Origin of the sequence: Bhargavaea cecembensis DSE10, assembly GCF_000348905.1 — a bacterium.
In the GTDB taxonomy this organism is placed as follows: Bacteria; Bacillota; Bacilli; order Bacillales_A; family Planococcaceae; genus Bhargavaea; species Bhargavaea cecembensis.
In genome coordinates this window covers 1-57,671 of the sequence record NZ_AOFT01000002.1, presented here as the reverse complement: position 1 = coordinate 57,671, position 57,671 = coordinate 1, and the positions used below count along the sequence as shown (strand labels likewise).

Below are 57,671 nucleotides of genomic sequence, written 5' to 3'. Positions count from 1 at the left end.
TGATCCGTCACGCTCCTCATATGCTCGATCTGGTGCTCGTGGATGTTTTTCAGCGGAAAGGAGGAACTGACCCCGGTCTCCTTCGCGTCAAAATCAATATGATGGCCGTGGTAGATCCCGTTGTAGTCTGTCGTCGAAGGCGTCTTAAAATAGGCTTCACGGATGACTGCCGCACTTCTTGACGGATAGTCGACCTTCACAATCTGCACGGGTACGGGTTTCTTGTGGATGACCGCGATGCCGTTAGCGAGATAATAGGCATTGGACTCGTCCAATTCGTCCTCCAATGTCTTACCCCTATTGCTGAACGAGTAGTCTTTTTTCGCAGACTTCACCGCGGGCTTTACGGCCGGTGTATACTTCTTTCCGCCGGGATAGCGAATCGCCATATTCCTCACCTCGCATGCCACCTATCATACCACATCCATAGGACGTCCTATGGAAGCCCGGGGTTGCGGATAGAAAGGTGGATGTTTTTTACAGACCACTTTCACGGAATGTCTGTTCCCCTCCAAGTGGTCACTTATCATCATATTTGGTAGGATGAAGAAAACCAACTAAAAAGGAAGACTTTATATATGAAACTTTATGAAATGACCGCAGAGCTTCTGGATGAATGCGGCAAATGCCGCCCCCGTCATGCCCGCATGAGGGAAGAGGAGCGGGAGCCGGACTTTTTCGGCGAAGTGAAGCCATATGCAGACCGCGTCCACCAACTGATTTCCGATTGGGTAAAACTGTCGGTTGAGTGGATCCGGCAGGAGCGGCCGAAGCATGTTCGGGAACCGCAGATTGAAAATGCGGCTGAAATGATGACACAGTTTGTTGTCCAGTCATTTTATCCGAAAACAGGAAAGAAGCGTTTTTATGATTCGATTCAGTCGGCGGAATACCTTCTGAAGACGATGATGGCCGCAATGGAGGAGGGGACGGACGGTGCTGAACAAACAAAAGACCATCAGTGAACTGGTCAACGAGTGGCTGTCGGACCCGGAGATGCGGGAATCGATCCTGCATCACCGGGTGATCAAAGGGAAAGAGGCGCGCTACGCGCCGTTTCCGGACCGGCTTCATCCGTCAATCCGGAAAGCGCTTGAGTCGCGTGGAATCAGCCGGCTGTATACCCATCAGCGGGAAGCGTTCGACCTGGCCTTCTCGGGCAGGTCGTTCACTGCCGTCACTCCGACCGCCTCCGGAAAGTCGCTCTGCTACCATCTGCCCGTTCTTCAGTCTGTGCTGGAAGACCGGTCGTCCCGTGCCCTTTATCTGTTCCCGACAAAAGCGCTCGCACAGGACCAGATGGCAGACCTTCACCGGCTCATCGAGGAAAGCGGCGAGGAGATTCTCAGCCATACGTATGACGGCGACACGAGCCCGGGAATCCGCCAGAAAGTCCGGAAGTCCGGCCATATCATCATGACGAATCCGGATATGCTCCACTCCGGCATCCTGCCGCATCATACGAAGTGGGTCTCGCTTTTTGAAAATCTGAAGTATATCGTGATCGACGAACTTCATACGTATAAAGGGGTCTTCGGCAGCCATGTCGCGCATGTGCTCCGCAGGCTGGTCAGGATCGCCCGCTATTACGGAAGCGACCCGATCATTATCTGTACGTCCGCCACGATCGCCAATCCGAAAGAACTCGCGGAGTCGCTCGCAAACCGTGAGATGGCACTGATTGCGGATAATGGTGCACCGGCGGGCAAGAAGCATTTCATCTTTTATAATCCCCCTGTGGTGCACCCGACATTCGGCATCCGGAGATCCGCGGTGCTTGAAGTGCGCGATCTTGCCCGCCGGCTTTACCAGGAGAACATCCAGACCATTGTATTCGCCAAGAGCCGGGTGCGTGTCGAAATGCTTGTCACGTATATGAAGGAGATGACGAAAAAAAAGCTGTCTGACACGACGATCCGCGGTTACCGGGGCGGCTACCTGCCGTCTGAGCGGCGTGAGATCGAAAAGGGTCTCCGGAACGGCGACATCAAGACTGTCGTCTCGACGAATGCGCTGGAGCTGGGCGTGGACATCGGTCAGCTGCAGGCGTGCATCATGACCGGCTATCCGGGCAACATCGCGAGTGCCTGGCAGCAGGCGGGGCGGGCGGGACGACGTCAGGACGAGGCGCTGATTATTTACGTCGCCCAGTCGCTGCCGCTCGACCAGTATGTAATCGATCATCCGGAGTACCTGTTCGGCCAGTCGCCGGAAGAGGCGCGTATTCACCCGGACAACATCCTCATTCTCATGGATCATCTGAAATGCGCATCGTTCGAGCTGCCGTTCACGCTCGACGAGCAGTACGGCGAGTTCGACGTGCAGGAACTTCTCGCTTTCCTCGCGTCTGAAGGCATTCTTGTCCAGGCCGGAGACAAATGGCACTGGATGAGCGAGCGCTTCCCGGCGAGCGAGATCAGCCTCCGGTCCGCTTCCCAGGAGAACGTCATCATCATCGATAAGTCGGTCCCGCGTGACACGACGGTCATCGGTGAGATGGACCGCTACAGCGCGATGACGCTCCTGCACGAAGAGGCGATTTACATCCATCAGGGCACCCAGTACCAGGTCGAGGAACTCGACTGGGAGGAAAAGAAGGCGTACGTTCGGGAAGTCGATGTGGACTACTTCACCGATGCCAATCTTGCCGTCGAGCTCAAAGTGATCGCGGAAGACGAGTTCGAAGAACAGGGCGGCCATACCCAGTCGTTCGGAGACATTGCAGTGCTCGCCATGCCGACCATCTTCAAGAAGATCCGCTTCGACACCCATGACAATATCGGCTCCGGCCCGATCACGCTCCCCGCGGAAGAGATGCACACGTCTTCCTCCTGGCTGTCATTTGAGCGGCCGGCGGACTGGACGGAATCCGACCTGACCGACACGATGACAGGTGCTGCATATGCGATGCATTCGTTCATCCCGCTGTTCGTGAGCTGTGACCGCTCCGACATCCATGTCGTCCCGCAGGTGAAGGCGGTGCATACAAAGCGGCCGACGTTCTTCGTCTACGACAGCTACCCGGGCGGCATCGGCCTCAGCAAGCGGATCCACGGCATGTGGCCGGACCTTCTCGAACAGACAGCGGGACACGTCGAGTCGTGCCCGTGCGAATCCGGCTGCCCGGTCTGCATCGGCGCCCAGGAATCGGGCGGGAATATCAAGCGTCGTGTCGCCGGGCTTCTCAGAAAGCTTGCGGGGTGAGAAGCCATGTCCTATGAAAACCGCCTGATGCAGATGAAGAAGATGCTGAAAAAAGCGCCTGCGGAGAAAGTGAAGGAGACGGCATTTAAAAAGCCGCCTGCCCCGGAGTATACGGAGCGATGGGAAGCGGCTGGTCTGAAGCGCATCGACAATCAGTTCGGAACGGTTTTTCTGAAGCGGACACACTATCCGGCGGACACTGTGCACGGCGGCCTGGCCCTCGGCAAACTCGAAGAAGCGGCATCCGTCTGGTCCGGCTCGGACGGCATCCATCCGTTTGCGGAAGGGGACGAGAAGAAACTGCTGTTTTTCGATACGGAGACGACCGGCCTGAAAGGGACCGGCTCCCTAATCTTCATGGCCGGCCTGCTTTCGGCGGACGGGGAGGATTTCACACTCGACCAATATGTCCTGGCCGACCCGGCACACGAAACGGCGTTTCTGTTTGAGACGGGTCTCTGGAAGCCGGGGCGTACCCTCGTGACCTATAACGGAAAGAGTTTTGATTGGCCACAGCTGCAGACCCGCTGGACGATGAACCGCGAACACCTGCCGAAGCTTCCCGATCCGGCGCATATCGACCTGCTCCAGGGAACCCGGCGCATCTGGAAGGGCGGGCTCGACAGTTTCTCCCTGAAGTCGGTCGAAGAGGAAGTGCTCGGTTTCCACAGGGAAGACGATGTCCCGGGGTTCCTTGCCCCGATCATCTACACCGACTCGGTCCGGAGCGGGAACCCGGACCTGCTGCTCCGCGTCCTTCGTCATAATGAGTGGGACCTGCTGTCGCTTGTCACCCTGTTTACCAGACTGACGGCACTGCTCATGAAAGAGAATGAAGAAGAGACCCCGCTTCCGCATACGAACATCGGCAAATGGTTCGGTGATCTGAAGGCATATGAGAAAAGCCGCGAGGTGCTCGAGGAAGTGACGAACGTCTTCTTTGATGAAACAGATGAAGCATACTACTACCTCGGCTTCCTCCTGAAAAAAGAGCAGCGCTACGAAGATGCGGAGTCCGCTTTTCTGCAGGCCTACAAGGGCGGCCTGGATGAGAGGAAGACGCTCCAGGCACTCGAGGAGCTGGCAAAGCTCCAGGAACACCGCCTGGGCAAGCTGCCCGAAGCGGAAATGAACTGTCTCCGCGCCGCAGGGCTCCTGAGGAACATGAACATGCTGAAACCTGCACGCAAGGAGCGGTGGCAGGAGCGGTTTGAAATCCGGCTCGCCCGGATCCGCAGGAAACAGGGGAAATAAGAATCGGAGGCGGGGAATTATTCCCCGGAGTGTTAACGACTATTTCCCGGGCAAGCGCACATTCCGACACCCAGGACCCATTCTTTCCGACAGGGTCAAACACCCGCGGGCAAAATATGCTATAATTCAAGGAAGCAAGCAAAGACGGAAGGACGAGAGTCATGGAGACTAAACTGACCGCCAAGGAAATCCTCGAACACGAGTTCAAAACTGGAGTCCGGGGATACAAGCCGGACGAAGTCGATCATTTTCTCGATGAAATCATCCAAGACTACGAAGCATTCAACAAGAAGATTGCCGCACTGACCGAAGAAAACAAGCGGCTGACCGAGGAAATCGAAGAGCTGAGGAACCGTTCATCCGCTCCGGCCCCTCAGCAGACGGGCACGACGAACTTCGACATCCTGAAGCGTTTGTCGAATCTCGAACGCCACGTATTCGGAAATAAACTGAACGACTGATGTTAAGGACGCGCCCCGGAATGGGGGAAGATGGAAGTCTTCCTCCGGTTGATTCCGGGGCGCGTATATGGTATGATGGTCGTTGCCAAAGTCGCCATTCAGGTGATCGCTGCAACTTCGGGTTGTAGAGGAAAGTCCATGCTCGCACGGTTCTGAGATGACCGTAGTGTTCGTGCCCGGCGAAGTCATAAGCCGGGGCAGATCCATCCGGGTCTGACGGCGGGGATAATGCCTAAGTCCTTCGGGATATGGCAGAGATCTCCTGAAAAGTGCCACAGTGACGTAGCCGCATCGGAAACGGTGCGGGTGGAACGGGTAAACCCCTCGAGCGAGAAACCCAAATTTTGGTAGGGGCGTCCTTCCGAAGGAAATGAACGGAGGAAGGGACAGGCAGCCGCCTGTAGATAGATGATTACCGCCGGAGTACGAGGCGCAAGCCGTCTGAGTACGAAGGAACAAAACATGGCTTATCGAATGGCGACGGTATATTTGCATGTAACGAAACGCTCTCCCATGACAGGAGGGCGTTTCTTTTGTACGATACATACAGCAAACTCGCCGGGGAAGTCTACCGGCGGTGAGGAGTGGTACGATACGATGACGACATTCAAACTGGTGGCGACCGCCGCGATGGGCCTTGAGAAGCCTGTCGCCGACGAGGTCCGCGCGCTCGGCTACGAGCCGAACGTCGAAAACGGGAAGATCTATTTTGAAGGGGACGAAACCGCCATTGCGCGCACGAATCTGTGGCTCCGCGTCGCAGACCGGGTCAAGATCGTTGCCGGCGAGTTCAAGGCGTACACATTTGACGACCTGTTCGAAGGCGTCAAGTCCATCCCGTGGGAAGATTACCTTCCTGCAGATGCCGAGTTCCCGGTAAGCGGAAAATCCGTCAAGTCCCAGCTTGGCAGTGTACGCGACTGCCAGGCCATCACCAAAAAAGCGATCGTCGAACGGCTGAACGGGGCCTACGGCCGGCGGGGCATTTTGCCGGAGACCGGCGCATTGTTCAAAATTGAGGTATCCATGCTGAAAGACGTGGCCACGCTCACAATCGACACGAGCGGAGCAGGCCTCCACAAACGGGGCTACCGGGTGGGCCAAGGTGATGCGCCGCTCAAGGAAACGCTGGCCGCAGCACTTGTCCAGCTGACCCGCTGGAGCCCGGACCGCCCGTTCCATGACCCGTTCTGCGGATCGGGAACACTTGCGATCGAAGCGGCGATGATCGGACAGAACCTCGCACCTGGCTACAACCGTGAGTTCGTAAGCGAACAATGGCCGTGGATGAGCGCTTCCGCATGGGAAGACGTCCGCGCCCATGCGGACAGCGTTGCCGACTACGACGTCGAACTCGACATCACTGGCACCGACATCGATCACCGCATGATCAAAATCGCCGAAGACAACGCCGCAGAAGCCGGCTTTGCAGACCTTATCCGTTTCAAGCAGATGCAGGCTGCCGACTTCACCTCCAACAAAGAAAACGGCGTCATGGCCTCCAACCCGCCATATGGTGAACGGATCGGCGAAGTTGAGGAAGTCGAACAAGTCATCCGCGGACTCGGCCAAGTGATGAAGCAATACCCGACCTGGTCCGTCTACATGCTCTCTTCGATGGAAAACTTCGAAGAACTCTACGGACGCCAGGCGACGAAGAAACGCAAACTCTTCAACGGATTTATCCGGACAGACTATTACCAGTTCTGGGGCCAAAAGAAAAGAGATTGATTAGCGGGAGGAAACCGGGCGGATGCCCGGTTTTTTCTTTTGGGATTGGGGGTGAAGAAAATTTGGATACGCGCGGGTTTGCGTATCCAGGAAGTTCACGCGCAAAAGCGGGAGCGCCGCATGGGTTTGCGTGCGAATCCAGGAAGTTCACGCGCGAAAGTGTGAGCGTCGTATGGGTTTGCGTGCGAATCCAAAAAGTTTGCACACGAAAGCGGGAGCGCCCTTGGGGTTTGCGTGCGAATCCAGGAAGTTCACGCGAAAGCAGGAGCGCCACCCGGGTTTGCGTGCGAATTCAGGAAGATTGAACGCGGAAAACAAATACGTCCGAACCTTTTGATTCACTCATCCCCTCCCGGAAGAATCAGTTTCCCGTCCCGAGAAATTTGCACACTCGATCGGTTCAGTTCAAAGGAAGTACGGTTGGTCTCGCCGCGTCGCAGGAAAAGCGGAGACTTCATGAGTTGAGTCGTTTTGGTGCGTCCTATGTTCAAGAACTTTGAGCATTCGGTAAGAGTAGCTGTTTTGCGGAAGATCAGGAAATAATCGACCAGCGTTTCGAGATAGGGGATCCATTGGCGTTTTTCACATTTGACGCAGGTACCCATGCGATTTGTCCGGGTTTCCAGTCTCCCTAGACAATGCGTGCAAAGCGGTTCCAAATAGAGCGCCTCAGTTGAGCAGTTAAAATGGTGTCCAAGCGGAAACTGGTCATAAGGCTCATCCTGGCTGCGGAGCGCCGAAGCAATCCATTCAACAATTGCATCGTCGACCATGGAGGGCCGGTTGTTCATTTCTTTCCGTAAAAGGTCAGGGATCTCACGGATAAAGTGAACCGGCAGTCCCGTCTCAAATTGGGGTTTGGCAAATTTGGATGCCAGGAGAACTGCGCCAATCACTGGAATCTTAATGTTTTGCGCAAGCAACCAATAGGTGAGGGTATCCACTGCCAGGTTTAATTGAATGAATGGAGACTGAAAGTAGCTGACCTTGCCATCCTGCGCGGTCCGCTTAAGCAGGGCGGGTTGCTGCTCCAACTCAAGCGTTCCACTAATGTTTTTAACTTCAATTATAAAGACGAAATACCTCGTGATGACAAGCGTGTCGATCTGGATGGGATCCTCACCAAAAACGCGAACCGTCAAATCATGAAGAACCCTCGAACCCAGTGGTAGATTGGCACGCCGGAGCATCTGATCCGAGCGGAGTTCTCCTTCATAACCAAGGCGGGTGGTGGTTATTTCCCGGTTGACTTCCATGTATTTCGGATCTTCTTCCGTCATCCTATAAAGCATGCGTTCTGCTGCGTACAGAAATAGCGGATAGTTGCGATCCTGCAATGAACTCACCTCCTCTCCCGTATTAGACTTGGAAACGGGATAGAAGGCAAATCCTCACTTTTCAATTTCACCCTATAAATCCTCACCAAGATCAGATTTTGCGACTACCCCATATGGAACAAATCCTGCCGCGATGCACTTTCCCCGAAAAACAAAATTAGAATTTGCCAATTCCCCTTGAACTTTTCTCCGTTTCGCCTGTCTAATAAGTACAGAGACATCGGAAGCGGGGGAAGGCCATGGAAGAAAGAGAGCTGGCTGAACGTGCAAAAAGGGGCGATACTGAAGCATTCGTCAGGCTGATGGAGCTGAATAAGGCGCCGCTGTACCGGACGGCCTATGCCTTCCTGAAAAACGAGCATGCTGCTGTTGAAGCTTTGCAGGAAGTGACGGCACGGGCGTACAAAAACATCCGCAGGCTAAAAGAACCGTCGTATGCAAAAACGTGGCTGACGCGGATCATGATCAATTACTGCCAGGATGAACTGAAAAAGGCGAGACGCGAACCGGTGACCGACCTGGTTCCGGAAGGCATCTCGAAACCCGGTGATGATTTCCTCATTCTGGAGGAAGCGCTTCTAGCGCTGCCGGATCCGTCGCGCCGTCTGATCCACCTTAAATATTTCGAGGACATGAAGATCAAAGAAATCGCGGAGATCGAGGAGATTCCGGAGGGCACCGTGAAGTCTCGACTTCACAAGTCGTTGAGGACGCTAAGGGATTTCATGAACGGGAAGGGAGGGCGTGCAGATGACTGAGCGCGAGGAAGAGCGGCTGCGAAGAGCGAAGAAACAGCTGGATCAGATTCCGATTCCGGAAGAAGCTCTTGCGACGGCAATCCGGGCGGGTGTACAGCGGGAGGAGCAGGAACGCGCAAGGAGAAAGGCGGCACGCCGCTATATCTGGCCGGCAGCGGCCGTTGCCGCTTTGTTGCTGGCGTTTGTCATGACCATCAGGGTTTCTCCGGCATTTGCTCATGCCGTCTCCAGCCTCCCGGGCATGTCTCCGATTGTGGAAATGCTCCAGTTCGACAAAGGAATGAAGGCGATCATAGACAACGAGTATTATGAAGAGATCCATGTGACCGATTCGGATGGAACAGTTACGGTTACACTGAGTGGCGTCATCGTTGATCAGTCCGGGATGGTCATTACCTACACAGTGGATTCCACAACTGAGATGAAGGATCCCCAAATTGACACGATCGAACTATATTCAGGAAATGAACTGATCGAACACCAAGGCGTCAGTTTCGATTATCCTGATGAAGAGGGGAAAATGAGCAGCGAGCAGCTGATCCACTACAACTTTACCGAGCCGCTCCCCACCGATGCAGATGAGTTCGAACTGAAACTCAGTATCCGGGATGGGGAAGAGCATACGTTTAATCTTCCGTTCACAATCCAAAAGCCGGTCGCACAAGGAAAGGTGCATGACCTGAACCGGACCGTGACCGTTGACGGGCAAAAACTCACCATCCAGTCCATCACGGTTCATCCGCTGAAAGTCGCTGTAAGGATCAAAGAAGACCCTGACAACACGATGGACATCCTGCAGTACGAAGACCTACGGATCGAGGATGGTAACGGGGAGGCATGGAGCCGGATTGCCAACGGGATGACTGCCACACAGGAGGAGGACGGAACAGATGTCTACTTCCTGCAGAGCAACTATTTTGAGCAGCCGGACCTGATCACTTTCAGAATGAACCGCATGCAGGCCATCGACAAAACCGAACGGCTTGTCGTGAATACACTTACAGGAGAAGTACTGGAGACACCGTCCGACGGAAAGCTTGAGGTTACGGAGCTGTCGCCGACTCTGGTAGAAACGAAGCTTCGGACGGGTCCTGAATTCGGCTACGGTTATCTTGGGAGTGCAGTTGATGCTGATGGTAAAACAATCGATCTTTCTTCGGGCGGTTCCTGGCAGATCGGCGAGTACAGTTACAATGACTTGAGGTTCACAAACGGAGATTACGTGAATCCGATCACGATCGGGTTCTTCGCTTACCCGAATTACATCGGGGGCGACGTAACGATCCGGCTTGAATGAAACGGACAATGGGTGGGAAGCATAGACTTAAATGCTTCCCACTTTTTTCATGGCGTGCTATACTCATAAAATCGTGCATTTTTCCGCCAGATTGGAAAAATGCTTTCATTACGTTTACAGGGGGCTTTCGATTGAAACAGGCGATTCCGTTTGCATTGGACCGGGAGCGGTCGTTTTTTGAGTCGCTCGACGACTGGATCGGCGATGTGCTGTACGATGAGCTGACCGAAAAGGGGTTTGACCTGCGCGATGAGCAGGTGTTCATGGCTTTCCAGATCGGCCAGGCGCTCAAGGACAAATCGGTATTGTTCGCGGAAGCGGGGGTCGGCACGGGCAAAACGATCGCCTACCTGCTGCCGGCGGTCGCGTATGCGCGGTATACCGGTAAGCCCGCGATCATTGCATGTGCGGACGAGACGCTCATCGACCAGCTGGTCAAGGAAACCGGGGATATCGGCAAGCTGGAGCGGGCGCTCGGCCTCACTGTGGATGTCCGGCTAGCCAAGTCGCGCGAACAGTATCTGTGCCTCAAGCGCCTTGATGAATCAAAGGGTGTGACGGATGTGGCTGACACCATCGACGCAGGCCTGCCGGATTTCGTACGCGGCCACGGCTCGATGATGCGGCTTGATCCTTACGGTGCACGGTCCGATTATCCGGACCTGTCCGACGAGGACTGGAACACGGTGAATTACCACCCGCTTTATCAGTGCGGTTCTTGTGAACTGCGGAACCGCTGCGGACAGACACTCCACCGGAACCACTACCGGGCGTCAACTGACCTGATCATCTGCTCACAGGACTTCTATATGGAACATCTCTGGACAAAAGAGTCCCGCAGCCGCCAGGGCCAGCTTCCGTTACTGCCTGAGTCTTCTGTTGTCGTATTCGACGAAGGCCACCTCCTGGAGTACGCAGCGCAAAAGGCGTTCACCTACCGCGTACAGGAGCGCACGATCGACACGGTGCTGTCCCGCATCATGGTCGACGGCGTCCGGGAAAAGACGCTCGTCCTGATGGAGGCACTGATCGACCATCACGCGGAACTGTTCCGTCTGCTTCACGAGTCCGCGGAAGGGGAGGGCGACCGCCGTGCCATCGTCCGATCCAAGGCCATTGGCGATCATTCCGCCGCCGTCGTCAAGCTCGCCATTGATATACTGGAAGAACTTGTTTTCGACGCGGACCTTTACGTCATCCCGGAATACGACCTGAAGATCGCCGAGGAATACCTTGAGCAATACATCCATTCGATGAAGCTATTCGCCGAAAACGGTGAAGCGGTCGACTGGCTGGAAGATGAAAACGGCGATGAGACGCTTGTCATCATGCCGCGTCTCGTGACGGATATGCTGGAGGAACTGCTATTTTCGAAGAAGATGCCGGTCATTTTCTCGTCCGCCACAATGTCTGTAAACGGAGACTTCTCATTCCTCGCCGGCTCTCTCGGAATCCGTGATTTCAAGTCCTTCTCCGTCGAGTCACCGTTTGACTACGAAGAAGTGATGAAGATTCAGGTGAATCGCGCTGCCGACAAGTCTGCAGAAGTCCTGCGGCTTACAGAAGACGGACGGCAGTCGCTCATCCTCTTCCGGTCGAAGGTTTCGATGGATGCTTTCCGGAAAGCGGCGGGCCAAGATCCGCGCTTCCTGTTCGAGGGGGACCGTGCGCTGTCTGCGATGGTCCGGGACTTCCAGGAGGGCAAGGCGCAGGTGCTCTGCTCCTGGCACCTATGGGAAGGTCTCGATATTCCGGGTGAGGCGCTCACACGCGTCATCATCCATGACCTTCCATACCCTCCGGACGATCCGCTCTTTGAAGCAAAGCGACGCTTCGCTGAACATGCGCACCGCGACATCGACATGCCGTACATGCTCCTGCGCCTCCGCCAGGGCATCGGCCGCCTGATCCGGACATCCGAGGATCATGGTGACATTCAACTGATTCTTGACGAAAACGAACTGAAGGCTGAAGAGGAGATCCTGAAGGTGCTTCCCGTCCAGCCGGACAGCCTGCCTTCCGCGTAATGCGGAAGGTTTTTTGTGCTGAAGGGAAGGTTGCAACAGCTGCGTGAATCGCGGCCACAAGTCCCCATTTGGCGACCGCAAGTCCCGAGTCCGGGACCGCAACCTGCGTTTTCGCGACCGCAGCCCCGCACGCCCGCGACACACCTTTCCCCAATCCATCCCGCCCTGCCACGCCCCTGCGAAAAAATGATATGATAGCACAAGAAAACAGACGTAGAGGAGATTTGTAGCCAATGGCGCAATTTGAACAGCATCATGAACCACTGATCCGGCAGGCTGCACAGCTGGCGGTTTTGTTCCGCAAGAACGGGGACCGGGAGCGCGCCGAGAAGGCGGAGCGTTTTGCAAGGAAACTGATGAGAAACGATTATATTGTCGGATTCGCGGGCCATTTTTCCGCGGGGAAGTCCAGCATGATCAACGCCCTGACCGGCGTCGACATCCTGGCGACGGGGCCGATTCCGACAAGTGCCAATATCGTAAATGTACATAAAGCAGACGATGATTTTGCGATCATCCACCGGACGGACGGCGCTCCGATCCGGTTCTCGGGTAATGTCGATGTCCAATATGTGAAGGAGTTCTCGAAAGACGGCCAGGCCGTCTCGGAAATCGAAGTCGGACATAAAGATTCCGCGCTGCCGGCAGGCGTGACCGTCATGGACACGCCGGGTGTCGACTCGACCGATGACGCCCACCGTTTGTCGACGGAGTCGTCCCTTCACGTGGCGGACCTCGTGTTTTACGTCATGGACTATAACCATGTCCAGTCGGGGCTCAACTTCACATTCACGAAGAACCTCATGACCTACAACGAAAATGTGTATCTGATCGTCAACCAGATCGACAAGCACCGCGAGACCGAACTGAGTTTCGGGGATTTCAGAAATTCCGTGCGGGAATCATTCGCTTCCTGGGGCGTCCATCCGAAAGGAATCTTCTTCACCTCCCTTCGCGAACCGGACCTTCCGAACAATGACTTCGAGAAAGTGAAGTCACTGGTCGCGACGTCCATCCATAACCGTGAGGAGTCGCTCCAGGCGGCTGCCGAAGGCACGCTCCGGAAGCTTGCCGATGAGCATATCAAGTTCCTCGAGGACGAGCGCGAAGAGCGGAAATCAACCTATTCGGATGTTTTGTCCGAGGAGGAATGGGCGCGCCGTGAAGAGATTAAGGAAGAAGCGGCTGATGCCACGAGACGGGTCGAGCTGCTGTCGCCCGAGCGCTGGCAGGACGATTTCGAGTCCAAGCGGAAGGACCTTCTGGAAAACGCCGGCCTGATGCCGTTTGAGGTCCGCGATCTTATGAAGGATTATCTGGAAGCGCAGTCCAAGTCGTTCAAGGTCGGCTTCCTGTTCAGCGGGAAAAAGACCGAGGAAGAACGTCAGCGCCGTGCTGATGCGGTTCTCGCCACATACCGGAAAACGGCGGATGCGCAAGTATCGGTCCATCTGCGCGGACTGATGAAGACGGCGCTCCGGGAAGCGGGGCTCCTGACGGACGAGGAAGCGCTCCGGATCGACGGCATGGATTTCGGCCTGCCGCTTTCGGTCATTGAGAGCCAGGTGCCCCAGGGGGCTCTTGTCACCGGGGATACGGTCCTGAATTTCACGGAATCGGTGCGCCAGTCCACCATCCGCTGGTTTATCCGGGAGACCGACGGATGGAAAGCCGAACAGGCGGCCCGGATCGCCGAAGCGGCAAACGAGCGGACGGATTCCGAGCTCCAGCAGTCATCCGTGCTCGGCAGGAAAGCGGATGCGATCCGTGCGATTGAAGAGGCTGACGCTGAGATTGCCGATTTCCGTAAATCTCTTGGCTCACCGGCCCCGGCACTGATGAAGGAAGCCGGCGTGCTCGAAGAAGACTGGAAAGCCAGAGAACGCACGATGATGGAGTCGGTCATTGAATTCGACCCGTCAATGGCACCCGAAAGGGAAGAGGAACAGGCCGGTACGGAAGAAGAGTCCGTGCGCGAAGAGACCGGGCATGTCGACACCGAAGGGGCTATCCGCCAGGCATCGTTGATCGCCGAGAAAGTACGGCCGATCCCGGGCTTCCAGGAAACAGCGGATTACCTGATGCGGAAAGCCGGGCGGCTGGGCAAGCAGGACTTCACAATTGCCCTGTTCGGCGCTTTCAGTGCCGGGAAATCGTCGTTCTCCAATGCCCTGATCGGGGAATCGGTGCTCCCGGTTTCCCCGAACCCGACCACTGCTGCGATCAACCGGATCCGGCCTGCGTGCGCCAATCACGAAAGCGGAACCGCAGACATCCACCTGAAATCAACCGACGCCATGACGGAAGACGTCACCCGCGCATTTGCCCAGCTAGGCATGACTGTCCGGTCGCTTGATGAAGCGTTCCGGCAGGCCGACGAGGCAATCGGCAAGGAAGACATCGAAGACGGCAAGCAGCTGCACCGCTCGTTTATCCGCGCATTCCGCGACGGGTATCCGGAGCGCGGCATGCTGCTCGGCCAGACGGTCAATGTGGAGGAAGACGAATTCCGCAAGTATGTGGCCGATGAAAGCCGAAGCTGTTTTGTCGAATCGATCGACTTCTATTATGACTGCGAACTGACGCGCCGGGGCATCACACTTGTCGATACGCCGGGGGCGGACTCGATCAACGCGCGGCATACCGATGTCGCATTTGAGTACATCCGCAATGCGGACGCGATTCTGTTTGTCACTTACTACAATCACGCATTCGCTGCGGCAGACAGGGAATTCCTCATCCAGCTCGGCCGGGTGAAGGATGCGTTCGAGATGGACAAAATGTTCTTCCTCGTCAACGCGATCGACCTGGCGGCAAACGAAGAGGAAGCGGACATGGTCAAGCAGTATGTCGGAGGCGAACTCCAGCGCTTCGGCATCCGCAACCCTCGCCTCTACGGCATCTCGAGTCTCCACGCTTTAAAAGAAAAGCAGGAACAGGCAGATTATAGTTCCGGCATGCCGGAGTTCGAAGAAGCATTCCATCGCTTCCTCGGTGACGAACTGAGCGGGCTGGCCGTCCAGGCGCTTAATGAAGAAAGCCGCAAGACCGCGGAGCGGCTCGGCGAACTGATCGAGCGGACCGAGCGGAACCGCTCCAGAAAAACCGAGCGGATGGAAGAGCTCCGGCGTTTCGAGCAGGAACTGCGGAAGCGTTATGCACATTCCGCTGCGCCGGTCATTCTGAACGACTCCAGGGCCGAGCTGGACGAGCTGCTGTACTACGTGCTTCAGCGTGTGTTCTTCCGCTTTAATGAGTTCTTCGGAGAAGCCTATAACCCGGCGACCTTCGCGGCCAAGTCGTCCAAGGAAGCCCTCTCGATTGCTTTGAGTGAAGCGCTGGATGCAGTAGGGTTCGACATTGTCCAGGAAATGAAGGTCACAGACTTCAGGCTCATGAACTTTACCATCCGACGGCTCGGAATGAGGTTTACCGAAGAGCAGCGGAAGCTCCGCGACATGGACGCCATGTTCTCCCTGACGCCGTATGAGCCTGAGGACAAGGCAAGCCTTGCATTCCCGGCAGTTTATCCTGAACCGGAAAAGCACGCATCAGTCAACCGTCTGTATAAGAATGACAAAGACTTCTTCGAGGGGGGCGGGCGTGACAAGCTCCGGGATGCACTTGAAGCAGCCGCGAGGAAGGATGCGGAGGCCTACGTGGAGAATGAGAAGAAGCGGATGATCGAAGACTTCACCCAATGGACGGAACTGGAGGCGGAAGGTCTTCGCCAGCATCTGCTGCGCGGTGCGCTGGCCCGCATCGCTTCCGAGCGGGAAGTGCTTGAAAAAACGGTCAATCTGCAGGAATGGAAAGAGGTTTATGAAGCCATCTGTGAATTGGAGGGATCCAGGTGACGGACGTATTCAAGTCGGTGGACGATCTGTCGGAGGGCTATTACAAGCTGATTGATGCCAGGTTTTCGCTGAGTGACCCGGAAGCGGGGAGGAAAGCGTACGAAGAAGGTCATATTGCAGGTGCAGTATACTGGGATCTTGAAAAAGACATGTCGGACATGGCCTCGGACCGCGGACGCCACCCGATGCCTTCGCGGGAGCAGCTGGAGGAATTATTCCGGCGGAGCGGCCTGTCCCTGAATGACCGGATTCTGATTTATGACGGTGGAGGCGAACCGTTTGCCGCACGGGCTTATTTCCTGCTCAGGTATGGCGGTTTCACGCAGGCATTCATCCTGAAGGAAGGTTTTGACGGCCTGCGGACTGCCGGCTATCCGGTTGATGCGGAGCCCTGCCGTCCGCAGGTTTCGGATGTGAATCCGGACTGGCAGGAACACCTCCTGGCGTCCCGGGAAGACGTAAAGGACGTTTCGCAAGGCCGTGAGAAGGGTGTCCTGCTCGATGCCCGTGCCGCCGAACGTTATCTTGGCAGGCATGAACCGCTTGACCCGGTCGCCGGCCACATCCCGGGTGCCCGGAATTTCGACTGGACGCTCCTGAAGAAGGAAGGCTATTTCGATACCGGGGAAACAGCGGAACAATCACTCAGGGGAACTGTTGCCGGTGATGAAAAAGTAACGGTGTACTGCGGCAGCGGCGTGACGGCAGCACCGCTTTTCGCCATGCTGGACCATATCGGCCAGGAGAACCTCCGCCTTTATGTCGGAAGCTACAGTGACTGGGTAAGTGATCCGGACAATCCGGTGGAGAAGGAAAACGGCTGATCCGGTACATTGGCAGACTGTGCCAGATTTGAATAGATAGGAACAGGGTATCTACCGTGATAGTGAAAGAATCATTGTCACGGAGGGATTGCCTTGGATTATTTGCTGATCACCGGAAAACTGGTTATCGGAATTGTATTTTTGCTTACCATCATCCGCCTGCTAGGCCGTAAGGAACTTGCGGAGATGACACCGTTTGATATCGTCTATCTTCTCATCTTCGGAGGGATTCTGGAGGAATCCGTCTATGATGACAAAGTCTCGATCTGGATGCTGATCTTTGCCCTGGTTGTATTCGGGTTGATCGTTTTTGTGATTGAGAAAGTCGCGGAGAAGTCCGACAAAGCAAGGATTGTACTAATGGGCACACCGGACTATATCATCAAGGACGGCAAGCTGAACACAAAGCGGATGGACCGCAATATGATGGAAATGGAGCAGCTCCGGATCATGCTTCGCCAACAGGGCATTTTTTCGCTGCGTGAGGTGAAGGACCTGATCATCGAGCCGGGCGGTTCCGTCTCGATCAACACGTATGCCAGGTACAAGCCGGCAACCGTCGGCGACTTGAAGTTAGATAAGCCAGAAGAAGACCCATCCGTCCTGCTCGTAGATGGCGGATTTATCAAAGAGGATATGCTTGAACTGGTCGGCAAGAGCAAGCAGTGGCTCTATGACCGGCTCGCTGAATTGGGATACCACGATACGGACAAAATCCTTTATTGTGAATGGTCCGAGACGGAGGGCTTCTATGTCCGGACCTACGACGACACGACTGATGCTGGGGGTAGAGAATGAGGTATGCGCTACTGGGAGATATCCATTCATCCGTGGAGGACCTGAGGGATGTGTTGAATGATATCCAAAAACATGCACCGGATGCCGAACTGATCGGCACCGGTGATCTGTTTGAATGCATCATCAGTAAAAAGAGGGCGCCATTTGAGCGGTTCGGGAAGCTCGATGACGTCATGCTGTATTCCGATGAGCTGATGGACATGCTGACATTCCCGTCGGTTCGGGGCAATCAGGAAGACCGGATTGCACAGATCACCGAATCCGATGAGCCGCTTCTGCAGAGAATCCGTACGATGGAAGAGCGGTTCCGAATCGAAGAAAAAGCCGAGGTGATCCATGGACATCAATGGGAGTGGGGAGGAGATCCGTGGATGCCCGTATTTCCTGAGACAGGACCGGATCTAATCTTTTTTGGACACAGCCATGATTCGGGCCTTTCCATCGACAACCAGGTGGAAGAGGTCGGCTTCGGTATTCCATATGACGTCACGAAAGGCCGTACATTCGTCAATGTCGGTGCTGTCGTCGGAGACCGCAGCTGGGTTCTTTATGACTCCGATGCAGGGATAGTCATTTTTATGAAAGTCATCGATTAAAAACGGCAGCCGGCATAGAATCGGCTGCCGTTTTCTGTTCAGTTGCGAATTCACCCTGTAAAGCCGGGACATACTAATTATCACTTCCTGCGGATGGCGGCCCGGGCTAGTGAATCGGCGGCCCGGTTCTGGCTGTCGGGAATCCACTTGATGAAGAAAAAATCAAACTCGTCCGCGATTTGGAGCACCTGATTCAGCATATCCATATGTAAAGGGTTTTTCGCATAGCGCTTTTCGACAGCGCTGACGACAGCCTTGGAATCCGAACGGACCGAGACCATGCCGGTTGTCAGTTTCGATGCTTCTTCGACACCCCTGACAAGTGCGCGGAATTCCGCCGTATGGTTATCCAGCTCTCCGATCGGCTCTGACACCTTCAAGTCCTTTCCTTCGCCCCGGATATACACCCCGATGCCGGCAGGGCCAGGGTTACCTGCAGCCGCACCGTCTATATAGACTTCGAGCATCCGATCACCTCCTCTATCTCGGCAGTACGACCCGCCCGCTTGAAAAGGAAGCGGGAAGCCGGTACAATGTGGGAATCAGCAAACTGGAGTGAACGCTGTTGAATAAAATGGACCTGATCCAGGACATCGATGAATTGCTGGACCGTTATTGCGACGGCTGCTTTTTGAAAAAACAGCTTCGGACGGAAAAGGGGAAGACAACTGCCCACCGCTTCTGCATCAAACACTGCACCGTAGGGGAGCAGCTCCGTTTCCTCGGTTCGGAACTGAATAAGCTTGGCCAATGAAAATCCCGCTCTGCGTCTTTGCAAAGCGGGATTTGTTCATTTCATTGTGCGTCTAATCTCACGACATTTGCCGCTTGGGGACCTCGGTTGCCTTCCACCACTTCGAACGAAACGGTTTCGCCTTCGTCCAGTGTCCTGAAGCCTTCACCGGTGATCCCGGTATGGTGAACGAAGACGTCCTCGCCATTATCGAGTTCGATAAAGCCGTAGCCCTTTTCATTGCTGAACCATTTCACCTTGCCCTGGTACATGCCCATCCCTCCAAAGCGCAAATGTCTTTGTCCAGCATGGCCGGAACTAACCTTCAATATACATGAATCGACAATGAGCGTCAACGGACGCAAGAATATTCCGATGAATCAGGGTATTTTTTCTAGTTTCGGAGGTACCTCCAAAAGGGAACAGTGTTTATATTATTCTTAAACAACCTAAATTGGCAGAAAGTAGAGTTGATGACTATGAAACCGATTATCGGCATTACCGCACAGCAGCAGGAGAATCTCTATGACTATAAACTGCAGCCCGTCTATCCGGAGGTTGTCATCCAGGAAGGCGGACTGCCGCTGATGATTCCGATTGTCCCTTCCGATCAGCTGGACGACATCCTGGACCTGGTTGATGGCGTCATCATGACGGGCGGCTGGGATATCGATCCTAACCTGTACGGGGAAGAAACGATGCCCGAAACCGGCCAGATCAATTTTGAGATGGACGAATTTGATTCGTCGGTCATTAAAAACGTATTGGCGCGGGATATGCCCTTTTTCGGGACATGCCGCGGTGCCCAGATGCTCAATGTCATGACCGGCGGTACGCTTTACCAGTGCATCGAGAAGCAGCTGGATGAGCCGCTCAAGCATAAGCAGGAGCATGGCCGGGAACATCCGGTCCACCATGTGGAAATCACAGGCGGTGAAATTCTCCCCCCATTGTTCCCGGGAGGCCGGACTCGTGTGAACTCTTCCCACAGTCAAGGAATCAAGACGGTCGGGGAGGGCGTGGAGATTGCGGCACAGTCACCGGACGGACTCGTGGAAGCGATCGAAATGACTGATAAACGGTTTGTCCTGGCAACCCAGTGGCACCCGGAGAACTTCGCACTTAAGGGCCATGAGCCGTCTAAATCCATCATTGAAGGATTTATCAATGCGGCTGCAGAATATAAGAAAAGCAAATCATGATCAATTGTGCACCGGGTCTCCGGTGCTTTTTTAATTCTACTGCACCCTGCTGCACCGACCTATGCTATACTTTCTTTAGCACCAGATGCTAACGACTGGTATTAATGTCCGGGAGGTAATTTGAAATGGGAGATCTGCTGAAACTGGAAGGGAAAAACATTGTCATCATGGGCGTAGCGAATGAGCGGAGCCTTGCATGGGGAGTCGCCAAACAACTGTATGAAACAGGGGCGAACCTGATCTTCACGAACCGCCAGGAGCGGTCCCGTACAAAGCTGGAGCGGGCGCTCGAGAAGGAAGGATACGAAGCACGCATGATCGTCCAGTGTGACGTGAATGATGATGAAAGCGTCAGGGAAGCCTTCCGCGCCATCGGCGAGGAAGTCGGCACCATCCACGGAATCGTCCACTCTGTTGCGTTTGCAAAAGCGGAAGACCTGAAAGGTGACTTTGTCGAGACGTCCCGTGACGGCTATGCATTTGCACAGGACACGAGCGCCTATTCACTGGTCGCGGTTGCGCGGGAGGCGAAACCGTACATGTCCGAGGGCGGGGCGATCGTCACAATGACCTACCTCGGTGCAGAGCGTGTACTCGACGGTTACAACGTCATGGGCGTTGCGAAGGCAGCACTTGAAGCGTCGGTCCGCTACCTGGCAAACGATCTCGGCAAAGAGGGCATCCGCGTAAACGCGGTTTCTGCAGGCGCCATCCGTACGCTTGCGGCAAAAGGGGTCCCTTCGTTCAACACGATCCTCCATCAGATTGAAGAGACCGCGCCGCTCAAGCGGAATGTCGATCAGCGGGAAGTCGGCGATATGACCGTCGCGCTGCTGTCCAATATGGGAACAGGCGTTACAGGCGAGGTCATTTACGTTGATGGCGGCTATCATATTATGGGGTGATTTGCCCATATGTCCGGAAGGCTATCCGCCTTCCGGTTTTTTGATAATTGATGATTTGTCTTCTAGTCCAATTATACCGAAACATAAATTACCTCTTGTACGATCGGTTTTATTGTGAAACAATGACTTCATACTTGAATAGGCAATCCTTCGGGGCAGGGTGAAATTCCCGGCCGGCGGTGATGGGCACATGCCCTCAGTCCGTGACCCGTATTCGTACGGTGGACCCGGTGCAACTCCGGGACCGACAGTTAAAGTCTGGATGGGAGAAGGAGCCGCGTTTGAACACGCCTGTGTTCAACGTTTATTTAGCTATGCTTTCATGCCCCGTATCGAACCTGATACGGGGTTTTTGCGCGCTTGCAGCACAAAGGCTGATCGATTCGAACAAGAGAAAGGAGCATTGCTCTTGACTGATGATTCCTTTAGGGAACCGGTGCTGTTATCCGGCGAAGGGACAGCAGCCCGGACATTGCAGATTCCTCCACCTGTAGGCACGGACCATCCATCAGATGTTTCGCACCTCAAAAGGAGATGGATAAAAAAGATTGAAAATCCGGAAGTTGAATATCAACGAACCAGAGTTGCTTTACGCCCGTTTCTCAGCTTCCGCCACATACCACCGAATTTTACGTTGATTCATTCTGCCGTTACAGCCGATGGCAGGATGGCTGCCCATCCCGGGCACAGCCGCTGCATCACAAGCGAACAAGCGCAACGCTTCAATCCTTCCCAAGTGCCGCCACAAGGCAATACTGGCCGGGAATGGATTACTCTTCACACAATACCCTCTCCTGTCCTCCTGTCTGCCCCGCGGAGGAAAACATCCCATTCAAGTCATGACGGAGACGGATCTCCGATACCGTTTCCAACCAATCGCATATGGCTGTGCTGAGCCGACGAAATGTCTGATCGGCAAAACTGCAGCTCCGGCCTGATAGCGCAGGGACTCCGCTCCCGCCATGCCAGGACAGTTCTGCAGTGATGCCCGATCAAAAGGTTGCCGCATCGCCAAAGAAAGGATGATCCCATGTTCACCGGAATCATTGAAGAAATCGGTACCGTCCGGTCCGTAACACCCGGAAAGGATGCCGCTACGCTCGAGATCGGTGCATTTGTTGTGCTGGAAGATGTTCATCTGGGTGACAGCATCGCGGTCAATGGCGTATGTTTAACCGTCACAGAATTCAATAGGGATTCGTTCAAGGCTGATCTGATGCCGGAAACACTGAAGGCAACGTCCCTTGCCGCTGCAAAGACCGGAACGCCCGTGAACCTGGAACGCGCTCTCCGTGCCGATGGACGTCTTGGAGGACATATCGTCTCAGGCCATATCGACTGCACGGCGAAGGTCCGTTCGAAGCGGCAGGAAGGCAATGCAATATACATGGAGCTTGCTGTCCCCGCCGAGTATTCAGTCTACCTTGTCCGTAAAGGGTCCGTCGCACTTGACGGAACCTCATTGACTATATTCGACGCAGGTAAAGATTCGATTACGGTGTCGCTGGTCCCTCATACACGGGCGTCGACTATCCTCGGATCAAAATTGCCCGGGGACCTCGTCAATCTGGAATGCGACATTCTCGCAAAGTATGCGGAGCGGATGCTCCAGCCGTCTGCAGGACAAGCAGACAGCCTTTCACTCAACACGCTCAAGGAAAACGGCTTTGCCTGATGAAAGGGGAAAAAGAAATGTTTTCATCGATTGAAGAAGCACTGGAAGACCTGAAAGCGGGCCGGCCCGTAATTGTTACGGATGACGAAGACCGGGAAAACGAAGGTGACCTTCTCACCATTGCAGAACTGACAGATGCAGAAACCGTAAACTTTATGGCGAAGTATGGCCGGGGACTGATCTGTATGCCGATTACCGAAGAAAAGGCGGATGCATTAAATCTCCCGCTGATGGTTACCGATAACACGGATTCGTACGGAACCGCCTTCACTGTCAGCATCGATCACATCAACACAACCACAGGCATCAGTGCCGAAGAGCGGGCCGAGACGATCCGTCGCGCGATGGATCACGATGCTGTGCCGGGAGACTTCCGTCGTCCGGGCCACATATTCCCGCTTATTGCAAAAAAAGGCGGGGTCCTTCAGCGGCCAGGACATACAGAAGCCGCGGTGGATCTGGCCAGGCTCGCCGGCCATGAGCCGGGCGGCGTCATCTGTGAGATTATGAACGACGACGGCACAATGGCGCGGCTTCCAGAGCTGACTGTTATGGCTGAGGAATTCGGACTGAAGCTGATTACCATCAAGCAGCTGATCGAGTACCGGAAAAAGCATGAACGCCTGGTTTCCCGTGAAGCGGAAATCAGGATGCCGACTGATTCCGGGGAATTTCGTGTGATCGGCTATACCGACCGGCTGACCGGACAGGAGAACCTTGCTCTGATCAAGGGAGAAATCCGGGAAGGCAATGCCGTAACTGTCCGCATCCACTCGGAATGCATGACCGGTGATGTGTTCGGCTCACGCAGATGTGACTGCGGTCCCCAGCTCCGAGCCGCTCTCAGCCAGATGGAGGAAGAGGGGGAAGGGGTCCTTCTCTACATGCGGCAGGAGGGCCGCGGCATTGGCCTCATCAATAAGCTGAAGGCGTACCGCCTGCAGGAGGAAGGGCTGGATACCGTAGAGGCCAACGAGCAGCTCGGTTTCCCGGGTGACCTGAGGGATTATTCGGTTGCCGCACAGATGCTGAAAGACCTGGGAATCGGAGAAATCCGCCTGATGACGAACAACCCGAGAAAAGTCGACGGGCTCTCGAAATACGGAATCCGCATCACGGAGCGGCTGCCGATCGAGATGGAGCCCATACAGGAAAACCAACGCTACCTGAATACAAAAATGGAAAAGCTGGGGCATCTGCTCCACATCTGAGGAGGAAAAGGAAATGGTCAATGTATTGGAAGGAAACCTCGTAGGTTCTGGTCTTAAAATCGCAATTGTAGTCGGACGGTTCAATGAATTCATCACGGGAAGGCTCGTTGAAGGCGCTCTGGATACGCTCCGCCGCCACGGAGTCGCCGAGGAAGACATTGACATGGCCAAAGTGCCGGGGGCCTTTGAAATCCCGATTGCCGCGCAAAAGCTTGCCGCTTCCGGCAAGTATGACGCCGTCATCACGCTCGGCGCGGTGATCCGCGGCGCAACCCCACACTTTGACTATGTATGTGCTGAAGCCGCCAAAGGCGTCGCAAAAGTTGCCGCAGATACCGGCGTTCCGGTCATGTTCGGCGTGATCACGACCGACACGATCGAGCAGGCCATAGAACGCGCCGGAACAAAAGCCGGAAACAAAGGCGCCGAATCCGCAACAGCCGCTATTGAGATGGCAAATCTGCTGCGGGAGTTTAGCTAATAACTGTCATAAAAGTCTGTACGAGAACTATGTAAATCAATAAACAAATTTGAAGGGTCTCCGCTTTTTGTGATCGAACTTGCCGGGTTCGAACTCAAACGAGCAGGGCCCTTTTTTTCATAGGAAAACCGGCAGGATCGGCTTGTTACAGAAAGATGACAGCCGCCCTAGAAAAGTCTCAGTTGCCAATTATACACCAAAAGTCTTGCCTTTCGGTATAAGCGATCAAAACCAACCTTCTGTCAATCACTCGCATACGAAATAAGACCCGAATAGAGAAGTGAACATAAAACTTAAGTTCCCGATACACTATGTTCCACGTCTTATCGGTTCAACTCAAAAAGCCCCAATCCTTCAAAAGGTTCATTTTCCAAAATAAAGAAAAATATGCATCCATGCATATCCGAAGGACCCACTCCCATTCCCGCACCATCAATAGAAACTGTTGCTTTTCCTGCTTAATCTCCGATTCGGCACTCATGACTTTCCTCCTGCGCAAAAACAGTTCAAATGAAGCATTTCCATTTTTCTCCCGCTGACTATTCAAAAATATCAGTTTTTTCGTTGTATAGTAGTGCTAACAACACAGAAGCAAGACGGCACCATGAACGGACACTCACGAATTGAAAGGAGGAGTGGGGCATGGGCCGTCTTTTTTCTTCCCGGGGAATGGGCGGCCTGAACAGGACCGGGCAACACCATTCGAAGGGGAGGAAACGCAATGCCGGGATCGAAGAAGAAATCCACGAAGTTACTGAGCATGGCCGCCACGGTGCTGATGGTATCGTCACTGATCGCGCCGGGCCTCGTATCCGCGGAAAAACGGACGAGCGTATCGGCGGTCGATACGGCCAAGGAAGCGCAGGCAAAACTCAGCGACCGGCTCCTGACAGAGTTCAAGGAAGATGAGAAGGTCACATTCCTCATCAAGTTCAAGGACAAAGCCGATACGGTGAAGGCGGCGGCAGCGGCCAGGGAAGCGGCCAAGAAAGCTGAACTCTCTTCCCACCAGACCAAGCTCGCGGCACGCTCAGCCGTCGTCTCCGAACTGAAGGCGACCGCGCAGACCTCACAGGCAGACGTCAAAAAGTATCTCAATACACTTGCGAAGAGCGGTGAGGCAGAAAATATCCGGCCTTACCACATCGTCAACGGGATGGCGGTGACGGCGACAAAGGAAGTGGCCGAAAAGATTGCCGGCTTTAGTGAGGTCGAGAAGATTCTCCCGGATGAAAACCGCCAGCTGTTTGTGACAAAAACGCCTGAGGCAAAAGCGCCGAAGGCCGAAATCGCAAATGTCGAGTGGAATGTCGAGCGGGTCAAGGCCCCTCAAGCATGGAATCTCGGCATCGACGGCACAGGTACGGTTGTCGCGAGCATCGACACCGGCGTCCAATGGGACCACCCGGCGCTGAAGGAACAGTACCGCGGCTATAACGCGGCGACCGGTGAAGTGAACCATGACTACAACTGGTTCGATGCAACGGTCGGAAACACGACGCCTTATGACGACCAGGGCCATGGCACGCACGTGACCGGCACGATGGTCGGCGCAGAGCCGGACGGCAGCAACCAAGTCGGTGTCGCGCCGGGTGCGAAGTGGATCGCCGTAAAGGCATTCACGGCAGCGGGCGGCACGGACAGTGACCTCCTCGCAGCAGCGCAGTGGATCCTGGCTCCGACCGATGCAGAAGGCAATGCCCGCGTCGACATGGCACCTGATGTCGTGAACAACTCGTGGGGCGGCGGGCCTGGCCTTGACGAATGGTACCGCGAAGTCGTCCAGAACTGGCGCGCGGCCCAGATCTTCCCTGAATTCTCCGCGGGGAATACGACACTCTTCAACCCTGGCGGACCGGGATCCGTTGCTGCTCCTGCGAACTACCCTGAATCGTTCGCAACGGGCGCGACTGATATCAACAACAAGGTCGCCGGCTTCTCGCTCCGCGGACCGTCTCCATATGACGAGATCAAGCCTGACGTATCCGCGCCTGGCGTAAATATCCGTTCATCGGTGCCGGGCAGCGGCTATGAAGGCGGCTGGAACGGCACATCGATGGCAGGTCCTGCTGTTTCTGCTGTTGCGGCGATGCTCCGTCAAGTGGATGCGGACATCACCGTCGATGAAATGGAACAGATCCTTCTTGACACTGCAGTTCCACTGACGGATGAAGAATATCCGACCGTTCCGAACCACGGCTATGGTTATGGCCTGGTAGATGCAATGGCTGCCGTATCCTCGCTCATGTCCGGGATCGGTACAATCGAGGGCCAGGTCATGAAGGAAGGCGATGACGAAGAGGCACCGGAGTTCAGCCATACGGCACCTGCTGAGACCTATGCCGGCATGGATCTGACTCTTGCTGTCGATATTACCGACAACATCTCGGTCAGCTCGGCTGTCATCAATTACACGGATGCAGAAGGCAATGCCCACACCGAGGAACTTGTTCGCACAGCGGGCAGCTTCACGGACGGCACCTACGCCATCACAGTACCGGGTGAACAGATCGGCGGCGAGCAGTTCACCTACTCGTTTACCATCAATGACTTCGGCAACAATGAAGTGACATCCGACGAGTATTCCGTGGAAGTCAAGCCGGGCATCACCACGGGATATTCTACAGATTTCGAAACGGACGCGACCGGCTGGGTATCGTTCGGTGAAGAAAACAGCTGGGAGCAGGGCGTGCCAACTTCCGGACCGGGCAATGCGGCTTCCGGAGAGAACGTCTACGCAACCAATCTTGATGGCCAGTATGCGAGCCGCATGAACGCGACGCTTGTCATGCCTCCTGTGGACCTCCCTGAAGGCAACAGCTACCTCCAGTTCAAGCACTGGCACAACTTTGAACAGTCCACATCCACAGGCCGTGCCTGGGACTACGGCCACGTGGTCATCTCCACCGACTACGAGAACTGGACGCAGCTTCTCATGGTACAGGGCCAGTCGGATGATTGGACAAATGTAGAAGTGGATCTTTCCGAGTATGCCGGGCAGCGTGTTTACATCGGCTTCAACGCCTACTCTGACGGCAGTGTGACACGGGACGGGTGGTACCTCGACGATGTCGCCCTCTCGGACACATCCGAGTCCGCTTCTTCTGCTGTAAAAGGCAATAATGGCAAAGCCAAAGGGAAGAATAACGGCAAACAGCTCGGCTTGATCAAGAAGGAAAATGAGGCACTGAAAAAAGGCGACCCGGTCGACCCGGCAACAATCAAACCGGTCATGCCGAAAAATGAAGTGAAACCGGTTGATGACGGCCAAAAGCCGGCACCGATGTTTCTGCCTCTGAATGCACAGGTAAGTGTGCTTGAAACAGGCTCGTCCGTTTACACAGACCCTGCGGACGGCACGTATTCGATGCGCACGGCAGCAGGCGACTATACGCTTATTGCCGAGGCATACGGATTCCGGTCGAATACACAAAGTGTATCCGTCGGGGCGGACGAAACGGCAACAGCCAACTTTGTGCTCGAGGAAATCCCGATGAACACGGTGTCCGGCACCATTACGGATTCCGCGGACGGCTCGCCGGTCGAAGGCGCGACTGTCCTCCTCGTGGAAGATGCGAACATCGCACCGGCCACGACCGATGCCGATGGCCGCTACGAAATCGAAGCTTATGAAGGCGACTACACACTGAAAATCGTCGCATCCGGTTACCATGGCACGGAAGTGAATGTCACAATCGGCAGCGAGCCGGCTGTCCAAGACATTACGCTTGAGCCGTTCTACACGGTACCTGGCGGGGAGATCGGCTATGACGACGGAACAGCGGAAAACGCACGCGCTTTCTATGACGCAGGCAATGGCTGGGCAGTCAAGATGTCCCTTCCTGAAGGCGAAGAGCAGGGCATCGTCTCCGCGGGTGTATTCCGGTTCTGGGATACTTCCTGGCCGGTACCGGGCGGAACCGACTTTGCAGTTGAAGTCTGGGATGCATCCGGGGCTGACGGCGCTCCAGGCAGTAAGCTTGCCGGACCATTTGAAGCGACGGCACTCCGCAACGGTGAATGGACGGTTGTGGACCTGAAGGAGCACGGCATCAATGTCGGGAAAGACTTCTATATGGTCTACATCCAGACCCACGCCAACCCGAACACTCCGGGCCTTGCCACAGATGAAAACGGCCCGAATGCAGCGCGCAGCTTCCAGCTTGTCGGCGGCGCCTGGTCCCCGGCTCCTGAAGCGGAGGGCAACTACATGATCCGCGCGCAAGTGGATTATGAAGTCGCGACACCTGCCATTACAAGCCACACGGACGGCGAGCTGACTAACGTGGCAGACATCACGATCGAGGGTACGGCTTCTGCAACAACAGAAATCCGCCTCGACAACAATGGTGAAGAAGCCGGTACAGTCACTGTCGGCGACGACGGCAAGTTCTCGTTTGATCTGACGCTTGCCGAAGGCGATAACACCTTCACGGCCACTTCCATCCTGGACGGCCGGGAAACCGGAGTATCCGCTCCAGTCACTGTAACGCTTGATACAGCGCAGCCGGAACTCACGATCGACAGCCCGGCTGACGGGGACAAGACCAACAAAGAGACCGTCACTGTTCAGGGAACGGTTGCCGATCCGCATCTTGACACGGTGAAGGTCAATGGCCAGAAAGCGGATGTCCGCGACGGGAAATACTCCAAGCGGATTCTCCTCGACAACGGGGAAAACGTGATCCGTGTGGTCGCCCAGGATACGGCAGGAAACAAAGTGACGAAACGCGTCACCATCCAGGCGAAATATGACGCACCGGTCATTGAAAACCTGGTTCCTGCAGAAGATGTCCACCTGAAGACCGGCCAGTCGTTTAAATTCGAGTTCGACAGTGAACCGGGCCTGAAGGCGAGCTTCGTCATCCACATGCCGCTGACGAACCTTCCTTCCGCCAATCCGACGGAACTTCCGATGATGGAAATATCGCCGGGCCACTATGTCGGATACTGGACGGTTCCGGCCGACATGAAGGCGAACGGTGCGCAACTCGAAGTTAAGGCCAAAGACGACTTCGGCAACGAGACGCGCAAAACGGCAGACGGCAAAATCTATATCAATATCGATTAATGAGAATGCGCTTGGGGCCTTCTGGTCCCGGGCGCTTTTTCTATATGCGGTAACTTTTGCATCGAATGATGAAGTGGCATGAGGAAATACTTAATTGAACTGGGACAATGTCGAGATTAACGGGAGAAATGTTGAAATAGGCGTGCAGCGGTCAGCCTGATGGCAGGGAATGGGCTTTGAAAATCCTTCATCGCTATCCGGTTCCCGGGAATAATTAATGGATAGGCGACGGGTTAAGCACGGAAAAACGGGCTGACCAACCGCAATAAAGGTATCAGTTACACTCGTGAAGAGAATGAGAAAAACTTCACATAGCAACATGGATTTACATACAATTTTGCCAAGCCCAAAAGCCCTAAAAAAAGTTTGACAAATTGGTGAATAGGATACAGAATAATAACAAGCCCCAAACCCGGCTTAGCCGGGACCATTATACAAGGAGTGGAAACCGTTCATGCAGTGCTATCGTGTTGCACCGGACAAGGAAGCTTCTCGCTGGATGATTACCATGGGAAATCAGGATTTGGAAGAGCTTTTTATTTATAAGGACGAGGCGATTGCAGAAGCCATCATGCTGGCTAAGGCGAACAGCCCGAGCAAGATCGAGATTTGTGATGAAGCACACGAGGTGGTCGACAAACGCAAGTATTAATGATGTCTTTATCTTTTTGTATCATTTATTCCATCGACCGCCCGGCCGGAGAGCAGCGTTATGCTGTTCTCCGGTTTTTCTTCACTTTAAAGAATAAAAAACAAAACCACGGTGAGGAAAAATCCCCGACCGTGGTTTTGCAGTAACGTTTATTAGTTGTTATTATTGTTGTTATTGTTATTGTTGTTGCGAGAATTTCCGCCTTTTTCACCAATCTCTTCATAGAAGCTGCGGTCATGGTTTTCAGAGGTGGCTTCTCCGCCCTTGCGGCCAATCTCTTCGTAAAACTCTTGGCCATGGTTTTCCGCGGTCGCCTCGCCGCCTTTGCGGCCCGCTTCCTCAACTGTCATTTTGCCATTGTTGTTATTGTTTTTGTTGTTTTTCGCCATGATGAATCCTCCTTTATCAATGTGGATGGGGGAGTTCTCAATCAGTTGTTATTGTTGTTCCGGGCATTGCCGCCTTTTTCGCCAATCTCTTCATAGAAGCTGCGGTCATGGTTTTCGGAAGTGGCTTCTCCGCCTTTTTGACCGATTTCAGAGTAGAACTCGCTGTCGTGATTTTCTGCGGTCGCTTCTCCGCCCTTACGGCCGATTTCTTCATAGAAGTCACGGTCGTGATTGCGGGAAGTGGCTTCACCGCCCATGCGGCCCGCTTCCTCTCGCGACATTTTGTTGTTCTTGTTGTTGTCTGCCATGTTGCATTCCTCCTCAATTTTTGTTATTGGAAAGAAGCTATTTGCAGCTTCAACCTCTGTATTTCCGGTTATGACGCTTCTAAACTAAAGAAGAAGAACCGTAATATATGTAATATATTTAATCTTTCTGACATACAATATAAAGACTATTGCGACGCGGATTAGAGGTAGTTCGTATATCTAGAAACAATGCTATTAGCCACAAGCTACAATTTTCATTCACTCTTTGATTATTACTTGCTTCCATGTGTGTGCACGATAAAAGACTTTATGGTAAAATAATGATAGACTAAACAAAAAGAACTAATAAATGGGGAAATGAGATAGTGAAACGACATCAAATAGAGAAGATCATCCGTGAGACGATGATCCGTGTCGGAGTAACGCGTGAGGTCCGTTTAGAGAGGAATGGCATTAACATGACCTACCACTTTATCCACGACTACATCACGTATGATCCTGACCGGATCCCAGAGGCAGTTTCTGAGCAGATGCGCCCGGTCTCTCTCGAAACGTATGTGGCCGCGATCACAATGCATGAACTTGGCCATGCACTGGACCGAAGAGCCCTTCTTGCAGGGCTGCCGCTTTCACGGGAAGTCTATCAAACGCGGAAGACGACGCCACCCAAGGTTCTGGAGCGCAATCCTGAATATATGGCAAAGGTCATTTATGAAGAGGAGCGCAACCTGATAGCCGAGAAGACCGCCTGGGCCAATGCGGCCGAACTCAATCGCAAATATCGTCTGATCAGTGAACTTGATTTCGAAGCAATCAGGCGCCAGTCTCTCTCCACATATGAACGCCGCCTTGCCGGCAAGGTCAAAGTGTATCGAATGGCAGCCGGAGAAGATGTAGGCGAATGATATTATTATAATACTCACAAAAAGCACCTTCCCATGTTTCGGGATGGTGCTTTTTCCAATGCCAGGAAAGTAATGCCGTATATTGCCAAAAATTGTCGTGGCTCTTACAATAGATGCAGATTATTCGAATTTGGAGGGGTTCATTTGGCCTATATGATCCCGGAAACAATAAGGACATCGGCGACTGCGGGCGAGCGTTTGCTTTTCCGCACGATGAAACAAGTTCTCCCAGATGATGTGATTGTTTACTATGAACCGGAAATCCATGGACGACGGCCGGACTTTGTGCTGATCGGTCCTGACATTGGGATGGTCGTTCTGGAAGTCAAAGACTATACTCGCAATACGCTCTATCATTTAAATAAAGATGAGTGGACACTGTTGACTTCAGGCGGTTCGCATGCGACCGTAAAAAACCCGGCGCTGCAGGCGAAGGAGTACATGTTCCATATTAAGAATGTGCTGGAAAAAGACAAGTCGCTGGTCCACCTTGAGGGGAAGTACCAATTTAGATTAAAGTTCCCGTGTGGGTACGGCACAGTTTTCACAAGGTTACATGAAAAGGATATGGTACAAAACCATCTCTATGCCGTTCTGGATCCGGAACGGACTTTTACGAGAGATGCAATCGACCCGGATCTTGATGGGTTTTCCGAAGAGGAGTTTATCGAAAGAATCTGCGGATTGTCTTCGATGACTTTCACACTTCGTGAACCGCTGAATCGGGAGGAAATTGACGCCATCCGATACCACCTGTTTCCTGAAGTACGGATCAGTGCAGAATTCCGGGAGGCGGCCCCGTATAAAGATCAGCTGCTTCTTTCCCTGCGGGACCTGAAGGCGATGGACCTGCATCAGGAGAACCTGGCCAAGCAACTGGGGGACAAAAACCGGCTGATTCGCGGGGTGGCGGGCAGCGGCAAGACGCTGATATTGGCGAGCCGTGCCAAGCTTCTGGCTAAGGAGCACCCGGATTGGAAGATCTTGATCCTCTGCTATAATATTTCTCTTTCCCGTTCAATAGAGTCGCTCGTCATTCGGATGATGAACGAGCCGGATAACCTGTTCGATTTTAACTTCACTGCAGAACAGAAACAGGAACGGTCGAAATCCCCCGGCACCGGGAATGTTATCGTCCGTAACTTCCATGCGTGGCTCCGGAATGACCTGAAGATCAGTGAACAGCAGATTCCCTTTTTCCTGGGAAAGCTGGAGCAGGGAGAGGCGGTTCTTCCGTCATATGATGCCATTTTGATTGATGAGGGCCAGGACTTCGAACCGGAGTGGTTCAGATTGGTAAGCGGCCTGCTGAACCCCGAGACCAAGTCACTGCTTCTGGTAGAAGACCGTGCGCAGTCGATTTATAAACGCAAGCGATCTTACGTACAGGACACCGGGCTCGATTTTCGCGGCAGATCGAAGGTACTTAATATCAACTACAGGAACACCGCTCAGATCGTCTCGTTTGCCTGGGACTTCTACCGTGCCCACTCCACACTAAAGAATAAAGTGGTCACAAAGGACTTCGAAGGTGAAATCATCGCTCCTCAAAGCACAAAGCGGAAAGGATATGAACCGGGCATCGTAAGGAGAAAAGACTTTTTCGAAGAGGCAGCCTATGTCGCCAGGCAGATCCGGCTTCTGCATGAACAGCGCAGCATACCTCTATCCGGCATGCTCATTCTCTACCGGGTTCGCAGATGGAGCGGGAATGATTACGTTGATGCACTGCAACAAGCTTTAAAGAAGGAAGGACTCCCCTTTTACTGGCTAACAGAAACGCCTGATTCCAAGCGGAATTATGATCGCAATGCTGAGGCAGTTACAATCAGCACGATTGACAGCAGCAAAGGGCTGGATTTCCGCGCCGTCTTTATCGTGCACCTGGATATGCTGCCATTCCCATTGGAGAAGGATGAGGAGCGGGAAGCATCCCTACTATATATCGCGATGACCCGGGCGCAGGAATATCTGTGTCTTACTTATTCAGGGGATTCCGCGTATACCCGCTATTTTGAAGCTATTGCCGAAGAGCGGAAGAAGCAGCTCCTGCGGGATAGGCTAAGCTGACGAAACTGACGAATTTTAAAAAACAATCCACCGCTCCGGCATGCAACTTTAGGCATGTCCGGGGCGTTTCTTTATTAAGATTGCTCATTGGCCGCCGAAATTGGGTAATACCATATAGAAGTACTGTTTAATTGGAGGGTCGGTCGATGGACAGTGTCATGAAGTGGTTTGGAAAGTTCCTCCCGTATCTGGACGGGCTGAAAATAGAGGACATTGAAGCAAGAGGCTCGGATTGCCCACCCGGGAACTGGATGCTATGCAAAAAACGGGGAGGCGAACCGGTTGGCGAACTCCACCTGGACAAAAAGGGAGGAATCCGCTATTTCCAGAATATCCATGCGGAAGACCGGACTCCTGTCGTCGTCCTTTCACCTCTTGCCATACGCGACCGTGCCGGGCAGTTCATTGCCGATACATTCGGCATGGAAGCGGAAGGTCTTCAGTTTTCCTCCGTCGTCGACCTGGAAAATGTGTATACGATCGATTTTGTCAGGGTGGATGAAGACGGACTGGAACTCCCGAACTCGGGGTTGAGCCTCGCCTTCCAGAAAGACGGGGTTTTGTATGAATTGGTCAGCTATCTCGGTCCGCTTGTGCTGATCGATGAGCAGAAATCGATCAGTTCGGAGGCCGCGCTTGACCTGTACATGGCCAACCTCACGGCAGAGCTGAAGATCAGCAAATACGACTCCGAGCTGTACGTGGACGGGGATGACCAATTTCATCTCATTTATGATTTTCTTACCGGATCGCCGGATGAGGTCAAGATGGACGGCACGGTCATCTCGCTTGCGGAAGACCTGGGCATCCGGCCGCCGGACCACGAGCCGCTGGGCAAGGGAAGCCTGGATGCGGAAAGCCGCTCAGACGTTGCTTACAGGATTGCGCTGGATACGGCAATCAAGGCACTGTTTAAACAATTTCCAGGTGCCGAACAGCGGTTCCTCATGAGAAAAGAAAACGGACACTCCTGCGAGGAGGACAAATCGACTTTCACTTTTATTTTCGACCGGCACCAGTACGGGATCCAAGTCGAGGATGAGGGTGTTGAAATCGAGGTGGACCGGAAGTCGGGCAAAGTGGTCCGCTTTGATGTAAGCCCAGCAGCCGGAGATGACTTCAGCCGCCTATTGAGAGATCGCCCGTTCAGCATGCGTGCGGCAAAAGCGCTGTTCGTCTCCGATATCTGCATGCGCCCGGTGCGCACGAGGAACGAGGCGGCTGGAGGCGTGCCGGTCTACGAGCTTGTGTACATCCCTGTTTTCCCTGACCCGGGCGGTCATGTCCATGCGATTGACGCCCATTCACTCGAAAAATGGACGGTCGACACCGGATCGCTTCTGGAAGGATAGTTTGCGCTTACAATCAGTTTTTAACATTGTATAATGGATAACGTATCAGAGAAGACGAATCATATTACAGGAAGTCGGGATTCAGAGAGAATGATGGAAAATAAGCATGTAACAGTCAGACAGGCAGCGGAAACGTTTTCGCTGGAGGTTCTGGGCGGCAGGGAAGAGCTCGGCCGGGTCATTGCCAAGCCGCAAGTCCGGCGCCCCGGCCTGGAGTTCTTAAATCATTTCAGCTTTATCGCAAAAGGGCATGTGCAGATACTGGGCCGCAACGAAATCAGCTATCTGCGGACGTTGGATGCGGATGAGGCAAGGCACCGGATCGGGAACATGGTGACCTATGACCCGCCCTGCATCGTCATCACGTCCAATCAGGAGGAACCGGAAGGGCTGCTGCTGCACTGCGGCGAGGCACGTATTCCGGTACTGAGGACGTCCGACTCGATGACCGATTTTGTACAGAAGCTGAACCGGTTCCTGCTGAATCAGCTGGCAGAGGAAATCGCGATTCACGGGGTCTGTGTGAATGTATCAGGCATCGGCGTCCTCCTTCGCGGAAAGTCCGGCGTCGGAAAAAGCGAAACGGCCCATACATTGATCGGGCGGGGACACCGGCTCGTGAGCGATGACATTGTCGTTCTGAGAAAGCTCAGTCCGCAGACGCTTCTGGGTACACATGACGGCAGCAACAAGGAATTTCTTGCTTTGCGGAGCGTGGGACTGCTGAATGTCGTCCGGATGTACGGCAGGACGTCATTCCAGGAAGAGACGCGGATCGCCCTTGATATCGAACTGATTGAGTGGCAGAAAGACGCATTGAATAACGAACTGGAAGTCGACGTGAAGTACAAGGAGTACATGGGCGTCAAAATCCCGCATATCCAGATTCAGCTGCAGCCGGGACGCGATGTTGCCGGCCTGATCGAAGCAGCCGCGAACAACTGGTACCTCCGTATGCAGGGATACAGCGCAGCCGAAGAATTCAGGCACCGGCTGGAAGAAGCATTCCATGATGAGGAAGATGAATAAGTGTACCGGGCCCAGCGCCCGTCCGGCGGCTTTGATCCTGCTACCTTCACCGGTGCAGGGGAAAGCCGCTTTCTGATGTTGGGAACCTAGATAGGAAATAGGGTACTATATTGATAGGAATAAGATTCCTTGAGGAGGTGTGGCAGTGAACGATCAATCCCGATACAGGCAATTAGCCAATCTGACCAGAATGATCAACACGAAATTGGACTTGAAAGAGATGCTGTCCGCCGTGACAGACGCGATTTCCCAGGAAGTTTTTCAATGTGACTCTGTCGGCATTTATCTGCCGCAGGATGACGGAACATTCAGGGGGTTTACCGGAAAACCGGACGTCCTGAACGGCATGACACTCGATATGCACGTGATCAGCCCTGAGGACGATGCACTCGTCCGGGAAGTCACGAAAACAAACCGGGCGGTTTATATTCCCGATACCCGGTCGGATGACCGGCCGAGCGACTGGGCGGTCGACTCATTCCTGATCCGATCCCTTCTCGCCATGCCGATTTCTTATGGGGAAGAACTTTACGGACTTGTCTTCCTGTTCAACTACGGGCAGCCGATGAACATCACTCCCGAGCAGCGGGAAACCGTGGAGGCATTTGTCAATATGGCGGCTGTCGCCATCCGGAATGCCAACGACCTGATCCGAAAAGAAAACCTGATCCGCGACAAGCAGATGCTCCTCGACGCGAACAGTGAATTGTCCCGGGCGGAAACGATGGATCAGGCCATCCAGACCTGCTTCCAATATGTCGGCGAGCTGCTGCAGAACGACGATCCGGCCGTCCATCTCCTGGACCCGGTAGCCGGAAAGAAGATCAAACCCGCCCATCTGTCCAAAAACAGTGACATGAGCGAGGAACAGTGGCTGGAAATGCACCAGGCGCAGCTGGATGACCTCCTCGAAGACCGGATGTATCAGGATGCCATCCGGACGCGACTCCCGGTATACATACCGGATGTGACAAAAGACGGCCGCCCGAACCAGGAGATCTGCCGCACATTCGGTATTACCGGGATGGTGGTATTACCGATGATTGCAATGAATGAAATCCTGGGATTCATCGCCGTGCCAAACCGTTCAGGAAAAGTCATCGAGTATCCGCAGGCGACCATCGACCTTGCTCAATCCGTCGTGGACATGACAGCTTCCACCCTGTCCAATCTCCTCTTTATCGAGAAGCAGGAAATGATCATCAACCGTCGGACTAGAGAAGTCACGGTGAAAAATGAAGAACTCCAGCGAGTCATTACCGAACTGGAGTCGCTTTCAAGGGAGAAGGAGCTGATCCTGAAATCCGCAGGAGAAGGGATATTCGGAATCGGCCTGGACGGCAAAATTACATTCAGCAACCCGGCGGCCCTGAAGATGCTCGGGTACTCCCGTCCGGAAGAGCTGGAAGGCGAGTCGTATGCAAAGATTTTCCGCGGAGAGGACCGGCGGGACGGAGTGCTTCCGGGCCAGAATGACGAAGTGGACGTTTTTCACAGAAAGGACGGCACTGTATTCCCGGTCGAATACGACATCTCGTTTATCCAGGAAGACGATCAGGTCTTCGGTCAGGTAGTGATCTTCAAGGACATCACCGAGCGTCGGTACCTGGAAGAAGAGATCAAGTACTATGCTTATTATGACAGCCTGACTGATTTGCCTAACCGGCTGCAGATGAAAGAGCGGCTGGATGAGGCACTGATGAATGCCTCGCGGGATAATGAAAAGGTGGCCGTGCTGTTTCTTGACCTTGACCGATTCAAGCTTGTCAATGATACACTCGGGCACAGTTTCGGCGATCTGCTGCTGAAGGAAGTGGCCAAAAGGCTGAGTGAAGCGATCCCCGTGAACGGAATCGTTTCAAGGCAGGGCGGTGACGAGTTCATGATCATCCTCCTTGATGTCAAAAGCAGAAGCGAAGTCATCCGTGCCGTCGGAAAAATCAACAAGGCCTTTGCTAAACCGATCGTGATCGACGATCATGAACTGTTCATCAAAAACTCGATCGGCATCAGCATGTATCCGGAAGATGGCGACAACGCCGAGCAACTGATCAAGAATGCAGACACGGCGATGTACCACTCCAAGGAAGTTGCAGGCGGGAGCTATCACTTCTACGACGAGAAGTTCGGAAAGCGGACAATTGAGAGCGTCAAGTATGAGAACGCATTGTACCGGGCGCTGGAGCGGGATGAATTTACATTGTATTACCAGCCGCAGATGGATTTCTGCAATAATCGCCTTTTTGGTGTAGAGGCGCTGATCCGCTGGAATCATCCGGAAGAGGGGCTCGTTCCGCCGGATATCTTTATCCCGCTGGCTGAGCAGACGGGCCTAATTGTGCAGATCGGTGAATGGGTGCTGCGAGAGGCCGTTTCACAACTCAAGAAATGGCATGAAAAAGGCTTCACAGATCTGAATATGGCCGTCAATTTGTCTGCCGCCCAGTTTGAACAGGGAAATCTGCACCGTATCGTCAAGCAGGTGCTTGCTGAAACGGGCATCCGTCCCGGGCAGCTTCATCTCGAGCTGACCGAAAACCAGATTATGCGAAACACGGATCTGGCCATTTCCACGATGAACAAATTAAAACAGCTTGGTGTTCACTTGGATATCGATGACTTCGGCACGGGCTATTCTTCACTCAGCTACCTCCAGCGATTCCCGTTGACGACGCTCAAGATCGACCGGACGTTTATACGTGATATTTTGTTTGATGAGGACGACCGTGCACTGACTGATACGATCATCACGATGGCGAAAAACATGGATCTTGAGGTCATTGCGGAAGGGGTCGAGACAAAAGAACAGGCTGATTACCTCGCTTCCCGCAAATGTACGCTCATGCAAGGGTATTACTTCAGTCCGCCAATTCCGGCAAAAAAGCTTGAAAACGACTTCTTGACCAATCATTAAGGGGGAAGGTCCAATGAAAGCAGGCATTGCAGTTCTTGAGTTTCTGAAAAACGCCGGAATCGACAGGGTTTTTGGGATACCGGCAGGCAGTGTGAATGTGCTGTTTGACGGTTTGAACGATTACTTGGAGATTCGTCCGATCATCACGAAACATGAAGGCGCGGCAGGTTATATGGCAGCGGGGTATGCGAAGTATTCCGGAGGGCCTGCAGTGGCCATCGGCTCAAGCGGACCGGGTGCGATGAACCTGGTGACGCCGGCGGCAAATGCCATGCGGGAACAGCTCCCCGTTCTGTTTTTGACCGGTGCGGTACCGAGCAGTACGGTCGGGCTGAATTCTTCTCAGGAGCTGGATGCCGCTCCGGTATTCGCTCCGATCACCAAGTATTCCAAACGGGTCGAACGGGGAGAAGATCTGGTTAAGGAAGTGGCAAAAGCTCTGGAAATCGCAATAAGCGGCGTACCGGGGCCCGTACATATCGCCATGCCGCTTGATGTGCAGATGGCGGAAATCGATCCGGAAATCATACCGGATGCAATCCGTCCTGTTCGTGTACATACGGATTTTTCGGCGGCCGGACAAGCCGCGCGGGAAATCAAGAGCCGGAACACCGGCCTGATCTTCTGCGGACAGGGCGTCAGGGGAATGGTGCCGGAAGTGATGCGTCTTTCGGAGAGGCTGGGCTGGCCGGTCATCGCGACGCCTGTTGCAAAGGGGCTTTTTAAAGACACACATCCCAACTTTGCAGGCGTCTACGGATTTGCAGGACACGAGTCCACGGGCCGTCTTGTCCAGGAAGGGGACTTTGATACCCTGCTTGTGCTCGGCTCAAGCCTCGGGGAGACGGCTACGAGCAACTATAACGCTGGACTCGCAAGGGACCGTTTTGTCATCCAGTTCGATCGGGACGAAACGGTTTTCGGTAGGAAGTATCCGGTGGACCTCCCGGTTCTGGGGAATCTTGCAGATACGCTGCCCGCTGTGCTGAAAGAGCTGAACGTGCTCGGTGCCGGAGAAAAGTCTGTTAAGGTGCCTTACAATCCGGAGCGGCTAAAGCCGGGGGAGGATTTCACGACAAAGAATGTCGTTCTCAAGCTACAGCAGCTGCTTCCTGAACAGACAAGGTACGCAGTGGATATCACGGAGACGGAAGCCTATATCATTCATGATTTGAACACCCTTTCACCGGATGCATTCGACATCAACGTCCACTTTGGTGCGATGGGGAGCGGCCTGTCCGTCGGAATCGCCGCCAAAATGGCGGAACCCGAGCGCCCGACTGTGATCATCACCGGTGACGGCTGCTTCCATATGCATGGCATGGAGATCCTGACCGCGAAGGAATACGGCGTACCAGTCCTGTTTACCGTCATGAACAATTCCCGGCTTGGGCTGGTCTATCACGGGCACAACCTGCAGTTCAAGCGGGTCCATGATACCTTTTCCACACAGCCGATGGATTTCACGAAGGTGGCTGAAGGGCTCGGTATTCCGGCCGCACGTGTGGAATCGATGGAGGATCTGAGCGGGGAAATCATCGGGGAACTGATGGCTTCAGACGGACCGGCCCTCCTTGAGATCGTCCTCACCGACGACAACCCGCCGCCAATGGGCGACCGCGTCAAATTCCTCGCCGGCTTTGCGGAGTGAGGGCAGATTCATGTGAGATGTTGCCGTACCGGGTTGGGACGTTGCTATAGTAGATTGAAACGTTGACATATTCCATTGAGACGTTGCTATATTGGGGTGAAACGTTGACAACCCGCTGCCCGGATGCTGATTCATCCAAAAGCCCGGATCCGTTTTTCGGATCCGGGCTTTTCTGGCATCGGTCATTGGTAAGGGTGCGCGTCAAAGTACTCGGTAATCGTCCGGATGGTCAGCGTCTTGAAGTCGTCAGTCACGGGTTTTCCCTCCGGATCCGCATAGAAAGCATGTCCGTCCCGATTCTCATAGCCGATTTCGATGAGACGATCCAAGAGATCTTCAGGAAGATATTCATTGCCGTTGACAGTCATGAATTCCTCGGTCGGTGTAACAAGTACGTCCAAGTCCTCATATCCGCCGGTAATCATGACGAGATCCCCATCATGACGCTTGACCCAATTTTCCTTGGAGCGGATGGAAATCGGGGAGCGTTCAATGGAGACGATGCCCTCAAGGTTTGTCCCGAACATACGGAGAAGGAGCGGGCAGAGATGCCCAACTGTGAGTGAAGGCAATTTCTCAAGCTCTTCCGCGAGCAATTCCCGATTGGTCAGACCTTCTTTTTTGCCCCGCAGGACCGGTACGATATCATAATCAAATCCGAACAGATCCTTTATGATCTCGTGGACCGCATCCGCAGGATTCCGGCCACCGATTGCCGCAAGCCGTGTTTCCAATTCATCTAGCCGGTTCGGCCTCTTTTCTGCCACTTCAATCACCGTCCTGAACGACCGCTCTTTTGTATTATTATGACACAATTACACACACTTTGTAGACTATGTTCAAGAAATGATAAACTAAGTTGATTGTTTATAGAGAAGGAGTCAGCACTGTGAATTTAAACGGTGGATATTATTATGCGTTTTTGGAACACCAGCACCTCGCACTTGTCGCGGGGGAGCTGGAGCAATCCGTCTATACAAGCCCGCGTACGATGCTGACGCATGCCCGTGTGCTGATCGACTCAGTCTTGCAGCTGGTCATGAAGGAAGAAGGAATTCCGGACGTGCAGCACAAGTCACTAAAGGAACGGCTCGACGAAGTCGGCCGTCAGGGACTGCTGACCGACGAAGTAAGGGATGCGCTCCATGAGATCCGGATGGCGGGAAACCGCGCAGCTCATCAGCCGAGGGCATTCCGGGTGACCGAGTCTGTCGCAGCCTGGGAGCAGCTGTATATCGTCATGAAATGGTACACGGAAGTATACGGGAATCCCGATTTCATATTCCCGGAATACCGGGATCCTGCTTTGCCGGAGGAACAGACTTTCGAACTGCCGGAGCTGGAATCCCGTCTCGGCCGGCTGGAAGATCTCCTCAGAAAGACGCTGAGCGGAGAGGCAAGGGAAGCCCTGCCCGACCAAGCCCGGGAAGTTGTTGTCCCTCAGGCAAAACCGTTTGACGAGTCTCCCGGTTACACAACCGTCCGGCAGATCTGCTATGGCGACAGGACGCTTGACGTCCCGTACTTTCTGCGTGATGCATTCCTCCTGCCGCAGCGATTCGAGAAATCGGTCCGTTTTCTCGTCAAGCTTCACGGAGCGGAAGAAGCGCGGATCATGAGTGAACTGCCGGCTGACCTCGTTGGTCTTCATCTATCTGTTACCCGGTACACGGAGAAAAATGACGAGCAGTTTTTCGAAGAGCTGGCAGAATTCATCGAAGAGGAAAAAGCCCGCCGGCGGATCCGGATCGAGCGGCCGGGCGAGCTGTTCCTGTTCCATAAAGGAGACTCCATCGTCGTGACGGAGACCCTCGCCGGGGCCGAGCTGACCAAGGAGAATTTCCCCTCGCTGACACCAGGTTTCATTCGCCAGCTGGAGGAATCGGGTATCCGCCGTGCAGGCCAGCTGCCGCAGGAACTCGTCATCCTCGCCAAGTACAAGAATGTCGGAGCAGGTACGATCGAGAAACTGTTTGAAGACCTGAAAAACACCCAGAAAGAAGCCGCATCAGTATAACGATGAAGCCTCCGACAACCGTCGGGGGCTCTATTTCATCGTCCCTTGAAAGCAGAGGGAATGATAAACTGATGGAAAGCATCGCCAAAGCTGTGAGGATTGAGAGGGGTTGTCATGGAGGAACGGATCAGAGTTTTAAATGAACGATATGAACGGCTTTACCCGGATGAAGGAACGAGCAAGCGGAAACTCAGGAAAGCAGAAAAATATCTGGAAGTCAGTCTTCCTCTGGAATTCCGTGAGATCGCATCGTTTTTTGGTGGGGGACTTCTCGGAGGCATTGACCATTTCCGGTTCGACATGGATGTGATGGATAAACCGGATATCTGTAATGACACGGTCAGATTCAGGAAATACCGTTCTTTGCCTGATTCATTCATCGTCCTGACTGAAGATGGAGACAGACTGATTTTGCTGGGCACAGAGACCATTCCGTCGGTTTTTTGGATCAAAAAAGACGACATCCGGAAATTGAAGAAACAGCAACCCGTCGAAGTGGAGGAAAGCTGGGAAACCTATGCAGATTTTTTTGAGGAACAGCTGCTGAAAGAAGAGCAGGCTCTCGCAGGCGGTGCCGCCAGCCTTTCGAATGACGGATTCGTCCGTGATTTCCTGAGGGACAAAGCTTATTATCAACGCTTTATCGCCCATGAAGAGGAACGTATTTCGGAGTTCACAAGTCTGATCAAGCAAGTAATCAAGGAACGGGGAGAGGAGGATGAAGGTGTACAGTACGGCTATGGTGTGGTCGCCCTTTTTTACCGCACTAAGCTGCTCGCCCTCTATTCAGCGGGATATCCACTGGATGAGATCAAAGCGTTTCTCCCGGAAGTCGTCGGCTGGATGGAGAAAATGGACGATGGCCGTTATGGCTACGACCACTTCCAGGATTGCGTTCTCCTTTTGTCTTTAGCCGCCCTGCTGGAAGTGGATGAAGACTTGTTTGGCCGGATCAGCCAATTTGCATCTGTTTATCAAGAGAAGGATGCACTGATCGACTTTCTGTTGAATGGGGGCATCCAAAAGCCAGCAAGACGTGATTTCCTTTTTAAGCGACCTTATCGGCATCTGGAACGGGTACTGTTTGCGAAAGACAAGCACCAGAGTATTTGGGGGCTGAAAGTTTATTTGCGGAAATTTTGGTACGAGGAACACGATGAGGCCGCGTGGCATGATCTGCACCTTCACAGGGACGAAATCTATTATGGCTATTGGAGCTTTGAAAGCGCGGCGATTGTGAAGATCTTGGGGCTTGACGACAGCGAACTGTCGGGACGGCGATATTATCCGTCTGACCTGGTACATGACAGATCCGGCAAGGAATAGCATGGTTGAACAAAGATAATTATATTATGTAAACATGATAAGCGCCGTCGGAAGGAATACCGAAACTTGCATCGAATTAGGAATCAGCAGTTGGCATTTCAAACAGGGAGGGATCAGGATGGGAGAACAGTATCCGGTATTAAAAGATGCAGAGCCCTACTACGCGGAAGGGGGACGTGAAGGGGTCCTTATTTCGCACGGCTTCACAGGGTCCACCCAGAGCATGCGCCCGCTCGCCGAAGCTTTGGCGGAAGCTGGCTACACGGTGTGCCTGCCTCGCCTGAAAGGGCACGGTACCCACTATGAGGACTTGGAGCGCACGAGCCGGCACGACTGGATCGGATCGGTCGAGGAAGGCTACCGTTGGCTGAGGGGACGGTGTGACACCATTTACATGGCGGGTCTGTCGATGGGCGGCACGCTGACGCTTTATATGGCGCAGCGGCACCCCGAGATCAGAGCGATTGCACTCATCAATGCTGCCATCGACATGCCGGCACTTAAAGAAGTCGGCGACACGGAGGACGTCCGGTTCCTTGACGCGATCGGATCAGACATCAAGAAGCCGGGCGTCACCGAACTGGCTTACGAGAAAACACCGGTCAAGTCGGTGAAGGAGATTCTCGCACTCATGGAAGAAGTGCGCGCGGACCTTGGCCAGGTCAGCTGTCCTGCGCTGATCCTGGTTTCTGATGAAGATCATGTCGTCCCTCCGGGCAATTCGGACATCATCCGTGACGGCATTGCATCAGTCGGGAAAGAGACAGTCCGGCTCAAAGAAAGCTACCATGTCGCCACGCTGGACAATGACCATGAGAAAATCATCGACAATGTGCTGCGCTTCTTCAGGGAGAACGCTTAAGATCGGACTTATCGATCAATAGGATTTTGGGACCATGCGCAAAAACGGTGCATAAGTACGAAAAACCGACTCTTTTGATATGTTACGATACTTACGAGAAAAAGAAATCGACCAGGCACGGCGGAATTTGCCGGGGACAAGCCATAAATACCAAACAGCCCGCCCGGACCCGGAAATCCCGGCGGGCTGTTTGCATGTCTGCCGGGTCACGGAAACAAATATGTAAAGGTGGCGACGGCATGAAAGTATTGGACGTAACCTTATTCCGTGAGGGCATGCAGCGGAATGTCGAGACGCTGATGCGCCTGGAAGAAGAAATGCAGATGATCAGGGCGGCGACGGAAGAGCTGATCTCACTTCAGGAATCATTAAAAGGAGAGGGAGGCGACGCGATCCGGGCTTTTTACCGGGATTGCCACCTGCCGCTTCTGCAGTACTTTGTATTGTTTAAATCTCAGTTCGAAAGCATCCTTCAGCAGATGGATTCAGCGCTGAACGCCCTGGAACCGGCAGCCGATGGCCATATCCGCGAAAGTTTCCTCGAGAGTGAGATCGAGGCAGGCCTTTCCGAAATCGCCACTCTCACCGGAAGTCTGACGGATGAAGCCAATGCCATTATGGACAGTGTGTCCGATATCGTCGGCCTGCCACACCTGGATGACAGCGAGGTGCAGCAGGGCGTACAGGATGCCAAAAAGAAACGGGATCAGACAGTGACGGACCTTCACCAGTTCGATGCTTCGCAGACCGGAGCCCTTGCATCGGTCAATGACGGCATCAGGAAGATGGAATTGTGGATCACAGATCTGGAGCGCATGTTTAATGAAGGGCTGACCGATGTCGGTTTCAGGGCTGATCAATGGTCCTTCATGACCAGGATGAGTCCGCTCAGGGCCGATCTGGCCGCAGGCAATTCAAGTCTCGGCGGCGTCTCGGGGTTATCCGGCTTTAACGCCCCGCTGACATCCTTCCTTTGGACGCCGGGTGGGGGGATGAATCCGGCGACGGCAAATGGCTTCCCGGCAGGACCCGGAATGCTTGCAGGCTATCCCCCGTACGCCTCACCGACTCTGATGACCGCACTAGCCAATCGTCAGAACGGACTGCTATTCCCTACATATGCTGCTGCCGGCACCACTTCCGGAGCCCCGAAGAAAGAAGAGCCGAACTTTGTCATCGGCGGGGACTCCGTTGCGCTCGGGAAATACGGCACAGTAACCGGCGGCTCCGGCAAATTGGAGAGTGAGTGGTCCGGCCTCAATGATAATGATCCGCTGATCGGCGGCAGCGCTGACTTCACGCTGATTCACGGTCAGATGGAAGCGGACACGGACTATGTGGATGCACGGGGCACGCTGAACATGCTGCAGGCAGGCGCGGATGCCAAGATTGACGAAGCTTCTGTGCTGGGCGTGGACATTCCCCTTCCGCTGGTCAATGCGGAAGCAAAGGGCCTGGAGTATGATGCGAAAGTGGAATTGGACCGCAACATGCCGTATCTTGGCGATGTCGTCGGCGGCACGGGCATCGGGGCCAACTATACCGTCGGGGATGCAAAAGCTTATGCGGGTTATGATGATGGCTATGTGGGCCTGGCCGCCAAAGCTTCATTATGGGAAGGTGAGCTGAACCCGACTGTCGGGATTCCGTTCACTGATTATAATGTCAAGCTCACGTTCGGCGCTTCGGCGGGTAGCGTCGGGGGTGAAGCAAGAGTGGGCAGAGAGTTTCTGATCGACCTCCGTTTCCTTGTAGGCGGAAGATTTGGAATAGGTGTTGAAAAAGGAACCGAATAATTCTGTGGACGAAAGGAGTACCACCGGCATGACAGTCAGGTTCAATACAACGGCTTTACATATCGGGGAAGACCTTCTTCCGATCGGATCGGTCGTCAGGATGGAAGGCGTGGAACCGAATATCATGATCTATGGCAGGAAACAAAGCGGAATTGGCGGAGGTGACAGAGTCTGGGACTATGTCGGATGCCCGTATCCCCAAGGCCACCTGTCGTCGGATACCAATCTGTTCTTTGATCACGAACACATCCGGGAACTCATTTTTAAAGGCCTGGAAACCGCGGGCGAAATCGAGCTCAGAAAAGAGCTCCGGCGCCTGACGGCTGAAAAAAACTAATCACCGGACTCATCATCCGGTTTTTTCGGGAGTGCATGCATCATGAAGCGAACTGCGATGTTTTTGACTTTGGCCGTACTGCTGGCCGGCTGCGGCGGTCAGGCTGACAGCGACGAACCGGAAGTGAAGGAGGAACAGGAAATCGTGACACAGGACAAAGAAATGGAACCTGTTGAAATCCAGGTGCTGAAAGCGGACGAGGAAAACGGCGTGACACTTGAAAATGAGATGTATCAGCAGTTGTCGGCCTTCCTCCAAAGCAATCCTGAAGTCGGGGTTCCGGGTGACTTTGGTGTCCATCCGCTGACCTTGGCCAATCAGACGGAAGGCGGCCAGGCGATGTTCTTCCTGGGGGTCAACCGCCTTGAGCAGCCGATCAAGAACATCACATTCGACTATACGCTCGGTGTTGATACGGGTGACGGAATCGAATATGTGCTGGAAAAGGAACGGGTCGAGCTTCTTGAGCCTTTCGCGGGCACCATCCAGCCGGGACACGCCATCCCGTTCACTGTTCCGGTCACGCCTGAAGGCGCAGAAGTTCTCCAGTCGATCACGGAAGAAAACAAAGTCGTCAAGCTGGAGAATGCGGACTTCGAACTGGAAAACTGACGGACCAGGCAAGACGACGGAGGAAGAGAATTGGATTTTTTCATTAAACGAAACTGGGCCATCACCAAGGAAATCGCCTCAGAGGTCAAACGGAATTGGAACAAGTTCCGCAGTTTGACGACCCGTGGTGACAAAGCCAAAATGTTTACATTTCTCTATATGAGCGCCGTTTTCCTGCTGGCGTTCCTGGCAAGCTGGTATGTCAGTGCCCTGTTTGTCATTTTGGGGATCGTTATGGGATTGTACCTCGGCATCACGGACCATCCGGGATTTTTTGCGCTGCTGCTTCTTCCGCTGGTCGGAATCATCACGCTGAAGCTTACACAGCTTTACTGGACCCGTTTTTATCCGGAGTACCGCAAGGAATTTTTCAATAAGATGAATCTTTAAACTGTACTTGTACAGCAAAAAGGCACCCGGCGGGGTGTCTTTTTATATGAAATCCGGTTCCTGTTGGTATACTTGATTCAGAACAGTCTGATTCATAGAAGAAGGGGGAAGTGAAATGGCGTTTTTTAAAACGAGTGACGGTGTGACCCTGTTTTACGTGGAAAAGGGCGAGGGGCGGCCGATTGTCCTCGTCCACGGGTGGTCGGGTGACCATACAACCTTCGCAGAGCCGATCGAACGCTTAAGCAATGATTTCCGGGTGGTGGCCTATGACCTGAGGGGACACGGTCAATCCGACCGGACCGACCAGGGGCTGACACTCCGTCGATTCGCACACGATCTGGAAGAACTCATGGATCACCTCGGCCTTGGCGAAGTGACGCTTGCCGGCCACTCAATGGGCGCATCAACCGGTTTTGAATACATCCGCAACCATGGCACCGGCAGGCTCCGCTCCTTCACGATCTTCGACATGACACCGAAACTCGTCAATGAAGATGGCTGGAACCTGGGCCTGTGGCACGGAGAATATACCCGTGCTGATGCCGACAGTGATCTCACACAGATGTATGGAGAATTTGAAGGGTTCACAAGAACCTTCATGAAGCGGACCGTCCCATACCTGAGCGAAGCCGAGCTTGAGGAAATGCTGAAGTTGTCCGCCTCCAATTCCCCGCATGTGCTGGCTGCCATGTGGCATGCCATGGTGACGGCCGACTACCGGGACATGCTTGCCGACATCACGGTGCCGGCACAGATTGTCTATGGTGACAAGAGCACACTGTATTCCAAAGACACCGCGGAATTTTTGAACGGACAGATCCCGGATTCAACGGTGATCGCGTTCGAAAACTGCACCCACATGCTGACTGCCGAGAATCCGGGAAAGGTAGAAGAAGTGATCCGGCAGGCCGCCAGCAATCCGGCAGCCAAAGCCTGAATGAACGATATCTATAGCGACTGCAGACAACCGATGTCTGCGGTCGTTTTTTCATTTTCCCGGCTTGTTCACTGTAAAACTTTCGTAAATCTAAAAAACCGCCTTAAGCAATTCTTAACAACCCCTTCATATGGCGGCAAAAGTCGAACCCCTATAATGGACGGGCACCAGAAAGAATGCCGGAAACCACAAGGATCCGGACAGAAGATACATAGAGGTGAACACGTTGCAGGTCCGGTTTGAAGAAGTCTCCGTGTCGTATGGGGACAAAAAAGTACTCGAAAACATAGATTTCACATTTCCGGCTCATTCCCTTGTATCGGTGCTGGGGCCGAGCGGATGCGGGAAATCCACGACGCTGATGCTCATATCAGGGCTGATGTTCCCGACAGAAGGGCGGATCTTCTTCGGGGACCGGGAAGTCACCAAGCTGGATGCGGTCAGGCGGAAGGTCGGGATGGTCTTCCAGAACTATGCGCTTTACCCGCATCTGTCGGTTCTGGAGAACATCATGTTCCCGCTCAAAATGGCCAAAGTCCCGAAAAACAAGCGGCGTGAACGGGCACTTGAACTCGCCAATCTTGTCCGGATCGGGGAGCATATCGACAAAAAGCCGAAACAGCTGTCAGGCGGCCAGCAGCAGCGGGTTGCCATCGCCCGCGCGCTTGCGAAGGAGCCGTCCATCCTGCTTATGGACGAACCGCTCTCCAACCTGGATGCAAGGCTGCGGCTTGAGATGCGCGAGGAGATCAGACGCATCCAGCAGCAGACGAATATCACAACGGTGTTTGTCACCCATGATCAGGAGGAGGCGCTCAGCCTCTCGGACCAGATTATGGTGCTGAACGATGGAGCCATCCAGCAGATGAGCACGCCGCGTGACCTGTACGAACGGCCGGACAATCTGTTTGTCGCGAGCTTCCTCGGCAAGCCGGCGATCAATATGCTTCCTTTTGACCCGAACGGAAGAATCAGAAGGATGATGAACATCCCCCAGCCGTTTGCGGGCCGGATCGAGACGGTCGGCATCCGGCCTGAATGCATCATGGCCACCGATCATACGCAAGACGCCCTGTTCCGGGGTGAGGTCACCCATATTGAGCGGATCGGAAGGGACGTGTCCGCCAAGGTCCGTCTTGACGGAGCGGAAATGGTGGTGACCGGCCTGCCAGGAGAAGTGGAGGAGGGTCAGACGGTCAATCTGACGGCCGGGGACGGAGATCTCCTTTTCTTTGATCAATCTGGCCGATCCGTCCGATGGAGCGAAGCTGGCAGTGCGGTCGGGAGTGCGGATACATGATCCAGAACCCGACCCTGAAAAGCACGATGAAGGCCTGGCTCTACATCCTTCCGATGATGCTCATCATCTTCACGTTCAACCTTTATCCGATCGTCAAGTCGTTTGCGATGAGCTTTTATACGGATTACAACTTCTACGAGGATGTGGTCCATGCTTACGGGATCGGCAACTTCGCGACGATCCTGCAGGATTCGGATTTCTATCTCGCGATCAAGAATACATTCATCTTTGTTCTTGGCGTCGTCCCGATCTCGATTGCCCTTTCCCTGGGCATCGCCCTGCTCCTGAATCAGATCAAGTTCCTCTCCGGCTTTTTCCGGACGGTCTACTTCCTGCCGTTTGTGACGAGTACGGTTGCCATCTCGCTTGTCTGGAACTGGCTTTACCACCGGAACTACGGACTGATGAACTACTTTCTCGGATGGTTCGGCATCGAACCGGTCCACTGGATCACCGATCCGGACTACTCGATGCTGGCACTTGTCATCATGGCGGTCTGGAAAGGACTCGGCTTCAATATCATCCTGTTCCTCGTCGGCCTGAACAACATCGACGAGACGTATTACAAGGCTGCCAAAGTCGACGGAGCCTCGGGGTTCAGACGGTTCTGGAACATCACCCTGCCGCTCCTCGGGCCGACCGTCTTCCTGGTTTCGGTACTCGGCGTCATCAACAGCTTCAAGGTGTTCGATGAAGTGTATGCCCTGTTCCAGGCAAAGCCCGGACCGGCCAAGTCGACATTGACGATTGTGTATTACCTGTATGAGAAGTTCTACACCGAATACCAGTACGGCATCGCGGCCGCGGCGGGAGTCGTCCTGTTCGTCATCATCCTTGCCGTCACGCTGGTCCAGTTCGCCTACAACAGGAAGTTTGTCCATTACTGAGAAAGGAGGCGAAACGGCATGAAACAAGTGCTGGAGACGCCCGCCGGACTGCCGCCGGCCAAACGGGCAAGCTGGCTGCTGGCAGATGCGGGAATGGCGGATGTTCTGAAAAAGGGGCTTATCTATACTGCCCTGTCGATCGGTGCCATCACGATGCTGATTCCCTTTTACTGGATGGTTGTCACATCGCTGAAAACTCCGGCGGAGGCGGTCGCGATGCCGCCCGTCTGGATGCCGGATGTGCTTCAGTTCGGCAACTACGGGACCGCGCTTGAGGCCGCTCCGTTCGGGCAGTACTTCCTGAACAGTGTGCTCGTGACCGTGGTTTCAACGATCGGGGAACTGGTTACGACGATCCTTGCGGCTTTCGCATTCGCGAAGATGAAGTTTTACGGCCGGAGCCTGCTGTTCACAGTCCTGATCGCGACGATGATGGTGCCCGGTGAACTTCTGATCATCCCGAACTTTGTGACGCTTTCCAACTTCGGGCTGATCAATACGTATGCGGCGCTGATCATTCCGTACCTGGCAAGTGTGTTCTCGGTTTTTATCCTGCATCAGAACTTCGTGTCGGTGCCGGATGAGCTGTACTATGCCGCCAAAGTGGACGGATGCAGTGATTTCCGGTTTCTCTGGTCGGTCATGGTACCGCTGTCCAAGTCCGCCATTGTAGCGATCACGATCCTGAAGGTGATCGGCAGCTGGAACTCGTTCATGTGGCCGCTGATCGTCACGAACGACCGGATGCTCCGCACATTGCCGGTCGGACTGCAGGCCTTCACGACTGAGGCAGGGACGAAGTATGAACTGCTGATGGCCGCCTCGACACTCGTCGTTCTGCCGATGATCATCCTGTATCTGTTTCTGCAGAAGTACATCATCATGGGCATCTCGAGGAGCGGGTTGAAGGGGTGATTCATCCATGAGAATCGGTTGATTTCCACTTCGGACACTTGTTGGCCAACGCTTCGCTTTTGGCCACAGACGCCGTTCTGCGTGACGGCGTCCGCTAGTCCGCGGGCGGTCCGCGAGCCTCCTCGGACTACGTCCTGCGGGGTCTCGCCTGGCCCGCTTTTCCCGCAGGAGTCTCGTGTCCTACGCTTCAATCAACCCACAAAAGTTTCGAGTTAGAATCTGTACATGCCAGGAGCCCAAACTCACTATTAAAGAAAATTAGGGGAGAGAATGAGATGAAGAATCGTAAATTTACACTTGGGGCAGGGCTTTTCCTTTCTGCCAGTCTGCTTTTGGCAGCGTGCGGCGGGAACGCGAGCAGCAGTGATGAGGCCGATGCGGCGGAAAAAGAAAACGGAGAAACAGTAGAGGTGACGTTCTGGCATGCAATGAACGGCCCTCACCAGGATGCGATCACCGAGCTCACAGAGAAGTTCAACGAATCCCAGGATGAAATCGTCGTCAAGGAAATGAACCAGGGCGACTACAGTTCCCTCCAGCAGTCCATCATGGCGGCGGGCGTATCCAAGGACCTTCCGACCATGTCCCAGCTGACACCGGGCCAGGTGCCGGATCTTGCCGAAAACAACCTGCTCCAGCCGCTGGATGACCTGATCGTCAGCGACACCGCGTTTTCCAAGGACGAGCTTGACGACATCTATGAAGGGTTCCTGGAAGGTGTGAAATACGACGGCAAGATGTATTCCATGCCATTCTCCAAATCGACGCGGATCATGTTCTATAACCAGGAAATCCTCGATGAATACGGCATGGACGTTCCGGCAAGCTGGGATGAAGTCATCGAACTTGGCGAGAAAATGACCGAAGCCGGTGACGGCCGTGTGGCCATGGGCCTTGAAAACAGCTTTGAAATGGAATTCGAGACGATGGCCCGCCAGAACGGTTCGGCATTCATCGACCAGGAGACGCTTGACGTTGAAATCGATTCCCCTGAAAGCGTCGAGGCGCTGCAGTTCCTCATGGATGCGATCGGCAATGGACATGCGCGCACTGCAGGAGAAGACGGCTACTTCTCCGGACCATTCAGCCGCGGTGAATCCGCGCTTTATATCGGTTCCAGCGCCGGTGTGGCACACGTGCAGCCGTCCGCCGATGAAAACGGGCTAGACTGGGGAACTGCTGAAATCCCTGCATTCAACGGTGAACAGCTGACACTTCTTGCAGGCAACGATCTTGGCGTCTATGCTTCCGCATCGGAAGAGGAAAAGGAAGCGGCCGTGACATTCATCCACTTCCTGCTCCAGCCTGAAAACACGGCGTTCTGGGCGATGGAAACCGGCTATGTGCCGATTACACGGGCAGCACAGGATGTTCCGGAATACCGGGCCTTCCTCGAAGAGAACCCGACGGCCGAAGCGGCGAACAAGGAACTGGAATATGCTGCAAATTCCGCCATGTTCAAAGGCCATGGTGAATACCGCAACGCATTCATCGAAATGCTCGATGACGTCCTCGTCAACGGAACGGACGTTAAGGAAGCACTGACCGGACTTGACCAGCAGACAGAAAGCATTATCGGAAACTGATAAGGAGGAATGCTCGATGACTCGCTACCGATTTTGGGGTGGTCTGGACACCATCGGCGGCAACATCGTGGAGATCCTCACCGGACAGGCCAGAGTCATTTGTGACTTTGGCTTGTCCTTTAGTGGGGAAGCCGCAAATCATCCGGATGGGATGCCGCTGACCGAACAGCTGATCATAGACGGAAGCCTTCCTGCCATCCCGGGCCTGTATGACACAGAAGGATTTAGGTCAGATGCGGCCGGCACGGTCCATGAAAAAATGCCGCAGACCGCAATTTTCATTTCCCATCTTCATCTGGATCATATGGGCGGCCTGCCGCATCTGCCGGAGGGGACGAATGTCTATCTTTCAAAGGAGGCCTACCGCCTCTATAGCATCCTCGTCGAGGCCGGGGAAGAGCAGCCGGCGAGGGTTTCACTCAGCCCGGTCGGTGACAATGAGACTGTCACGGTAGGGGACATCCGGGTAACCTTTAAGGCATCTGACCATGATACCCCTGGGTCTTCGGCGCTTTTCATTGAGACGGACGACATGAAACTGATCCATTCGGGCGATCTCCGCCTGACGGGCAACCGCCCCGAAAACGTGATCAGCTGGGTAAAGGAAGCTGAACGCTGGCAGCCGGATGTTCTGATGCTCGAGGGGACCAGCTACAGCTCCGATCGGACAGACAATCAATCGGCCTCTCCTGCCACAGAAAAAGAGCTGATCAAATCTCTGGAAACCCTTCTTCGTGATGAAACGGAAGCGATTGTTTTCATCAATCCGTATATCCGCAATATCGAGCGGATGAAGGATGTGGCAGAAGCAGCCGAACGGAGCGGCAGGATGATGGTATTCGAAGAGCCTTACGCCAGGGTTCTGAAAACATTCCATCCTGACCTTCAACTGGCGGTTCTGAAAGAAACGGTGATTGGTGACGCGATATCCGAAAAAACGATCCCTCTGCATGAGCTTTCCGAACATCCCGGCCGCTTTGTTCTCCAGAACAGTTATCCGAATATCCGATTTGTTGAGGAATTTGACTGGGGAATCTATTGCCACAGCAACGGGGAACCGCTCGGCACTTATGACCCCCGATATGCGGACATGCTGGCACGGCTTGAAAAACATCATTTCAGATTCACGGAAATGGGCACGAGCGGACATGCCGGACAGATGGACCTGATTGCCATCGCAGAAGTAATCGGGGCGGGCGTGACCGTTCCCTGGCATACTCTCCGGCCGCAAGTATTCCATCAGGAACTTCAGCTTGCAGACGTTCCGACATTTCTTCCGAAGGCGCAAGTCTGGTATGGAAAGGAAACGGCAGAAAAAGAAGCGGAGCTTCCGGTACATACCCGGTAACAGAAGGCAGCAGAATTGAATGGAGGCGGGCGCGATGGACAAGCTGACACTGACCATTCTGGAGACAAGTGATGTGCACGGTTATCTCTTCCCGGGAGATGGCAGAGAAAAAGATCAGGAAATGGAGATGGGCCTGTTTAAAGCGGCAACAGTAATTCATGAGGAAAAGCACAAAGCGGACGGGCCGGTCCTCGTCATCGACAACGGGGATTTTATTCAGGGGTCGCCGCTGAGTTCCTATATGGAAAGAGAGCGGGGAACAGCGGAACCGATGATTGGAGCGCTGAACACCATGGAGATTGACGCCGGAGTTCCCGGCAACCACGAGTTCAACCATGGCCTGTTCTATATGATGGAATCAGTCCGGGCTGCCCAATTTCCGGTGCTGGCAGCCAATATCCTGGATGAGACCGGGGAACCGATCACCGGGAAGGCCTATGAGATCTTCGTAAAGGATGGCGTCCGCATTGCGGTGCTTGGCCTCGTGACCCGATACATACCGCATTGGGAACATCCGGACCACTGCGCCGGGCTCACATTCCGATCAGCGGTCGACAGCGCAAAAGAATACGTACCGATGCTCCGGGAAATTGCAGACGTGGTCGTAGTCAGTTATCATGGCGGACTGGAATGTGACCTCGAGTCCGGAGAGCCGACTGAGATGCTGACGGGGGAAAATGAAGGCTACGCGCTTCTCACAGAAGTGCAGGGGATCGACGTTCTATTGACTGGCCACCAGCACAGAAAAATTGCGGCCATCAAAAACGGCATTCCGGTGATCCAGCCAGGCTATCGGGGAGAAGCGGTCGGTAAAGTGACGCTCGAGCTGGAGCGTCAGGAAGACGCCTGGCGCATCAACGGCTGCGGGGCTTCACTTGTAGAGGTGAAGGGAAAAGAAGAGGACCCTGTACTGACGAAGCGGTTCACTGGTCTGAAAGATGAAATGGAAGCATGGCTCGACAGGCCCGTCGGAGGGATTGTCGGTGACATGTCCATCAAAGACGCACACGCCGCAAGGATCAGCGGGCATGCCTACGTCGACTTCATCAACCGTGTCCAGATGCATCACAGCGGATGCGCCATTTCAGCGACATCCCTATTCAGCAAAGAGGCGGAAGGTTTTCCGCCAAGCGTCACCATGCGGGATATCGTCACCAACTACCTATATCCGAACACACTTGCTGTCTGCCGGGTGAGCGGCAGCGACCTCAAGGAAGCACTCGAACTGTCCGCTACCTATTTTGAGCTTGACCCGGATGGCGAGATTGGCATCAACCCGGAGTTCATCCACCCGAAACCGCAGCATTACAATTACGACATGTACGCAGGAATCGAGTACACGATCGACCTCACACGGCCTCCCGGCGACCGCATCACGGTCCTGATCCATGAAGGCCATCTGTTAAAACCTGATGAAACACTTGAAATCGTTCTTAACCAATACCGCGCGGTCGGCGGAGGCGGGTATCACATGTTCGGCCCTTCCAAAATCACCCGCGAGATCCGTGTTCCGATGACAGAGCTGATTGCGGGTTACTTTAAAGAACATCCGGTTGTCTCGGCGATACAGATCCGAAATTTTGAAGTGATCCGGTCCGGATTCGGCAACGAAGAGGACGATGTGCTGAATCTGCAGCTGGAGAACAGAGCTTAACGATTAAAAAAAGACGCTCCAGACGGAACGTCCTTTGACGAAGGCAAGCCGGGCAAGCCCCTGCTTGCCTTTTTGATTTGGGGTCAATCTCCAAGCGGTGCAGCCTCTGGCGGGGCAGCGCGATCCGGAGCGGAAGGCTTCCGGACAAACAGCCCGGAAAAATGGCTCTTATTCTGATAGAAGAGCAACCCATAAAGCAGGACAACCACCACGGCAAATGCCAGCATCGACGGGTCCACGAACAGGTGCAGCAGGAAAATGTTCGCAACGATCGGACTTAACATTGCCAGAGCCAACGGAACAAACTGATTGGTGAGCAAAAGAATTCCGCAGATGATTTCAAGTGACTTCTCAACAAACAGCAGGTAGTCAAACATAAACAGCGCCATCGCCTCGGGACTCGTCGCAATAAACGGCTCAAAGCCGAAAAAGACGACATATCCGTTAATCCCCGCACCAAGGAAGATGATACCCAACAGCAGCCTGCAGAACTGGACCAGCCGACGGTTCATGCCATCGCCCCTTATCAATTTGTTATCTGAATTGTAACACAACGGAACACTTCATTATATAGGCAGATCAGAAAGCAAGGTCGGCTGATGAAAGATTTCGACTATAAAATGGGGGCTTGCGCGGATCGGTAATGCGGTGTATAGTTATCAACGTTGCGTTTCCAAGTAACGCGTCGAACGAAAACAAACAAAAAGTTGTTGACGTGATGTGCGCCGCATGTTATATTAAGAAGGTCGCTGAACAACACATCGACAATAAATGAACCTTGAAAACTGAACAGCAAAACGCTGATGAAATGAGTTCCCGGAACCCGACCCCGTCGGGGAAACGGAACAAATGATATCGGACATATCACTTGATATGCCAGCTTTAAAGTATGAGCTTACTCATACTCTCTTATGGAGAGTTTGATCCTGGCTCAGGACGAACGCTGGCGGCGTGCCTAATACATGCAAGTCGAGCGGATGACGGGGAGCTTGCTCCCCCGATTCAGCGGCGGACGGGTGAGTAACACGTGGGCAACCTGCCTGTAAGG

Annotated in this window: 48 protein-coding genes, 1 rRNA gene, 1 other RNA gene, 1 pseudogene and 1 riboswitch (1 of these 52 running past the window's edge); of the genes and pseudogenes, 42 read left to right on the top strand and 9 right to left on the bottom strand. The window is 53.9% G+C overall.

What is annotated here, in order from left to right:
* A protein-coding gene (gene recU, locus C772_RS01925; protein ID WP_008296947.1) for a Holliday junction resolvase RecU crosses the window boundary here: on the bottom strand, positions 1-389 show its 5' portion. The gene continues 217 nt to the left of window position 1, outside the view; the window shows 389 of its 606 coding nt (coding positions 1-389); its start codon is at positions 387-389; its stop codon lies beyond the left edge, outside the window.
* Between the two features lie 189 nt (positions 390-578).
* Between recU and C772_RS01920 the strand changes: the two genes are divergently transcribed.
* The 6 genes from C772_RS01920 (at position 579) to C772_RS01900 (ending at position 6,650) form a co-directional block, all read left to right on the top strand.
* Complete coding sequence (locus C772_RS01920; protein ID WP_008296946.1) at positions 579-965, top strand: YppE family protein; 387 nt, start codon at positions 579-581, stop codon at positions 963-965.
* Positions 937-3,204, top strand: coding sequence for a DEAD/DEAH box helicase (locus C772_RS01915; RefSeq protein ID WP_008296945.1), 2,268 nt, complete (start codon positions 937-939; stop codon positions 3,202-3,204). The genes C772_RS01920 and C772_RS01915 overlap by 29 nt, the downstream gene beginning before the upstream one ends.
* A gap of 6 nt (positions 3,205-3,210) precedes the next feature.
* On the top strand, positions 3,211-4,458 hold the full coding sequence (locus C772_RS01910) for a ribonuclease H-like domain-containing protein (protein ID WP_008296944.1): 1,248 nt from the start codon (positions 3,211-3,213) through the stop codon (positions 4,456-4,458).
* 161 nt (positions 4,459-4,619) lie between these two features.
* Positions 4,620-4,919 carry a cell division regulator GpsB gene (gene gpsB / locus C772_RS01905; protein WP_008296943.1) on the top strand — a complete coding sequence of 100 codons (300 nt, stop codon included), beginning with the start codon at positions 4,620-4,622 and terminating at the stop codon, positions 4,917-4,919.
* A gap of 94 nt (positions 4,920-5,013) precedes the next feature.
* An RNA gene (gene rnpB, locus C772_RS16265) (RNase P RNA component class B) lies at positions 5,014-5,394 on the top strand.
* Between the two features lie 122 nt (positions 5,395-5,516).
* A complete protein-coding gene (locus tag C772_RS01900; RefSeq protein ID WP_035001202.1) occupies positions 5,517-6,650 on the top strand; it encodes a THUMP domain-containing class I SAM-dependent RNA methyltransferase in 1,134 nt (377 codons plus the stop codon).
* Positions 6,651-6,988: 338 nt separating this feature from the next.
* Here C772_RS01900 and C772_RS15995 read toward each other — a convergent pair whose 3' ends face one another.
* A complete protein-coding gene (locus C772_RS15995; RefSeq protein WP_008296941.1) occupies positions 6,989-7,987 on the bottom strand; it encodes a nuclease-related domain-containing protein in 999 nt (332 codons plus the stop codon).
* Between the two features lie 239 nt (positions 7,988-8,226).
* Here C772_RS15995 and C772_RS01890 point away from each other — a divergent pair, with 239 nt between their 5' ends.
* The 7 genes from C772_RS01890 (at position 8,227) to C772_RS01860 (ending at position 18,144) form a co-directional block, all read left to right on the top strand.
* Entirely contained in the window at positions 8,227-8,745 is a 519-nt protein-coding gene (locus C772_RS01890; protein ID WP_008296940.1) for a sigma-70 family RNA polymerase sigma factor, read from the top strand.
* Positions 8,738-10,042, top strand: coding sequence for a DUF4179 domain-containing protein (locus tag C772_RS01885; RefSeq protein WP_008296939.1), 1,305 nt, complete (start codon positions 8,738-8,740; stop codon positions 10,040-10,042). Before C772_RS01890 ends, C772_RS01885 begins: the two co-directional genes overlap by 8 nt.
* 131 nt (positions 10,043-10,173) lie before the next feature.
* Complete coding sequence (locus C772_RS01880) at positions 10,174-12,069, top strand: ATP-dependent DNA helicase (RefSeq protein ID WP_008296938.1); 1,896 nt, start codon at positions 10,174-10,176, stop codon at positions 12,067-12,069.
* A gap of 233 nt (positions 12,070-12,302) precedes the next feature.
* Positions 12,303-15,926 carry a dynamin family protein gene (locus C772_RS01875; protein WP_008296937.1) on the top strand — a complete coding sequence of 1,208 codons (3,624 nt, stop codon included), beginning with the start codon at positions 12,303-12,305 and terminating at the stop codon, positions 15,924-15,926.
* Entirely contained in the window at positions 15,923-16,750 is an 828-nt protein-coding gene (locus tag C772_RS01870) for a sulfurtransferase (protein WP_008296936.1), read from the top strand. The genes C772_RS01875 and C772_RS01870 overlap by 4 nt, the downstream gene beginning before the upstream one ends.
* A gap of 93 nt (positions 16,751-16,843) precedes the next feature.
* A complete protein-coding gene (locus tag C772_RS01865) occupies positions 16,844-17,548 on the top strand; it encodes a DUF421 domain-containing protein (protein WP_008296935.1) in 705 nt (234 codons plus the stop codon).
* Entirely contained in the window at positions 17,545-18,144 is a 600-nt protein-coding gene (locus C772_RS01860) for a metallophosphoesterase family protein (RefSeq protein ID WP_008296933.1), read from the top strand. Before C772_RS01865 ends, C772_RS01860 begins: the two co-directional genes overlap by 4 nt.
* 80 nt (positions 18,145-18,224) lie before the next feature.
* Here the strand turns inward: C772_RS01860 and C772_RS01855 are convergent, their stop codons facing one another.
* The gene (locus C772_RS01855; RefSeq protein ID WP_008296931.1) at positions 18,225-18,611 is read right to left on the bottom strand and encodes a reverse transcriptase-like protein; all 387 of its coding nucleotides are present in this window, start codon (positions 18,609-18,611) and stop codon (positions 18,225-18,227) included.
* 107 nt (positions 18,612-18,718) lie between these two features.
* On the opposite strand from C772_RS01855, the gene C772_RS01850 reads away from it, so the two are divergent.
* On the top strand, positions 18,719-18,898 hold the full coding sequence (locus C772_RS01850; RefSeq protein ID WP_407637179.1) for a zinc-finger domain-containing protein: 180 nt from the start codon (positions 18,719-18,721) through the stop codon (positions 18,896-18,898).
* A 41-nt stretch (positions 18,899-18,939) separates the two neighbouring features.
* Here the strand turns inward: C772_RS01850 and C772_RS01845 are convergent, their stop codons facing one another.
* Positions 18,940-19,149: a cold-shock protein gene (locus tag C772_RS01845; RefSeq protein WP_008296927.1), complete on the bottom strand. Its 210-nt coding sequence runs from the start codon at positions 19,147-19,149 to the stop codon at positions 18,940-18,942.
* A 201-nt stretch (positions 19,150-19,350) separates the two neighbouring features.
* On the opposite strand from C772_RS01845, the gene C772_RS01840 reads away from it, so the two are divergent.
* The 5 genes from C772_RS01840 to ribH all read left to right on the top strand — a co-directional run bounded on the left by C772_RS01840 (position 19,351) and on the right by ribH (position 24,351).
* A complete protein-coding gene (locus C772_RS01840; RefSeq protein WP_051059385.1) occupies positions 19,351-20,079 on the top strand; it encodes a gamma-glutamyl-gamma-aminobutyrate hydrolase family protein in 729 nt (242 codons plus the stop codon).
* Positions 20,080-20,204: 125 nt separating this feature from the next.
* Entirely contained in the window at positions 20,205-20,984 is a 780-nt protein-coding gene (gene fabI, locus C772_RS01835) for an enoyl-ACP reductase FabI (protein WP_008296924.1), read from the top strand.
* A gap of 142 nt (positions 20,985-21,126) precedes the next feature.
* Positions 21,127-21,262: riboswitch (FMN riboswitch) on the top strand.
* 752 nt (positions 21,263-22,014) lie between these two features.
* On the top strand, positions 22,015-22,659 hold the full coding sequence (gene ribE, locus C772_RS01830) for a riboflavin synthase (RefSeq protein WP_008296920.1): 645 nt from the start codon (positions 22,015-22,017) through the stop codon (positions 22,657-22,659).
* Between the two features lie 17 nt (positions 22,660-22,676).
* Positions 22,677-23,870: a bifunctional 3,4-dihydroxy-2-butanone-4-phosphate synthase/GTP cyclohydrolase II gene (locus C772_RS01825; protein WP_035001271.1), complete on the top strand. Its 1,194-nt coding sequence runs from the start codon at positions 22,677-22,679 to the stop codon at positions 23,868-23,870.
* A gap of 13 nt (positions 23,871-23,883) precedes the next feature.
* Positions 23,884-24,351, top strand: coding sequence for a 6,7-dimethyl-8-ribityllumazine synthase (gene ribH / locus C772_RS01820; protein WP_008296917.1), 468 nt, complete (start codon positions 23,884-23,886; stop codon positions 24,349-24,351).
* Positions 24,352-24,682: 331 nt separating this feature from the next.
* Here the strand turns inward: ribH and C772_RS16615 are convergent, their stop codons facing one another.
* Positions 24,683-24,832 (bottom strand): hypothetical protein, encoded by a 150-nt coding sequence (locus tag C772_RS16615; RefSeq protein WP_008296915.1) that lies wholly within the window; start codon positions 24,830-24,832, stop codon positions 24,683-24,685.
* Positions 24,833-25,072: 240 nt separating this feature from the next.
* Between C772_RS16615 and C772_RS01815 the strand changes: the two genes are divergently transcribed.
* A complete protein-coding gene (locus C772_RS01815; RefSeq protein WP_008296914.1) occupies positions 25,073-29,422 on the top strand; it encodes a S8 family peptidase in 4,350 nt (1,449 codons plus the stop codon).
* Positions 29,423-29,876: 454 nt separating this feature from the next.
* Positions 29,877-30,074, top strand: a complete 198-nt coding sequence (locus C772_RS16260; RefSeq protein ID WP_008296913.1) for a DUF2188 domain-containing protein — start codon at positions 29,877-29,879, stop codon at positions 30,072-30,074.
* Between the two features lie 152 nt (positions 30,075-30,226).
* Here the strand turns inward: C772_RS16260 and C772_RS16485 are convergent, their stop codons facing one another.
* Together C772_RS16485 and C772_RS16480 are read right to left on the bottom strand one after the other, a co-directional pair.
* Entirely contained in the window at positions 30,227-30,463 is a 237-nt protein-coding gene (locus C772_RS16485; protein ID WP_008296912.1) for a KGG domain-containing protein, read from the bottom strand.
* A gap of 44 nt (positions 30,464-30,507) precedes the next feature.
* Positions 30,508-30,771 (bottom strand): annotated as a pseudogene (locus C772_RS16480) (KGG domain-containing protein); the annotation flags it as partial.
* Positions 30,772-31,097: 326 nt separating this feature from the next.
* Here C772_RS16480 and C772_RS01795 point away from each other — a divergent pair.
* From C772_RS01795 to C772_RS01770, 6 genes are all read left to right on the top strand, one after another.
* Positions 31,098-31,637, top strand: a complete 540-nt coding sequence (locus C772_RS01795; RefSeq protein ID WP_008296909.1) for a hypothetical protein — start codon at positions 31,098-31,100, stop codon at positions 31,635-31,637.
* Positions 31,638-31,781: 144 nt separating this feature from the next.
* Positions 31,782-33,707 (top strand): 3'-5' exonuclease, encoded by a 1,926-nt coding sequence (locus C772_RS01790; RefSeq protein ID WP_008296907.1) that lies wholly within the window; start codon positions 31,782-31,784, stop codon positions 33,705-33,707.
* 146 nt (positions 33,708-33,853) lie between these two features.
* Positions 33,854-35,059, top strand: a complete 1,206-nt coding sequence (locus C772_RS01785; protein WP_008296905.1) for a YcdB/YcdC domain-containing protein — start codon at positions 33,854-33,856, stop codon at positions 35,057-35,059.
* A 90-nt stretch (positions 35,060-35,149) separates the two neighbouring features.
* Positions 35,150-36,088, top strand: coding sequence for an HPr(Ser) kinase/phosphatase (gene hprK / locus C772_RS01780; RefSeq protein WP_008296903.1), 939 nt, complete (start codon positions 35,150-35,152; stop codon positions 36,086-36,088).
* A gap of 190 nt (positions 36,089-36,278) precedes the next feature.
* Positions 36,279-39,002, top strand: a complete 2,724-nt coding sequence (locus tag C772_RS01775; RefSeq protein WP_051059393.1) for an EAL domain-containing protein — start codon at positions 36,279-36,281, stop codon at positions 39,000-39,002.
* Between the two features lie 13 nt (positions 39,003-39,015).
* The gene (locus C772_RS01770; protein ID WP_008296898.1) at positions 39,016-40,653 is read left to right on the top strand and encodes a thiamine pyrophosphate-binding protein; all 1,638 of its coding nucleotides are present in this window, start codon (positions 39,016-39,018) and stop codon (positions 40,651-40,653) included.
* Positions 40,654-40,835: 182 nt separating this feature from the next.
* Here C772_RS01770 and C772_RS01765 read toward each other — a convergent pair whose 3' ends face one another.
* The gene (locus C772_RS01765) at positions 40,836-41,420 is read right to left on the bottom strand and encodes a hypothetical protein (RefSeq protein ID WP_008296896.1); all 585 of its coding nucleotides are present in this window, start codon (positions 41,418-41,420) and stop codon (positions 40,836-40,838) included.
* A gap of 122 nt (positions 41,421-41,542) precedes the next feature.
* Here C772_RS01765 and C772_RS01760 point away from each other — a divergent pair, with 122 nt between their 5' ends.
* From C772_RS01760 to C772_RS01695, 14 genes are all read left to right on the top strand, one after another.
* Entirely contained in the window at positions 41,543-42,670 is a 1,128-nt protein-coding gene (locus C772_RS01760) for a DUF4145 domain-containing protein (RefSeq protein ID WP_008296894.1), read from the top strand.
* A gap of 114 nt (positions 42,671-42,784) precedes the next feature.
* Entirely contained in the window at positions 42,785-43,996 is a 1,212-nt protein-coding gene (locus tag C772_RS15990) for a PoNe immunity protein domain-containing protein (protein WP_008296892.1), read from the top strand.
* A gap of 118 nt (positions 43,997-44,114) precedes the next feature.
* Positions 44,115-44,858: an alpha/beta hydrolase gene (locus C772_RS01750; RefSeq protein ID WP_008296890.1), complete on the top strand. Its 744-nt coding sequence runs from the start codon at positions 44,115-44,117 to the stop codon at positions 44,856-44,858.
* Positions 44,859-45,097: 239 nt separating this feature from the next.
* Complete coding sequence (locus C772_RS15985) at positions 45,098-46,654, top strand: ribonuclease YeeF family protein (protein ID WP_008296889.1); 1,557 nt, start codon at positions 45,098-45,100, stop codon at positions 46,652-46,654.
* A gap of 28 nt (positions 46,655-46,682) precedes the next feature.
* Positions 46,683-46,991, top strand: a complete 309-nt coding sequence (locus tag C772_RS01740; protein ID WP_008296887.1) for a DUF4176 domain-containing protein — start codon at positions 46,683-46,685, stop codon at positions 46,989-46,991.
* Positions 46,992-47,033: 42 nt separating this feature from the next.
* Positions 47,034-47,603: a putative periplasmic lipoprotein gene (locus C772_RS01735; protein WP_008296885.1), complete on the top strand. Its 570-nt coding sequence runs from the start codon at positions 47,034-47,036 to the stop codon at positions 47,601-47,603.
* Positions 47,604-47,633: 30 nt separating this feature from the next.
* Positions 47,634-47,993, top strand: a complete 360-nt coding sequence (locus C772_RS01730) for a hypothetical protein (protein WP_008296884.1) — start codon at positions 47,634-47,636, stop codon at positions 47,991-47,993.
* Between the two features lie 115 nt (positions 47,994-48,108).
* The gene (locus C772_RS01725; protein ID WP_008296882.1) at positions 48,109-48,933 is read left to right on the top strand and encodes an alpha/beta fold hydrolase; all 825 of its coding nucleotides are present in this window, start codon (positions 48,109-48,111) and stop codon (positions 48,931-48,933) included.
* Between the two features lie 217 nt (positions 48,934-49,150).
* The gene (locus C772_RS01720; protein ID WP_200858831.1) at positions 49,151-50,233 is read left to right on the top strand and encodes an ABC transporter ATP-binding protein; all 1,083 of its coding nucleotides are present in this window, start codon (positions 49,151-49,153) and stop codon (positions 50,231-50,233) included.
* Complete coding sequence (locus tag C772_RS01715; protein WP_008296878.1) at positions 50,230-51,120, top strand: carbohydrate ABC transporter permease; 891 nt, start codon at positions 50,230-50,232, stop codon at positions 51,118-51,120. Before C772_RS01720 ends, C772_RS01715 begins: the two co-directional genes overlap by 4 nt.
* An 18-nt stretch (positions 51,121-51,138) precedes the next feature.
* A complete protein-coding gene (locus C772_RS01710; RefSeq protein WP_008296876.1) occupies positions 51,139-52,035 on the top strand; it encodes a carbohydrate ABC transporter permease in 897 nt (298 codons plus the stop codon).
* Between the two features lie 275 nt (positions 52,036-52,310).
* Positions 52,311-53,621 (top strand): ABC transporter substrate-binding protein, encoded by a 1,311-nt coding sequence (locus tag C772_RS01705; RefSeq protein WP_008296874.1) that lies wholly within the window; start codon positions 52,311-52,313, stop codon positions 53,619-53,621.
* A gap of 16 nt (positions 53,622-53,637) precedes the next feature.
* A complete protein-coding gene (locus C772_RS15980) occupies positions 53,638-54,969 on the top strand; it encodes an MBL fold metallo-hydrolase (protein ID WP_008296871.1) in 1,332 nt (443 codons plus the stop codon).
* A gap of 34 nt (positions 54,970-55,003) precedes the next feature.
* On the top strand, positions 55,004-56,623 hold the full coding sequence (locus C772_RS01695) for a bifunctional metallophosphatase/5'-nucleotidase (protein ID WP_008296870.1): 1,620 nt from the start codon (positions 55,004-55,006) through the stop codon (positions 56,621-56,623).
* A gap of 83 nt (positions 56,624-56,706) precedes the next feature.
* Here the strand turns inward: C772_RS01695 and C772_RS01690 are convergent, their stop codons facing one another.
* Entirely contained in the window at positions 56,707-57,135 is a 429-nt protein-coding gene (locus tag C772_RS01690) for a hypothetical protein (RefSeq protein WP_008296868.1), read from the bottom strand.
* 396 nt (positions 57,136-57,531) lie between these two features.
* Here C772_RS01690 and C772_RS01685 point away from each other — a divergent pair.
* Positions 57,532-57,671 (top strand): 16S ribosomal RNA (locus C772_RS01685); the annotation flags it as partial.

Coding starts and splice junctions, on each gene's coding strand:
- C772_RS01735 (WP_008296885.1), top strand. CDS start 47,034: ATGAAGCGAACTGCGATGTTTTTGACTTTGGCCGTACTGCTGGCCGGC.
- C772_RS01695 (WP_008296870.1), top strand. CDS start 55,004: ATGGACAAGCTGACACTGACCATTCTGGAGACAAGTGATGTGCACGGT.
- ribH (WP_008296917.1), top strand. CDS start 23,884: ATGGTCAATGTATTGGAAGGAAACCTCGTAGGTTCTGGTCTTAAAATC.
- C772_RS01815 (WP_008296914.1), top strand. CDS start 25,073: ATGCCGGGATCGAAGAAGAAATCCACGAAGTTACTGAGCATGGCCGCC.
- C772_RS01850 (WP_407637179.1), top strand. CDS start 18,719: ATGGACCTGATCCAGGACATCGATGAATTGCTGGACCGTTATTGCGAC.
- C772_RS01900 (WP_035001202.1), top strand. CDS start 5,517: ATGACGACATTCAAACTGGTGGCGACCGCCGCGATGGGCCTTGAGAAG.
- C772_RS15990 (WP_008296892.1), top strand. CDS start 42,785: ATGGAGGAACGGATCAGAGTTTTAAATGAACGATATGAACGGCTTTAC.
- hprK (WP_008296903.1), top strand. CDS start 35,150: ATGATGGAAAATAAGCATGTAACAGTCAGACAGGCAGCGGAAACGTTT.
- C772_RS16485 (WP_008296912.1), bottom strand. CDS start 30,463: ATGGCGAAAAACAACAAAAACAATAACAACAATGGCAAAATGACAGTT.
- C772_RS01690 (WP_008296868.1), bottom strand. CDS start 57,135: ATGAACCGTCGGCTGGTCCAGTTCTGCAGGCTGCTGTTGGGTATCATC.
- C772_RS15980 (WP_008296871.1), top strand. CDS start 53,638: ATGACTCGCTACCGATTTTGGGGTGGTCTGGACACCATCGGCGGCAAC.
- fabI (WP_008296924.1), top strand. CDS start 20,205: ATGGGAGATCTGCTGAAACTGGAAGGGAAAAACATTGTCATCATGGGC.
- C772_RS01885 (WP_008296939.1), top strand. CDS start 8,738: ATGACTGAGCGCGAGGAAGAGCGGCTGCGAAGAGCGAAGAAACAGCTG.
- C772_RS01785 (WP_008296905.1), top strand. CDS start 33,854: ATGGACAGTGTCATGAAGTGGTTTGGAAAGTTCCTCCCGTATCTGGAC.
- C772_RS01710 (WP_008296876.1), top strand. CDS start 51,139: ATGAAACAAGTGCTGGAGACGCCCGCCGGACTGCCGCCGGCCAAACGG.
- C772_RS01890 (WP_008296940.1), top strand. CDS start 8,227: ATGGAAGAAAGAGAGCTGGCTGAACGTGCAAAAAGGGGCGATACTGAA.
- C772_RS01750 (WP_008296890.1), top strand. CDS start 44,115: ATGGGAGAACAGTATCCGGTATTAAAAGATGCAGAGCCCTACTACGCG.
- C772_RS01920 (WP_008296946.1), top strand. CDS start 579: ATGAAACTTTATGAAATGACCGCAGAGCTTCTGGATGAATGCGGCAAA.
- C772_RS01845 (WP_008296927.1), bottom strand. CDS start 19,149: ATGTACCAGGGCAAGGTGAAATGGTTCAGCAATGAAAAGGGCTACGGC.
- C772_RS01860 (WP_008296933.1), top strand. CDS start 17,545: ATGAGGTATGCGCTACTGGGAGATATCCATTCATCCGTGGAGGACCTG.
- C772_RS16260 (WP_008296913.1), top strand. CDS start 29,877: ATGCAGTGCTATCGTGTTGCACCGGACAAGGAAGCTTCTCGCTGGATG.
- C772_RS01825 (WP_035001271.1), top strand. CDS start 22,677: ATGTTTTCATCGATTGAAGAAGCACTGGAAGACCTGAAAGCGGGCCGG.
- C772_RS01855 (WP_008296931.1), bottom strand. CDS start 18,611: ATGCTCGAAGTCTATATAGACGGTGCGGCTGCAGGTAACCCTGGCCCT.
- gpsB (WP_008296943.1), top strand. CDS start 4,620: ATGGAGACTAAACTGACCGCCAAGGAAATCCTCGAACACGAGTTCAAA.
- C772_RS01910 (WP_008296944.1), top strand. CDS start 3,211: ATGTCCTATGAAAACCGCCTGATGCAGATGAAGAAGATGCTGAAAAAA.
- C772_RS01840 (WP_051059385.1), top strand. CDS start 19,351: ATGACTATGAAACCGATTATCGGCATTACCGCACAGCAGCAGGAGAAT.
- ribE (WP_008296920.1), top strand. CDS start 22,015: ATGTTCACCGGAATCATTGAAGAAATCGGTACCGTCCGGTCCGTAACA.
- C772_RS01740 (WP_008296887.1), top strand. CDS start 46,683: ATGACAGTCAGGTTCAATACAACGGCTTTACATATCGGGGAAGACCTT.
- C772_RS16615 (WP_008296915.1), bottom strand. CDS start 24,832: ATGAGTGCCGAATCGGAGATTAAGCAGGAAAAGCAACAGTTTCTATTG.
- C772_RS01770 (WP_008296898.1), top strand. CDS start 39,016: ATGAAAGCAGGCATTGCAGTTCTTGAGTTTCTGAAAAACGCCGGAATC.
- C772_RS15985 (WP_008296889.1), top strand. CDS start 45,098: ATGAAAGTATTGGACGTAACCTTATTCCGTGAGGGCATGCAGCGGAAT.
- C772_RS01715 (WP_008296878.1), top strand. CDS start 50,230: ATGATCCAGAACCCGACCCTGAAAAGCACGATGAAGGCCTGGCTCTAC.
- C772_RS01775 (WP_051059393.1), top strand. CDS start 36,279: ATGATCAACACGAAATTGGACTTGAAAGAGATGCTGTCCGCCGTGACA.
- C772_RS01725 (WP_008296882.1), top strand. CDS start 48,109: ATGGCGTTTTTTAAAACGAGTGACGGTGTGACCCTGTTTTACGTGGAA.
- C772_RS01705 (WP_008296874.1), top strand. CDS start 52,311: ATGAAGAATCGTAAATTTACACTTGGGGCAGGGCTTTTCCTTTCTGCC.
- C772_RS01875 (WP_008296937.1), top strand. CDS start 12,303: ATGGCGCAATTTGAACAGCATCATGAACCACTGATCCGGCAGGCTGCA.